Annotated in this window: 47 protein-coding genes (1 of these 47 running past the window's edge); 29 read left to right on the forward strand and 18 right to left on the reverse strand. The window is 66.2% G+C overall.

Annotation, left to right across the window (positions count from 1 at the left end; all coding sequences use genetic code 11):
- Window positions 1–59 precede the first annotated feature (59 nt).
- The gene (locus HMPREF3097_RS06905; RefSeq protein WP_210398559.1) at window positions 60–677 is read left to right on the forward strand and encodes a GNAT family N-acetyltransferase; all 618 of its coding nucleotides are present in this window, start codon (window positions 60–62) and stop codon (window positions 675–677) included.
- A 42-nt stretch (window positions 678–719) separates the two neighbouring features.
- On the opposite strand, the gene cydC is transcribed toward HMPREF3097_RS06905, so the two are convergent.
- From cydC to HMPREF3097_RS06925, 4 genes are read right to left on the reverse strand one after another with little or no spacing between them, the layout of a single operon-like run.
- Window positions 720–2,390, reverse strand: coding sequence for a thiol reductant ABC exporter subunit CydC (gene cydC, locus HMPREF3097_RS06910; protein WP_070761664.1), 1,671 nt, complete (start codon window positions 2,388–2,390; stop codon window positions 720–722).
- Entirely contained in the window at window positions 2,387–4,090 is a 1,704-nt protein-coding gene (locus HMPREF3097_RS06915) for an ABC transporter transmembrane domain-containing protein (RefSeq protein WP_083317975.1), read from the reverse strand. The genes cydC and HMPREF3097_RS06915 overlap by 4 nt, the downstream gene beginning before the upstream one ends.
- The gene (gene cydB, locus HMPREF3097_RS06920) at window positions 4,090–5,055 is read right to left on the reverse strand and encodes a cytochrome d ubiquinol oxidase subunit II (RefSeq protein ID WP_070758884.1); all 966 of its coding nucleotides are present in this window, start codon (window positions 5,053–5,055) and stop codon (window positions 4,090–4,092) included. Before cydB ends, HMPREF3097_RS06915 begins: the two co-directional genes overlap by 1 nt.
- Window positions 5,052–6,740 (reverse strand): cytochrome ubiquinol oxidase subunit I, encoded by a 1,689-nt coding sequence (locus HMPREF3097_RS06925; protein ID WP_210398562.1) that lies wholly within the window; start codon window positions 6,738–6,740, stop codon window positions 5,052–5,054. The genes cydB and HMPREF3097_RS06925 overlap by 4 nt, the downstream gene beginning before the upstream one ends.
- Window positions 6,741–7,002: 262 nt before the next feature.
- Here HMPREF3097_RS06925 and HMPREF3097_RS06930 point away from each other — a divergent pair, with 262 nt between their 5' ends.
- Complete coding sequence (locus tag HMPREF3097_RS06930; RefSeq protein ID WP_070761666.1) at window positions 7,003–7,566, forward strand: hypothetical protein; 564 nt, start codon at window positions 7,003–7,005, stop codon at window positions 7,564–7,566.
- Between the two features lie 121 nt (window positions 7,567–7,687).
- Here the strand turns inward: HMPREF3097_RS06930 and HMPREF3097_RS06935 are convergent, their stop codons facing one another.
- The gene (locus HMPREF3097_RS06935; RefSeq protein WP_070761667.1) at window positions 7,688–8,488 is read right to left on the reverse strand and encodes a PaaI family thioesterase; all 801 of its coding nucleotides are present in this window, start codon (window positions 8,486–8,488) and stop codon (window positions 7,688–7,690) included.
- Between the two features lie 76 nt (window positions 8,489–8,564).
- Here HMPREF3097_RS06935 and HMPREF3097_RS06940 point away from each other — a divergent pair, with 76 nt between their 5' ends.
- Both HMPREF3097_RS06940 and HMPREF3097_RS06945 read left to right on the forward strand, forming a co-directional pair.
- Window positions 8,565–9,827: a glycosyltransferase 87 family protein gene (locus tag HMPREF3097_RS06940; protein WP_070761668.1), complete on the forward strand. Its 1,263-nt coding sequence runs from the start codon at window positions 8,565–8,567 to the stop codon at window positions 9,825–9,827.
- Entirely contained in the window at window positions 9,772–10,908 is a 1,137-nt protein-coding gene (locus HMPREF3097_RS06945; protein WP_070761669.1) for a GmrSD restriction endonuclease domain-containing protein, read from the forward strand. The genes HMPREF3097_RS06940 and HMPREF3097_RS06945 overlap by 56 nt, the downstream gene beginning before the upstream one ends.
- A gap of 72 nt (window positions 10,909–10,980) precedes the next feature.
- On the opposite strand, the gene HMPREF3097_RS06950 is transcribed toward HMPREF3097_RS06945, so the two are convergent.
- Window positions 10,981–11,973 carry an asparaginase gene (locus tag HMPREF3097_RS06950; RefSeq protein ID WP_070761670.1) on the reverse strand — a complete coding sequence of 331 codons (993 nt, stop codon included), beginning with the start codon at window positions 11,971–11,973 and terminating at the stop codon, window positions 10,981–10,983.
- A 176-nt stretch (window positions 11,974–12,149) separates the two neighbouring features.
- Here HMPREF3097_RS06950 and HMPREF3097_RS06955 point away from each other — a divergent pair, with 176 nt between their 5' ends.
- The 10 genes from HMPREF3097_RS06955 to HMPREF3097_RS07000 all read left to right on the forward strand — a co-directional run bounded on the left by HMPREF3097_RS06955 (window position 12,150) and on the right by HMPREF3097_RS07000 (window position 23,336).
- Window positions 12,150–12,794 (forward strand): CPBP family intramembrane glutamic endopeptidase, encoded by a 645-nt coding sequence (locus HMPREF3097_RS06955; protein ID WP_246821321.1) that lies wholly within the window; start codon window positions 12,150–12,152, stop codon window positions 12,792–12,794.
- 93 nt (window positions 12,795–12,887) lie between these two features.
- Window positions 12,888–13,598, forward strand: coding sequence for an NUDIX hydrolase (locus HMPREF3097_RS06960; RefSeq protein WP_070761671.1), 711 nt, complete (start codon window positions 12,888–12,890; stop codon window positions 13,596–13,598).
- Window positions 13,599–13,679: 81 nt separating this feature from the next.
- Window positions 13,680–14,963 (forward strand): quinolinate synthase NadA, encoded by a 1,284-nt coding sequence (gene nadA / locus HMPREF3097_RS06965; protein ID WP_070761672.1) that lies wholly within the window; start codon window positions 13,680–13,682, stop codon window positions 14,961–14,963.
- A complete protein-coding gene (locus tag HMPREF3097_RS06970; protein WP_070761673.1) occupies window positions 14,963–16,594 on the forward strand; it encodes an L-aspartate oxidase in 1,632 nt (543 codons plus the stop codon). The genes nadA and HMPREF3097_RS06970 overlap by 1 nt, the downstream gene beginning before the upstream one ends.
- Window positions 16,595–16,695: 101 nt before the next feature.
- On the forward strand, window positions 16,696–17,556 hold the full coding sequence (gene nadC, locus HMPREF3097_RS06975; protein ID WP_070761674.1) for a carboxylating nicotinate-nucleotide diphosphorylase: 861 nt from the start codon (window positions 16,696–16,698) through the stop codon (window positions 17,554–17,556).
- A complete protein-coding gene (locus tag HMPREF3097_RS06980; protein WP_070761675.1) occupies window positions 17,556–18,713 on the forward strand; it encodes a cysteine desulfurase family protein in 1,158 nt (385 codons plus the stop codon). The genes nadC and HMPREF3097_RS06980 overlap by 1 nt, the downstream gene beginning before the upstream one ends.
- Window positions 18,714–18,789: 76 nt before the next feature.
- Entirely contained in the window at window positions 18,790–20,148 is a 1,359-nt protein-coding gene (locus HMPREF3097_RS06985) for an MFS transporter (protein WP_070761676.1), read from the forward strand.
- Between the two features lie 54 nt (window positions 20,149–20,202).
- Window positions 20,203–20,952, forward strand: coding sequence for an SDR family oxidoreductase (locus HMPREF3097_RS06990; protein ID WP_070761677.1), 750 nt, complete (start codon window positions 20,203–20,205; stop codon window positions 20,950–20,952).
- 172 nt (window positions 20,953–21,124) lie between these two features.
- On the forward strand, window positions 21,125–22,408 hold the full coding sequence (locus HMPREF3097_RS06995) for a Fic family protein (RefSeq protein WP_070761678.1): 1,284 nt from the start codon (window positions 21,125–21,127) through the stop codon (window positions 22,406–22,408).
- 157 nt (window positions 22,409–22,565) lie between these two features.
- On the forward strand, window positions 22,566–23,336 hold the full coding sequence (locus HMPREF3097_RS07000; protein WP_210398563.1) for an NAD-dependent deacylase: 771 nt from the start codon (window positions 22,566–22,568) through the stop codon (window positions 23,334–23,336).
- Here HMPREF3097_RS07000 and HMPREF3097_RS09760 read toward each other — a convergent pair.
- Complete coding sequence (locus HMPREF3097_RS09760) at window positions 23,333–24,436, reverse strand: hypothetical protein (RefSeq protein ID WP_168167018.1); 1,104 nt, start codon at window positions 24,434–24,436, stop codon at window positions 23,333–23,335. The two genes, HMPREF3097_RS07000 and HMPREF3097_RS09760, sit on opposite strands and share 4 nt — an antisense overlap.
- 210 nt (window positions 24,437–24,646) lie before the next feature.
- Here HMPREF3097_RS09760 and HMPREF3097_RS07010 point away from each other — a divergent pair, with 210 nt between their 5' ends.
- On the forward strand, window positions 24,647–25,873 hold the full coding sequence (locus HMPREF3097_RS07010; protein ID WP_070761680.1) for a hypothetical protein: 1,227 nt from the start codon (window positions 24,647–24,649) through the stop codon (window positions 25,871–25,873).
- 21 nt (window positions 25,874–25,894) lie between these two features.
- Here the strand turns inward: HMPREF3097_RS07010 and HMPREF3097_RS07015 are convergent, their stop codons facing one another.
- Complete coding sequence (locus HMPREF3097_RS07015; protein ID WP_246821322.1) at window positions 25,895–26,476, reverse strand: hypothetical protein; 582 nt, start codon at window positions 26,474–26,476, stop codon at window positions 25,895–25,897.
- A gap of 251 nt (window positions 26,477–26,727) precedes the next feature.
- Between HMPREF3097_RS07015 and HMPREF3097_RS07020 the strand changes: the two genes are divergently transcribed.
- Window positions 26,728–27,783, forward strand: coding sequence for a DNA cytosine methyltransferase (locus tag HMPREF3097_RS07020; protein ID WP_070761682.1), 1,056 nt, complete (start codon window positions 26,728–26,730; stop codon window positions 27,781–27,783).
- A 17-nt stretch (window positions 27,784–27,800) separates the two neighbouring features.
- Window positions 27,801–28,673: an NgoMIV family type II restriction endonuclease gene (locus HMPREF3097_RS07025; protein ID WP_070758735.1), complete on the forward strand. Its 873-nt coding sequence runs from the start codon at window positions 27,801–27,803 to the stop codon at window positions 28,671–28,673.
- A gap of 109 nt (window positions 28,674–28,782) precedes the next feature.
- Here the strand turns inward: HMPREF3097_RS07025 and HMPREF3097_RS07030 are convergent, their stop codons facing one another.
- Together HMPREF3097_RS07030 and HMPREF3097_RS07035 are read right to left on the reverse strand one after the other, a co-directional pair.
- Window positions 28,783–31,275 carry an acyltransferase family protein gene (locus HMPREF3097_RS07030; RefSeq protein WP_070761683.1) on the reverse strand — a complete coding sequence of 831 codons (2,493 nt, stop codon included), beginning with the start codon at window positions 31,273–31,275 and terminating at the stop codon, window positions 28,783–28,785.
- Between the two features lie 160 nt (window positions 31,276–31,435).
- A complete protein-coding gene (locus HMPREF3097_RS07035) occupies window positions 31,436–31,993 on the reverse strand; it encodes a gamma carbonic anhydrase family protein (protein WP_012359352.1) in 558 nt (185 codons plus the stop codon).
- 49 nt (window positions 31,994–32,042) lie between these two features.
- Between HMPREF3097_RS07035 and HMPREF3097_RS07040 the strand changes: the two genes are divergently transcribed.
- A complete protein-coding gene (locus HMPREF3097_RS07040; RefSeq protein ID WP_070761684.1) occupies window positions 32,043–32,534 on the forward strand; it encodes a flavodoxin family protein in 492 nt (163 codons plus the stop codon).
- A gap of 13 nt (window positions 32,535–32,547) precedes the next feature.
- Here the strand turns inward: HMPREF3097_RS07040 and HMPREF3097_RS07045 are convergent, their stop codons facing one another.
- On the reverse strand, window positions 32,548–32,868 hold the full coding sequence (locus HMPREF3097_RS07045; RefSeq protein ID WP_070758580.1) for a hypothetical protein: 321 nt from the start codon (window positions 32,866–32,868) through the stop codon (window positions 32,548–32,550).
- Window positions 32,869–32,938: 70 nt separating this feature from the next.
- On the opposite strand from HMPREF3097_RS07045, the gene HMPREF3097_RS07050 reads away from it, so the two are divergent.
- On the forward strand, window positions 32,939–33,412 hold the full coding sequence (locus HMPREF3097_RS07050; RefSeq protein WP_070761685.1) for a DUF488 domain-containing protein: 474 nt from the start codon (window positions 32,939–32,941) through the stop codon (window positions 33,410–33,412).
- Window positions 33,413–33,474: 62 nt separating this feature from the next.
- A complete protein-coding gene (locus tag HMPREF3097_RS07055; protein WP_070758582.1) occupies window positions 33,475–33,762 on the forward strand; it encodes a GlsB/YeaQ/YmgE family stress response membrane protein in 288 nt (95 codons plus the stop codon).
- A 57-nt stretch (window positions 33,763–33,819) separates the two neighbouring features.
- Here HMPREF3097_RS07055 and HMPREF3097_RS07060 read toward each other — a convergent pair whose 3' ends face one another.
- Both HMPREF3097_RS07060 and HMPREF3097_RS07065 read right to left on the reverse strand, forming a co-directional pair.
- On the reverse strand, window positions 33,820–36,435 hold the full coding sequence (locus tag HMPREF3097_RS07060) for an ATP-dependent helicase C-terminal domain-containing protein (protein WP_070761686.1): 2,616 nt from the start codon (window positions 36,433–36,435) through the stop codon (window positions 33,820–33,822).
- Window positions 36,436–36,529: 94 nt separating this feature from the next.
- Window positions 36,530–36,886, reverse strand: coding sequence for a hypothetical protein (locus HMPREF3097_RS07065; RefSeq protein WP_070758210.1), 357 nt, complete (start codon window positions 36,884–36,886; stop codon window positions 36,530–36,532).
- A 379-nt stretch (window positions 36,887–37,265) separates the two neighbouring features.
- Here HMPREF3097_RS07065 and HMPREF3097_RS07070 point away from each other — a divergent pair, with 379 nt between their 5' ends.
- Entirely contained in the window at window positions 37,266–37,958 is a 693-nt protein-coding gene (locus tag HMPREF3097_RS07070) for a DNA-3-methyladenine glycosylase I (RefSeq protein WP_070761687.1), read from the forward strand.
- An 8-nt stretch (window positions 37,959–37,966) separates the two neighbouring features.
- On the opposite strand, the gene HMPREF3097_RS07075 is transcribed toward HMPREF3097_RS07070, so the two are convergent.
- Entirely contained in the window at window positions 37,967–40,219 is a 2,253-nt protein-coding gene (locus HMPREF3097_RS07075; RefSeq protein ID WP_070761688.1) for an NADPH-dependent 2,4-dienoyl-CoA reductase, read from the reverse strand.
- A gap of 90 nt (window positions 40,220–40,309) precedes the next feature.
- Here HMPREF3097_RS07075 and HMPREF3097_RS07080 point away from each other — a divergent pair, with 90 nt between their 5' ends.
- Both HMPREF3097_RS07080 and HMPREF3097_RS07085 read left to right on the forward strand, forming a co-directional pair.
- Complete coding sequence (locus HMPREF3097_RS07080) at window positions 40,310–40,672, forward strand: RNA-binding S4 domain-containing protein (RefSeq protein WP_371260091.1); 363 nt, start codon at window positions 40,310–40,312, stop codon at window positions 40,670–40,672.
- The gene (locus HMPREF3097_RS07085) at window positions 40,672–41,505 is read left to right on the forward strand and encodes a VOC family protein (protein WP_070761689.1); all 834 of its coding nucleotides are present in this window, start codon (window positions 40,672–40,674) and stop codon (window positions 41,503–41,505) included. The genes HMPREF3097_RS07080 and HMPREF3097_RS07085 overlap by 1 nt, the downstream gene beginning before the upstream one ends.
- A 9-nt stretch (window positions 41,506–41,514) precedes the next feature.
- Here the strand turns inward: HMPREF3097_RS07085 and HMPREF3097_RS07090 are convergent, their stop codons facing one another.
- On the reverse strand, window positions 41,515–43,551 hold the full coding sequence (locus tag HMPREF3097_RS07090) for a M13 family metallopeptidase (RefSeq protein ID WP_070761690.1): 2,037 nt from the start codon (window positions 43,549–43,551) through the stop codon (window positions 41,515–41,517).
- A gap of 139 nt (window positions 43,552–43,690) precedes the next feature.
- On the opposite strand from HMPREF3097_RS07090, the gene HMPREF3097_RS07095 reads away from it, so the two are divergent.
- From HMPREF3097_RS07095 to HMPREF3097_RS07105, 3 genes are all read left to right on the forward strand, one after another.
- A complete protein-coding gene (locus tag HMPREF3097_RS07095; protein ID WP_246821323.1) occupies window positions 43,691–44,419 on the forward strand; it encodes a hypothetical protein in 729 nt (242 codons plus the stop codon).
- Entirely contained in the window at window positions 44,416–45,390 is a 975-nt protein-coding gene (locus HMPREF3097_RS07100) for a PrsW family intramembrane metalloprotease (RefSeq protein ID WP_070761692.1), read from the forward strand. The genes HMPREF3097_RS07095 and HMPREF3097_RS07100 overlap by 4 nt, the downstream gene beginning before the upstream one ends.
- Before the next feature lie 149 nt (window positions 45,391–45,539).
- Window positions 45,540–46,862 (forward strand): glycoside hydrolase family 25 protein, encoded by a 1,323-nt coding sequence (locus HMPREF3097_RS07105; protein WP_070761693.1) that lies wholly within the window; start codon window positions 45,540–45,542, stop codon window positions 46,860–46,862.
- A 165-nt stretch (window positions 46,863–47,027) separates the two neighbouring features.
- On the opposite strand, the gene HMPREF3097_RS07110 is transcribed toward HMPREF3097_RS07105, so the two are convergent.
- From HMPREF3097_RS07110 to HMPREF3097_RS07120, 3 genes are read right to left on the reverse strand one after another with little or no spacing between them, the layout of a single operon-like run.
- On the reverse strand, window positions 47,028–50,666 hold the full coding sequence (locus HMPREF3097_RS07110) for an arabinosyltransferase domain-containing protein (protein WP_210398560.1): 3,639 nt from the start codon (window positions 50,664–50,666) through the stop codon (window positions 47,028–47,030).
- A 54-nt stretch (window positions 50,667–50,720) separates the two neighbouring features.
- The gene (locus HMPREF3097_RS07115) at window positions 50,721–52,721 is read right to left on the reverse strand and encodes a galactan 5-O-arabinofuranosyltransferase (RefSeq protein ID WP_246821324.1); all 2,001 of its coding nucleotides are present in this window, start codon (window positions 52,719–52,721) and stop codon (window positions 50,721–50,723) included.
- 36 nt (window positions 52,722–52,757) lie between these two features.
- A complete protein-coding gene (locus HMPREF3097_RS07120; protein ID WP_070761696.1) occupies window positions 52,758–54,284 on the reverse strand; it encodes an NYN domain-containing protein in 1,527 nt (508 codons plus the stop codon).
- A 247-nt stretch (window positions 54,285–54,531) separates the two neighbouring features.
- On the opposite strand from HMPREF3097_RS07120, the gene HMPREF3097_RS07125 reads away from it, so the two are divergent.
- The 3 genes from HMPREF3097_RS07125 to HMPREF3097_RS07135 form a co-directional block, all read left to right on the forward strand.
- Window positions 54,532–54,906, forward strand: a complete 375-nt coding sequence (locus HMPREF3097_RS07125) for a GntR family transcriptional regulator (protein WP_012359373.1) — start codon at window positions 54,532–54,534, stop codon at window positions 54,904–54,906.
- A gap of 167 nt (window positions 54,907–55,073) precedes the next feature.
- Entirely contained in the window at window positions 55,074–56,045 is a 972-nt protein-coding gene (locus HMPREF3097_RS07130) for an ATP-binding cassette domain-containing protein (RefSeq protein ID WP_070761697.1), read from the forward strand.
- Window positions 56,038–56,270: the beginning of an ABC transporter permease gene (locus tag HMPREF3097_RS07135; protein ID WP_070761698.1), read on the forward strand. Its footprint extends 1,153 nt past the window's final position; only the first 233 of its 1,386 coding nucleotides appear in the window; the start codon lies at window positions 56,038–56,040; its stop codon lies beyond the right edge, outside the window. The genes HMPREF3097_RS07130 and HMPREF3097_RS07135 overlap by 8 nt, the downstream gene beginning before the upstream one ends.

Here is a 56,270-nt window from a genome sequence, read left to right on the forward strand (position 1 = left end):
CCGTCCGCATCCCCTTTTGACCCTTAACCCCCGCCGGTGGGGGCTCCTAAGATATGGGCATGAGTTCTGAAGCACGCAGCACGAGCACAGACCCGCTCCTTCAAGCCCCGGCAGGCTTCCGCCTGCGCCGGGTGAGCCCGGCCGACATCCCCCAGATCCTGCAGCTCATCCAGGACCTCGCGGAGTATGAGGAGGAGCCGGACGCCGTCCACGCCACCGAGGAATCCCTCCACGAGCACCTCTTCGGGGAGAACCCTGCCGTGTTCGGGCACGTCGTTGAGGTGATCGGTGGGGGAGCCAAGGCCGCGGACGCTGCGGCCGGGGACGTCGCGAATAGCAGCGGCGCCGAGAATGGGGACGTCGCGCCGGGCGAGCACCCACGTCTGGCCGGCATGGCGCTGTGGTTCCTCAACTTCTCCACCTGGGAATGCACCCACGGCATCTACCTGGAGGACCTCTACGTCCGCCCCGAATACCGGAAGAACGGGCTCGGGAAACTACTGCTCCAGCAGCTCGCGCACCTGTGCGTGGCCCGCGGCTACCAGCGCATGGAGTGGTCCGTGCTGAAGTGGAACGAGCCCAGCATCCAGTTCTATAAGTCCTTCGGCGCCTACCCCATGTCCGGGTGGGACACCTACCGGCTGGACGGCGACGCGCTGCGGGGCTTCGGCTCTTAATTTTGCGCAGCGCAGCTCGGATCGCCGTGGTGCGCTGCCATATCAGCGGGGGTGCGTGACCATGATGATGGTCCGCTCGACGCGCGCCCCCGGCAGTTCGCCACGGGGAGCAGCCCAGGATTCGGCGCTGATTTCCGCCGCGTTCTCCGGCTTTATCTCTTCCGACCAGGCTCCTTCGGGCACAATCTCCTCCGAGCCAGCGGCGTGAGCATCCGCGTCCTCCTGGAAACCAAGCAGGCGCAACACTTCCGTGGAGCCCGCGTCATCGAGGTGTTCCGTCGGCTCGTCCAGCAGCAGGATAGGCGCGTCGGTGAGCAGCGCGCGGGCCAGAATCACCCGACGGCGCTGACCCCCAGAGAGGTCCTCCGCGCCCCGCGCCAGCACCGTATCTAGCCCCCGCGGGAGGCCCCGAACCCACACGCTCAAGCCCAGCTGATCCAGCACCTCCCACATCGCTTCCTCGCTGGCGTTCGGCGCCCCCACCGCGAGGTTGTCCCGCACGGTCGTGGCAAAAATATGCTCCTCCTCGGCGATGAAGCGCGCACCGGGCGCCGAATACGTCCCACCGCGGGCGGGCAGCAGCCCTGCCAGCGTCATCAGCAGGGTCGTTTTCCCAGTTCCCGACGCCGCGACGACGACGCCACGCCCACCAGCGGGGACGTCCAGGTTGTAGGTGCCGAGGTCGCTGCCCCAGCCCACCGTCAGGCGGTCGGCGCGTACCGCCGAGGGGGTGGGGAAGGATCCATCCGCAGCCTCGGCATCAGCTGCCGCGGGCTCGTCCTGGGCCTTGGTCTCCGCCTCCTCGGCCCCCGGGATGGCGTGCAGGCGTGACAGGGAATGCTCGGCCCGGACCCGAGTGCGGGCAGCCTCCGGGAGGGTGGATACCGCCTCGAAGGCGGCGAGTGGGAAGAGTGCGACGACGACCAGCCACTGCGGCGAATGCGCCGCCGCGCCGGAACCAGCCCAACCCGTGTACTCCAGAGCGGCGAGTGCTGAGATGGCCGCCGTGGTCAGCGCGCTGGTGAGATTCAGCAGGCCGGAAGCCCCGGCTGCCCAACCCAGGCCGCGGCGCCGCTGGGACCGAAGCTCGGCTTCGGCGCTCTCAGCCATGGCCAGGGCACCCGCGAGCTGGCCACGCACCCGCAGCGTCGGAGCAGAAGACAACGCATGGTCCACTGCCGCGACATAGTCCTCATTAGCCTCCGCGACGAGGGAGGACCGTTCCGCGCGCGCTGCCAAGCGGGGCACGAGCACCCCCGCCACCAGCAGGCCGATGACCAGGATGAATGCCGCGAGCGGGGTGAGGATGGCCAGGAACACAACGGCGACGAGGCTCGTGATGGCCGCGACCCACCGCGGAATCGTGGTGCGGACGATGCGCTCGGTCAGGGCATCGACGTCCTCCCCGATACGGGCGAGCAAAGCTCCGCGACCAAGGCCCATGACCTGCGCAGATGGTGCTGCAGCGAGGCGGGCGTAGACGTCCACGCGCACCGCGGCGGCTCGGTCCAACGCAACATCATGGCTGGCCAGACGGTCGAGATAACGGAAGAGGGCGCGGGAAATTCCGAGCGCGCGCACCGCCGTGATCGCCACGGTCAGATCCATCACGCTCGGCTGCTGCCAGGCGCGCGCGATCAACCACGCGGAGACCACCGAGAGGGCGATGGCGGACAACAGTGTGCTGACTCCAGCGATAATGGCGCGGGTCATCGGCCGTTCCCCCCTTCGTTTACCTCGGTGGATGGTGCGGACGCGGCGCTCGTCCCGCGCACCTCGATGACCCGGTCCGCCGCCGCGATCAGCAGCGGGTCGTGGGAGGCCACCAGGACTGTGGCGCCACCCTCCGCCCCGGCGCGAAGCTTGCCAATCATGAGGTCCGCGTTCGCCGAATCCAGGTGGGCTGTTGGCTCGTCGAGAATCAGCAGCTGCTTGCCGGGCACCTGCTCGGCGAAGGCGCGGCGCTGGCGCTGGCCCAGCGAGAGCTGCGAAGTATCGCCGACCGCGGCCTCATCCAGCACCGGGCGCTGCGGCAGGTAGGCGGAGCGTTGCCACAATGTCTGACCTGCCCATACAGCTGGTTCGACGTTGCGGTCGCCACTGCGGTCCTCGCCACTGCTGCTCGACTCGTGGGCATCCTGTGGGGCACCCGTGGCAGCCGGGGTGGCAGCAACTTCTTCGACGCGGGCACTGCCCGTTCCGGCGGTGAGTCCCAACGCCGCGAGCAGGGCGGTGGACTTCCCGGCGCCGTTATCGCCCCGCAGCACCGTGATCTGACCGGGCTCTGCCTGGCCGCTCAGCCCCGCCGGTCGGGCACCATCCCTCCCGGGTGCCGAGTAGTTCTCGAAGACCACCCGCAGCCCCTGGGGTGCCGCGGCTGGGGGAGCCTGCGCTGCGCTTGCGTCCTTATCTGCTGGGACACTCGCACCGTCGAGGGCGCCCAGCACCGCGTTCGCGGCGGCCGCCCCGTCTTGCGCATCGTGGAAGCGAGAGCCAACCTCCCGGATCGGGGCGTAGACCTCCGGCACGATTATGAGCACCGCCAGCCCCGCGGCCAGGCTCATCTCCCCGCCCAGCAGCCGGAAACCGATATTCACCGCCACCAGCGCCACCGAGAGGGTGGCCAGGAACTCCAGCACCATGCCGGAAAGAAAGGCGATGCGCAGCACCCCCATCGTCGAGCGCTGGTGGGAACGCGCGAGGCGCTCCACCTCAGAGGTCGGGGCCAGCTGCTGACCATGGGCGGTGAGCGTGGGCAGCCCCGCCGCCAGGTCCAAGAGCTGATCGCTCAGCAGCGCCATGTCCGCCAGCTTGCGCTCGGTGCGGCCCGCCGTGAGCAGGCCCACCAGCCACATGAAAAATGGGATCAGCGGAATCGTGACTGCCGCGATGAGCGCAGAGGAACGGTCCTGGAACCAGATGGCGGCCAGCGCGATCGGCGTCGATAAGAAGGTGGCGACCGCCGCGGGCAGGAAACCTGTCAGGTACGGGCGGAAGGCATCCAGGCCACTGGTCAGCAGGCTGCGGAACTGGGCGACGTCCACGGTCCGCGGGTCCCGGTGGGTCAGCGCGGCCAGACCGCGACGCCGCAGCTCCGCGAGCACCGTATCCGCCGCAGAATCGCCCAGCCGGGACTGTGCCCACGCCACGAGAGCCCGCAACACGGCCGTCACCAGGAGCCAAGCCAAGAGCGCCAGGTCCAGGCGCTGGGCGTACTGGCCAATACCGCCGGGCTGCACCTCTCCCGCTACCGGCGCCACCTGACCCAGCGGCGCCTCGCCACCCAGTACCCCAGCGACGAGGTGGCCGAGCAGCAAGCCAGCGGCGATGCTCAAGCCCACCCCGGTCACCGAAAGCGCCGCGCTCAGCAGCACCCAGCGCCGCGCCGGGGCCGAAACCCGCAAAAGCTGCATTAGAGATGCACCGGCTCCGCCACGATCCGACGCCGGAAAATCCAGTAGGTGTACCCCTGATAGGCCAGCACGAACGGGGTCACGATCACCGCGGCCCAGGTCATGACCTTCAGGGTGTAGGGATTGGATGCGGCCTGCCAAATATCCAGGTCAGTCCACAGCATCGGGAACATCGCCCCGAAGCCCAGCACCACCACGGACACGATCGCCAGGGCGGTGGCGGTGAACGCCCAACCATCCCGCTGCGCGACCGTCGCAGCCACCGCGCCGAGCAGCCCCACGACCGCGAGTACCAGCGGCACCCAGGTCCACGCCTTGCCGTAGCCGAGCTGGGTCCACAGCGCGAATACGCCGCCGAACACGATCGAGCCGATCGCCAGCGGGGCGATGAAGCGTTGCGCCTCCTCGCGCAGCACACCTGCGGTCTTGAGCCGGATGAAGGTCAGCCCGTGCAGCGCGAAGACGCACACCAGCGCCGCCGCGCCCACCAGCGCATAAGGGTGGAATAGCGGGTAAACGTGGGCGGCGTTCTCCGGGATGCCGCTCACCAGGTTGGCCACTGCCACGCCCCACACGATCGGCGAGATCCAGGAGCCGGCGATGATCCCGGCATCACACCAGGCACGCCACTTCGCGGAGTTGACCTTCGTACGCCACTCCAGGCCCACGATGCGCACAATCAGCCCCAGCAGGATGAGGAACAGCGGCAGGTAGAAGCCGCTAAACATGTCCGCATACCAGGCGGGGAACGCGGCGAAGAGCGCACCACCGGCGGTGATGAGCCAGACCTCGTTGCCGTCCCAGACGGGCCCGATGGTGCGGATCATGGCGCTACGGCGGGCCTCGTCGCGCCCCAGGAAGGGCAGGAGCAGCCCCACGCCGAAGCCGAATCCCTCCAGCATGAAGTAGCCCGCGAAGAGGAAAACGATGAGGCCAAACCACAGGGTAGGCAGATCGATGCTCATGATTCCTTCCCTTCCGCGCCGCGCGCGAAGCTTACCGTTCCCGCAGGCTGCAGCTGCTTCTCTTCGTCATCTTCCGTAGTTTCGGATGCCACCGCCTCCGGGCCGGATTCGGCCGGCGGACCGTTGAGAACCACGCGGCGGATCAGCCAGAACCACACCACCGCGAGGATGCCGTAGATCAGGGTGAAGCCCACCAGGGTCACGATGACCACCCACGGCTCATGCCCGGAGACCCCGTGATCGACCAGCATGCGGATCGATTCGGTGCGCGGATCGCCCACCGATTCCGGGTTCGGGTGGATCACCCACGGCTGGCGGCCCATCTCGGTGAAGATCCAGCCTGCGGAATTTGCGAGGAAGGGGAAGGGGATGGCGGCCAGGCAGCCCCAGGAGAAGATGGTCGCCCACTTGCCCTTCGGCAGGCGGCCCTTGCGGGTGAACAGCCAGGCGAAGAAGGCCAAGGCGAGGGAGCCCACCATCAGCCCGATCATGGCGCGGAAGGACCAGTAGGTCACGAAGAGGTTCGGGGAGTAGTTCCCCGGCCCGTACAGCGCCTCCGCCTTCTCCTGCAGATCCATCACACCCTGCAGGGTTACGCCTGAAAGCTTGCCCTCCGCGAGAAAAGGCAGCACGAACGGCGCCTTGAGCACGTGAATGACCGATTCGCAGTTATTGTGCGTTCCGATCGTGAGGATCGAGAATGACGGGTCGGTTTCCGTGTGGCACAGGGACTCGGCCGAGGCCATCTTCATTGGCTGCTGATCGAACATCAGCTTGGCTTGAATATCGCCGGTGATGAACAGTCCGATCGAGGACAGGATGGTGGTCCACAGGCCCACCTTCATCGCCGGACGGTGTATGCTGTGCCGGTCGTCGTCGCTGGTTGCGGCAGTTTTTTCGGACGACGACGCTGCTGCCTTGGACGGTGCGGTGTCTGTCGCTGCCGTGTCGATTCCCGACGCCGACGCTTCGGCTGCCGGGGCGTTGTCCAGGGCCGCGCCATCGTGGGTTGCGGTGGCAGCCTTCGCCTTGGCCCGAGCGTCCTTAATCAACCACCAACCAGACACACCGAGGACGAACGTGCCCGCGGTGAGGAAGGAACCAGCCACAGCGTGGGGGAAGGCCGCCAGCGCGGTGGGGTTGGTCAACAGCGCGACGATGTCCGTGAGCTCCGCGCGCCCGGTCTCGGGGTTGAACTCCGCGCCCACCGGGTGCTGCATGAAGGAGTTCGCGACGATGATGAAGTACGCCGAGAGATTGACCGCCAATGCCACCGCCCAGATGGCGAGCGTGTGCAGCCAGGTGGGGATCCGCCCCCAACCGAAGATCCAGATGCCTAAGAAGACGGACTCCATGAAGAAGGCGACCAGCCCCTCGAGGGCGAGTGGGCCGCCGAAGACGTCCCCGACCATCCGCGAGTATTCAGACCAGTTCATTCCGAACTGGAACTCCTGGACGATGCCCGTGGCCACGCCCATCGCGAAGTTCACGAGCAGAACCACGCCGAAGAAGCGGGTGGCGCGATACCAATGGGGCTTCTTCGTGACAGCCCAGAAAGTTTGCATGAGCGCCACGAGTGGTGCCAGCCCAATGGTCAGCGGGACGAAAATAAAGTGATAAACCGTGGTGATGCCGAATTGCCAGCGGGACAAGGCGACGGTGTCTAAGCCGCCGGCCGTATCCATGCCGGCGGCAAGGAGAGAAAACTCCATTGACGCCTCCGACGTATTTCCGGCACCCTTCGGCGCCGGCCTAGGTGAGTGGTGTAGCCGGTGGTGAGGCCGCATTGGGCCTACAGGCGGCTGTATGTGAGTGGTCGGAGGGGCGGGCGGATTAGTTCCCGTGAGGATAATAAGGACTTCCTGCTAAACCTGTGCCCGGCTGATCGAGATCAGCCCAGCCGGTAAAGTTGGGCACCGCACAATATAAGGACAAAGGATTGATGGCATGACCTACCCCAATAACAACGAAGGCCAGTACAACCAGGGCTACGGCCAGCATGGCTACGGCCAGGGTTATGGCCAGCAGGGTTATGGCGAGGGCTACGGCCAGGAGCAGTACAACCAGGGCTACTACGAGGCCCAGCCTTCGCAAGAGGGCCTGATCGCGGGCCGTTTCCAGACGAAGAAGGTGGTCAGCAACCTGGTGCTGCTCGCGCTGCTCGGCGCGGTCGTGACCTTCGCCGTCGTCTTCCTCGTCGACCTGCTGGTCGCCCAAATCGCGGGCTACAGCGCCGGTGGCGTGTCCTCCGCCGTGCTCGCGGCCGTCGTCGCCGGCCTGATCGGCATCGGCGCGGGTCTGTTGTACATCCCGGTCTCCGGGACGGGCAATGAGCACCTCTTCGGCATCGCCGTGATCGCGCTCGCGGTGGTGGCCGCGGTGCTGTGGGTGCTGCTCGGCGGGCTGCTGGACGGGGACTGGGCGACCCTGGTGACGCTCGCGGGCATCGTCTGTACCGCCACGATCGCCTACGCCACCCCGAGCCGCATCGAGTCCGCCGCCATCTACTAACCGGCGAGGAGCGGTTAAGGCGCGCAGCGGGCATAGCTAGCGCGAAAGCCGCCGACCACTGGTTTTCACCGTGGTCGGCGGCTTTTTATGTGCCTCAGGGAGGGGCCGGGGTGGCCGGACCCTAGTCCAGGAACTTCTCCGCCACGCCCAGCTCCAGCAGCTCCTCGCGGGTCGCAGCCTCGCGGTCCAGCACCTCGCGGACCACCATGCGCATCTGCTCATCCGGCTGCGGGATGCGGCGCTGGCGGCTCATCAGGGAGGTCAGCACGCTCGGCTGCTCCTTGAAGCAGTGCCACAGCACCGCGTTGGCCAGGGACTCCAGCACCAGGCCGCGGGCCTCGGTGGCGTGCTTCGGCTCCGGGGCGCGCCTGAGGTGGGCAAGCTTGCCCGAACGGCGCGGACGGACGTGCAAATCCTGCTGGCCAATGCCGGCCACGGAGCCGTCCTTGTTGTAGATCACCGAGGTATAAGGGACGTTGCAGTAACCGTCCTCGGCGACGACCTCCTTCATCCAGGCGAGCAGCTCGTCGGTGACCTCGACGTCGAGGTAGGCGCCGCGACGTCCCGGGGAGAGGTACTGGAAGGTGCCGGTGCGGGTCCAGGCCTCGTAGTCCGAACCCAGGCGGCCCATGACCAGCGTGCCGAAGAGTACGTCCGTCATGGAAAACAGCGTGCCGCCGAAGCCCGCGCCGTGCATATTGCGGTTCCACCAGCGCAGGTTCAGCTCCAGGCGGCCGGCGGACCAGTCATCCGCGATGTGCGTGATGCGCACGCCCGCGCCCAGCAGCGGGGGCCACAGGTTGAACAGTCGCCGTGCCAGGCTGGGGTTCTCGAAGCCTTCGCGCAGCACCTTTTGCGGCAGCTTGAGCTTTTGGAAGGGCTTGCCCGCGGCGCCCGTGATCGTCTTGACTGCTGAATTCATAAAATTCATGTTCCCATAAGTGGGCGGGGCTTGCTGACACACCGCGGGTTTTCCTCGGGCTGCTAAGGTTTTTCGCATGTCAAAACCAGATTTCGCCCGGGCGCAGCATCTGCTCGGACCTATCGTGCTGGTCGTGGGGCTGATCGTCGGTGCGGTCGGCATCACCGCTGGCGTCCAGCACGCGCTCTCCGCGTACCTGCTGGATGTGGGCGTGTTTCGCGATGCCGGGCAAGCCTTCATCGACGGCGAGAACCTCTACGTGGGCTTCGACACCCGTTCCGGATTCCGCTTCATCTACCCGCCCTTCGCCGCCCTGCTTTTCGCCCCGCTGACCTGGGTGGGGGAGCAGACCATGGAGGTCCTCTGGACGCTGGCCAGCGTGGCAGCACTCTTCGGCATCATCGCGATGGCGGTGCGGTGGTTGCAGCGTAGCGGGCTTGGCCTGCCGGGGCCGATGGATAACCGCTACTTCTGGGCCTGGTCCATTGGGCTTACCGGCCTTGCCACCTGCTTCGAGCCGGTGCGGGCCCACCTGAACTACGGCCAGATCAACGTCTTTCTGATCCTGCTGGTCGCCGCGGACGTGTTTGGTTTCACGCCGCGACGCGTCCGGGGCCTGGGGATCGGTATCGCCGCGGGCATCAAGATCACCCCGGCGGCCTATGCGCTGATCTTCCTGGTGCGCAAGGACTTCGCTTCCGTCGCCCGCTCCGCCGGGTTCTTCCTGCTCACCGCGGTCATCGGGTGGATCCTGCGCCCCGAGGCCTCCCGCTACTTCTGGACGACCGAGTTCGTGAACGAGGAGCGGGGCGGTGCGCCGCCGTATCCGCCGAATCAGTCGCTAACCGGGCTGATCGCCCGCCTGGGGGTCGACGGGGACACCGCGCTGGCGATCATGAAGCCGGGCTTCGTCATCATCGCCGCGCTTAGCCTGTGGGGCGCCTGGCGCTTCGAGCGCACCGGCCGCCGCGTGCACGCCCTGATCCTGGTGATCCTGGGGGTGTGCCTGGCCGGGCCGCTGGCTGTCACGCACCACTGGATCGGCATCGTGCTGGTCTTCCCGCTGGTGTTCTGCACCCGCTCACAGGCGGTCCGCATCGCCGCGTTGCTGGTGATCGTGGCCAACTACCTGGGACTGCACGACCTGTACCCGGATCAGGAGACCTACGCCTTCGAACCGGGCCTGTGGCTGTTGGGTAATTCCCAGGGCTGGACCGGCCTGATTCTATTCTGTGTTCTATTAATTCACGCCTGGAAGACCGAACCTGTCGGCGGCGTGGGCTATGCTGCCAGTCATGAAGAAAACCAGCCCTCACCAGCGGTGGAAGACGCCCGCTAGGGCGCTCCGCCCAGTACTGGCAGTCTTGGGTGCCACCGGACTGCTTTTCGCCACTGCGTGCGAGCTCGAAACCGAAGAGCCCGCCGGCGAGAGTTCGGCTGCCACCAGTGCGGCGAGCGATACGGCCGAATCCTCCCCAGCACCACAGGAGAAGGCAGCAGCCGCCGCCGACGCGTCCCCGGCCCCGGAGGAGAAGAAACCGGAGGATACGGACGCGGTGCGGATCGTCCGCGGCAAACTCGACGAGCTGGCCGTCAAGGGGCGCGCGCCGAAGACCGGCTACGAGCGCTCCCAGTTCGGCCAGCGGTGGAAGGACATCGACCGCAACGGCTGCGACCAGCGCAATGACGTCCTGGCCCGCGACATGACGATGGTCTCGGCACCGAAGGGCTGCAAGGTGCTCGCTGGCCAACTCAAGGAGCCGTATACCGGGCAGGTCATGAACTTCCAGCGCGGGCCGCAAACCTCCAACGAGGTTCACATCGACCACGTGGTGGCGCTCTCGGATGCCTGGCAGAAGGGCGCCCAGCAGCTCAGTCCGGAGCGCCGCGAGGCCTTCGCCAATGACCACCGCAACCTCTTGGCCGTTCAGGGGAAGGCGAATATTCAGAAGGGGGACGGCGACGCCGCGACCTGGCTGCCGAAGAATAAGGGTTTCCGCTGCCAGTACGTCGCCATCCAGGTGAACGTGAAGCACGCCTACCAGCTGTGGGTCACCGCTGCGGAGAAGGATGCCATCAACCGGGTGCTCGACGGCTGCGGCCCGGGCTCCATCAACCTCGCCGGGGACGGCACCGGCACCGGCCCGCACGCCATCGACGGCCTGCTGCGACCTGGGGCAGCCCAGCTCCCGCCGCCGCAGCCAGCCCAGCCGGCTCCGCCGAAGCCGCGACCGGCTCCGGCCCAGCCAGCCCCCGCACCGCTGGCCCCAGCGCCGGTGGCCCCTGCACAGTCGGGTGGCGCGGTGTACTACAAGAATTGTGCTGCGGCCCGGGCGGCCGGGGCCGCCCCGATCTACGCTGGTCAGCCCGGTTATCGCCCGGGCTTGGATGGTGACAAGGACGGCGTGGCCTGCGAATAGGCCAGCGAGGCCGAATGGGGGTAGACCCCGCTCGGTGTTGGGCTCCGGTGCAGCCCCGCTGCCGCGGGCTGCCTAGGCGCCGAAGCGGGCGAAGCCCTCGCGCAGCTGCTCGGTATCAGCGCCCGCTGCCAGCAGCACGTGCGCCAGCAGCCGGGCCTTCCGGGCCGTGAGCGCACCGGCCAGGATGAAGCCGCGCTCCAATAGGTCGGCCTCGGAGCCCGCGTAGCCATAGGTGCGGGTCAGGGTCCGCCCCGCTCCCGTGCGCGAAGCCACGATCACCGGGGTTCCCTCCTTGAGCACCTTTTCCAGAGCGTCGGCGGCAGGCACCGCCAGGTGCCCCACGCCCGAGCCGCTGGCCACGATTGCCCGCGGGCTCATCTGCACCAATGCCGCGACCCACTCGCCGTCCTCGGCCACCGCGCTCTCCACGATCGGGATACGCACCGGCTCGTCCGCCGGGGCGGGCAGGGCGGCCTCGCGCCGGGCGGGCCGGAACTGCAGGTGCAGCTCGCGCTCGAAGATCCGTCCCAGCGGGCCCCAGCCGGGGGACTGGAAGGTGGACAGCGCGGTGGCGTCCGTCTTCGCGACGGTGCGGGCGGCGTGGACGGTGTCGTCCAGAACAACTAGGACGCCGAGGCCGCGGGCGTCCGGGCTGGCGGCGGCGAGGACGGCGGACATGAGATTCGCCGGGCCGTCGGAACTCAACAGGTTCGGCGACCGCATCGCGCCGGTGAGCACGATCGGTTCCTCCCGGCCCCACATCAGGTCGAGCAGGAAGGCGGTCTCCTCGAGGGTGTCGGTGCCGTGGGTGAGGACGACGCCCGCGGCGCCAGCGTCCACGGCCTCTTCCGCGTAGCGCAGCGCGGCGAGGATATCCGACATCGTGATCGCCGGGGAGGCGACGTTGTTGATGGTCTTCGCGCTGATCCGGGCGACGTCCTGCAGGTCGGGGACGGCGGCGATCAGGTCCTCGGCCCCGAGCTGGGGGTTGACGGGCGAGGTGGAGCTTTGGGAGCTCATGGCGATGGTGCCGCCGAGGGCGCCGACGGAAATCTGGGGAAGCATGCTCTCACTTTAAGCATTCCGGGCGGCCGGTGAACAGCGCGCCCGCGGTGGATAGCTAGTGCGCGTGCGGGGAGGGTGGCGTGTGGCGAGGGCGGGGCTAGTAAGCGGCGAATGCGCGGAGTAAGCGCCTGAACGGCGTGCGGGGCGTGGCCACCCGCCCCGGTAGCATCTGGCGCATGGAGAATAAGCCTGTGGCGCTGCGCCTCGCCATCATCCTGATCCCGGCCGTGCTGGGTGCCGCCAGCCTGTTCTGGGTCTCTTCCTCGCCCGCTGGTTCGGCCAGCTTCTACCTGGCCACCGCCGTGGCCTTCCTGGTGTGGCTTAGCGCGTGGCTGGGTTTCGGCGACCGCCGCTGTTTTAGCCCGCGCGCCGGCTCCACGGCCGCCCGCGAGCTCGGGGTCGGCGTGGGTCTGGGCGTGGTGCTGCTCGGGATCTTCCTGCTGGGTGCCTTGGTGACCCGCAGTATTCCGGTGCTGGCGGAGCCGGTCGCGGGGCTGATGGACAACATGCGGGTGGACGCGCTGTGGGCCACGGTGCTGACCTTGGTGCTCAACGGGGTGGGGGAGGAGCTCTTCTTCCGCGACGTCGCCCGCCGAACCCTGGATTCCCTCGCGAGCCCCGCCGCCTCCCTCGGCCTGCAGGTGGCGCTCTATGTGCTGGTCACGGTGGCGATGGGGGTTCCGCTGCTGCTGGTCGGCTCACTATGTATCGGCTTGTTTACCGCGCTGCTCGCCCGCCGGTACGGCAATATCCTCGCCGCGACGGCGCTGCACCTTTCCTGGAGCACCGGCATGGCCTTTCTGCTCCCGCTGTTCTTCTAGCACCCCGACCCGGCCATTCGCCTTGACCGGGGGTGAGCTGCACCATATTCTTACTTAGTGTCAATATGACATTAAGTAGTGAGGAGGCCCGGCATGAGGCGCTGGACCGGCCTAAACGTCGCCGAAAGGCGGCAACTCGGCCCCACGGTGGCGGTGTCCACGGTGGCTTTCGCCATCGACCCACCACACGTGGAGGGCATCAGCCCCGCGCTGTGGGTGCCACTCGTGCGCCGCATCCGACCACCCTTCGAGGGCGCCTGGGCGCTGCCCGGTGGACCCACCGAATGGAATAAAACCCTCACCGAAACCGCACTGGAGAACCTCGTCGCCGCCGCCCAGGCGGAGCCGAACTACCTGGAACAGCTCTACGCCTTCGGATCGGTGGAACGCTCCGCCGAGGCGCAGCGCACCGTGACCATCGCCTACTGGGCACAGTTCCGAGACAGCGACTTCCAGCAGCAGTGTCGTCCAGAACAACAGAACATCGCCTGGTTCCGCACCGATGACCTCCCACCCCTGGCCTTCGACCACGCGGAAATCATCGCCGCGGGCATCGACCGGCTGCGAAGAAGGACCGAAAAAGCCCTCGTCGCGCACCGTTTCCTGGAGGACTCCTTCACCATCGCCGAACTACGGCAGGTCCAGGAGGTCATCCTCGGCAAGAAGCTCGACCCGGCCAACTTCCGTCGCCAGGTCCTCGCCAGCGGGGACGTCGAGGAAACCGGGAAACACCAGGAAGGCACCAAACACCGACCAGCGAAGTACTACCGCTTCGTCCCCGAATCCGACCGGCCGGAACTGTAGAAACCGACAACCGGCGACACGACTAGCCCACCACTCAACCCGCCTGCCTACACCGGCAGCCACCACAGAAAGCACAAGACTATGAGCTCCGTAACAAACCTCATCCTCAAGGCCGCCGACGCCGAGTCCAGCACCTGCGACTCCCAGCTGCCCGCCGAGCCCTGGGAGGTCGACCAGAACTCCTCCTACGGGCCGGGCGCTTCCCACGGCGATGACTTCCCGACCGCCGCACCCCGCCAGGGCGTGCTGCCGGAGCGCTACACCACCGCCACCCCGGACGAGCTGGACGCCATGATCACCACCGCCCGCGAGACCCTCGGCGACCGGGTGAAGATCCTAGGCCACTTCTACCAGCGCGACGAGATCGTGAAGTTCGCGGACTTCGTGGGTGACTCCTTCAACCTCGCCCAGGCGGCGAAGGCCCACCCGGAGGCCGAGGCCTTCGTCTTCTGTGGCGTGCACTTCATGGCGGAGACCGCGGACATCCTCTCCCAGGACAACCAGGCCGTGATCCTGCCGAACCTCTCCGCGGGCTGCTCCATGGCCGATATGGCCAACATCAGCCAGGTCGAGGCCTGCTGGGAGGAACTCAGCGAGGTGCTGGGTACAAACGGGGACGTTGCTGCTGACGGTGCCGTCGCCGACAAGGCACCGCTGATCCCGGTGACCTACATGAACTCCGCCGCGGACATTAAGGCCTTCTGCGGCCGCAACGGCGGGATCGTCTGCACCTCCTCGAACGCCCGCACCGTCCTGGACTGGGTTTTCGAGCGCGGCGAGCGGGTCGTCTTCCTGCCGGACCAGCACCTGGGCCGCAACACCGCCCGTGCGATGGGCATCCCGGACGAGCAGATCATCATGTGGCACCCGCACCTGCCGCTGGGCGGCAACACCGCCGAGGAGATCCGGGCGGCGAAGGTGATCCTGTGGAACGGCTTCTGCTCCGTGCACAAGCGCTTCACCGTCGCGCAGATCGAGAAGGCGCGCGCTGAGTTCCCGGGCGTGCGCGTCGTCGTCCACCCCGAGTGCCCGGCGCCGGTCGTCGACGCCGCGGACGTCTCCGGTTCCACCGAGGTCATCCGCCGCGAGGTGGAGGCTTCCAAGCCGGGCGATGTGATCGCCATCGGCACCGAGATCAACATGGTCAACCGCCTGGCCCAGCAGTACCCGGACCGCACCATCTTCTGCCTGGACCCGGTGGTCTGCCCGTGCTCCACGATGTACCGCATCCACCCGGCCTACCTGGCCTATGCGCTGGAGTCCCTGGTGGACGGCAAGGTGGTCAACCAGATCACCGTGGACGAGTCCGTCGCCGAGCACGCCGAGGTCGCCCTCGAGCGCATGCTGGCCGCGAAGCCTCACTGATGCCGCAGGTCAACGTCCTAGGCTCCGGGGTGGCCGGCATGGTCGCCGCGCTCACCGCGGTCGCTGCCGGCGCAGAGGTAGCCCTGATCTATCCGGGTGGCAGCATCGCCGCCAGCCGGGGAGCCACGCAGCTCGCGCAGGGCGGGATCGCCGCCGCGATCGACCCTGCCGATAGCGTGGCCGCGCACGTGGCGGACACCCTGGCCGCGGGGGCGGGGCTGGTCGCGCCGGGCACCGAGGAGGCCCGGGCGGTCGAGTTCCTGGCCGCGGAAGGCGCGGTGGCGGTGCGCCGCCTGCTCGCGGCCGGTTTCCCCGCCGACCTGCTCCCGGATGGCACGCCTGCGCTCGCGCTGGAGGCGGCGCACAGCGCGGAGCGGATCATCCACGCGTGGGGTGACCGCACCGGGGCGGCCCTGCACACCTTCCTCGCGGAAAAGGTCGCAGAGAAGGTTGAGCAGAAGGCGGGCGAGCACAGTGGTGGCTCGCAGGGTGGTGGGATCACCCAGCACCCCGGCTGCGAACTGGCCGAACTGCTTCTCACGGATGGCGTGGTTACCGGCGCCCGGTTGCGCCGCGCGGGCGACACGGTAGACCTCCGTGCGGATGCGACCATCGTCGCGACCGGCGGATACAGCGGCATCTTCCCGCGCGCCACCAGCGGTGGGGTGTGCACGGGTGCCGGGATCCTCGCGGCGGCCCGCGCCGGGGCGGTGTTGGCGGATATGGAGTTCGTCCAGTTCCACCCCACCGTCCTGGCGGGCACCAACTTTCTCATCTCCGAGGCGGTGCGCGGGGCCGGGGGAGTGCTGCTCGACGATGCGGGCCAGCGCTTCCTGAAGAACGTCGACCCGCGCGCGGAGCTCGCGCCCCGCGACGTCGTCGCCACCGGGGTGTGCCGCGCCCTGCACGAACACACCGAGAACGTGTGGCTGGATGCCCGCCACATCCCGCAGCTGACCGAGGAGTTCCCGGGCATCACCGCGATGCTCGCCTCGCAGGGCATCGACTGGCGCCACGAGCTCGTTCCGGTCGCCCCGGCCGCGCACTACTGCATGGGCGGAATCGCCACCGACCTGCACGGACGCACCAGCGTTCCCGGTCTCTACGCAGCTGGTGAGGCCGCCCGGACCGGCGTGCACGGGGCGAACCGTCTGGCGTCGAACTCCCTTTTGGAGGCGCTGGTCTTCGCCGCCGCAGCTGGCAAGGACGCCGCCGCGCAGACCCCCGGCGACCGGGGACAGCAACCCACGGGCCTGGCCACCGCGACCGCCGAGGGCCGCGTGCTGGACGTCGAACTGACGCTGCCGGAAGGCACCGGGCTGGGCGGGACGCCTGCCGCAGACGTCACGGAATCGAACGCCGCTCTGCAAAACGCCGCGATGCTGGACGACGCTGCGCGGGACGCCGTGGGCGAGGGGCTGGACGTCGAAAGAACCGGCGAGGGCATCCGGCAGGCCCGGCAGCGGCTCGCGGAGACCCCCGGTGCCATCGCAACCGTCGCGCAACTTGTGGCCACCGCGGCGGAGGCCCGGACCGAATCCCGGGGAGCCCACCGCCGCCGCGATTATCCCCACACAGATCCGGGCCAGGCCAGCTCCCGTTTCCTGCGGGCCGTCCCCGCCGGAACGTGACGCCCAGGAAAGCACCCTGACCAGCTAACACAACGCAGCGACAAGCCCCACGACAACAAGCCCCACGACAACAAGACCCGTAGAAGAACCCGAAAGGCCCCATGCTCACCCAAGACACCATCACCACCGCCGTCCGCGCCGCCCTCGCCGAGGACGCCCCGTGGGGAGACATCACCTCCGAGGCGACCATCCCCGCCGACGCCCGCCTCCGCACCGCGCTGACCGCCCGCGAGGACGGGGTCTTCGCCGGCGGTCCGGTCGTCCGCGCCGCCTTCGAGCTCACCGACCCGGCGATCACCGTGACCGAGCTGGCCGCCGAGGGCACCCGCTTCACCGCGGGGCAAAAGCTCGCGGTCATCGAGGGCCCGGCCCGCGGCGTGCTCACCGCCGAGCGCATCGCCCTGAACTTCGCGCAGCGCATGTGCGCGATCGCCACCCTGACCGCCCGCTACGTCGACGCCGTCGCAGGCACGAATGCCCGCATCGTCGACACCCGGAAAACCACCCCTGGCCTGCGGGCCTTCGAGAAGCACTCCGTGCGCGTCGGCGGTGGCCACAACCACCGCTACGGGCTCTCGGACGCCGTGATGGTCAAGGACAATCACCTCGCCGCACTCACCGCGAGCCTCGGGGAGGGCTCGATCACCGAGGCCCTGCGCGTCGTGCGCAGCCGGGTCGGCCACACCACCCACATCGAGGTGGAGGTCGACCGCATGGACCAGATCGAGCCAGTCCTGGCCGCCGGGGTGGACAGCATCATGCTGGATAACTTCGGCCCCGCCGAGCTCGCAGAGGCCGTGGCCCTGATCGACGGCCGCGCTGCCACCGAGGCCAGCGGCAACGTCAGCCTGGAGACGGTCGCGGAGCTCGCGGCCACCGGCGTGGACGTCATCTCCGTCGGCAAGCTCACCCACTCCGCGGGCTCCCTCGACCTGGGTCTCGACGCTCTGGATCCGGCCTAATGGCCCGCTACCTCGACGCCGCCGCCACCGCACCGCTCCACCCGGCCGCCCGGGAGGCGATGAACCGGGTGTGGGACGCCGGTCCGGGTAATGCCGCCAGCGTGCACAGCGCCGGGCACCGCGCGGACCGGGAGCTCGACCACGCCCGCACTACGGTGGCGCGGGCGTTCGGCGTCCCCACAGACGGCGTGATCTTCACCGCCGGCGGGACGGAGGCGAATAACCTCGGCATCATCGGACGCGCGCTCGCCAATCCGCGCGGGCGCCGGGTCGTGACCACGAAGGCCGAGCACTCCTCTGTGCTGGCCAGCGTGGACTACCTGCGACGCATCCACGGCTTCACCGTGGACTACCTGCCCGTCGACGCATCGGGACGCGTGCTCGATACCGCCGCCCGGGAGTTCCTCACCGCGGATACCACGCTGGTCGCCGTGGGCCTGGCCAATGCGGAGGTCGGCAGCGTGAGCAGCATCGAAAACCTCAGCTCCACCGCCCGCGAGCTGGGGATTTCCCTTCACATCGACGCCGTCCAGGCCGCCGCCGGCCTGCCGGTGCGCTTCGCGGACGGGGGCTGGCCCGGTGCCGGGATAACCAGCGCGGCGGTGGCCTCCCATAAATTCGGCGGACCGCAGGGCATGGGCGCCCTACTCCTGCCCAGGGATATCGCCTTAGAGCCCGTCATCCACGGCGGGGAGCAGGAAAATGGGCGGCGCGCGGGCACCAGCAATATTGCCGGGGCCGCGGGTTTCGCCGCCGCCGTCGCCGCCACCCGTGCGGTGATCGGCACCCGCGCCGTGGAACTCATGGCCTCCCGTGACGCGCTGATCGAGGCCGTGCTCGCGGACGTGCCGGGTGCTGCGCTGACCGGGCACCCCACCGAGCGGCTGCCGAACCACGCCTCCTTCGTTGTTGATGGCGTCAGCGGTGAGTCCCTGCTGGTGGCATTGGATACTGCAGGCTTCGCGGTGAGCTCTGGGTCGGCCTGCCGTGCGGGCCAGTCCGAGCCCTCCCCGGTTCTGCTGGCGATGGGCTATAGCCCGGAGTTGGCGCAATCCGCGCTGCGTTTCACTCTGCCTTCACCCCTGAAGGAGGCAGAGATCGAACAGATTATTCGAATCTTAAGGGCTGAAATTCTTTCTGTCCGCCCCAATGGCTAGGTTTATTCCCAGTTCAATGGATACGTAGTTTCACGCCCCCTGACCGGCGGGGCTACGCAGAATTTAAGGATTATTGATGGATCTGCGCCAACTCATCGATAACACCCGGATGTCCGGTTATCAGTGGCTCATCATCGCGGTCGCCGCCTTCGTCAACGCCCTGGACGGCTATGACCTGGTCGCGATGGCTTTTTCCGCCAATGCGGTCACTAAAGAGTTCGATCTCAGCGGCGCCACCCTCGGCTGGCTGCTGGCCTCCGCGCTGATCGGCGTGGGGGTGGGTGCGGTGGCGCTGGCCCCGCTGGCCGACCGCTTCGGCCGGAAGCGCCTGATCGTGATCTCCCTGCTGATTACCCTGGCCGGGCTCATTGCCACCGGTTTCAGCAGTAGTGTGACGGAGCTGTTCGTGTACCGCGTGATCACCGGCATCGGGGTGGGCGGCGTGCTCGCCTGCGTGACCGTGCTGACCTCCGAGTTCTCCAACCTGCGCTTCCGCGGCCTGGCGATGGCGATCTACGCCGCGGGCTACGGCCTGGGTGCCTCCCTGTGTGGCACGATTGCCTCCACCCTCATCCCGGATCATGGTTGGCGTGTCGTGTTTTTCGCTGGCGCGGTGCTGACGACGGTCGCGCTGCTCGCCGTGCTCTTCTTCGTTCCGGAGACCCCGGAGACCCTCGCCGCCCGCGGGGACGACGCCGCCCTCCAGCGTCTGGCCCGGCGCATGGGCAAGGTGCCGGCTGGCGCGGAGGATCAGCAGCGGGTGGCTGTCGCAGTCCCCTCGGCTGCAGAGCGGGGCCGTGCCCGCGACCTGCTGGGCCCGGAGCTGCTGCGCAACACCCTGCTGCTGTGGCTGGGCTTCGCGCTGGTGAACTTCGGCTTTAACTTCGCGAATCAGTGGACCCCAAAACTGCTCACCGAGGTGGGGCTGAGCGAGCAGCTCAGCACGCTGGGCGGGATCATGCTCGCCCTGGGCGGAACGGTGGGCTCCGTGCTCTTCGGCGTGCTGACCACCCGACTGAGCACCCGCACCACACTGGTGATCTTCTCCCTCATGGCCGGCTGGATCCTGATTGCCTTCATCCTCAGCACAGGCTTCCCGGTGCTCATGCTGGCGTTGGGCGTGGCCGTGGGCATGCTGCTCAACGGCTGCGTGACCGGCATGTACACGATCACCCCGCAGTCCTACCCCTTCCACCTGCGCAGCACCGGCGTGGGCATGGCGCTGGGCGTGGGGCGCATCGGTGCGATCATGGGCCCGCTCGTCGTCGGCTACCTGGTGGACTCGGGGTGGTCGCCGCTGGCGCTCTACGTTGGCGCTGCCGTGGTCATGCTGCTCGTAGCCGTGGCCATCGGCGCTGTGCAGGGACCGGCCACGGTGGTCGCGGGACGGCCGGGCTCTGTGAGCACCGACCGGGCGAGCAGCGACCGGGACTAGGATCCCGCCGGCGAACCGGCGCGCGTGTCTGCGGCGCCGACTAGCCTGAGGGGCATGACTAACACCACGGATAACACCCGCACCGCCGTCGTCACCGGGGCCTCCGCAGGCATCGGGGCCGCCGCCGCAGAAGCACTCGCCGCCGACGGCTGGCACGTCGTCCTCACCGCCCGCCGCGAGGAACGCCTCCGGGAGGTACAGGCCCGAATTCAGGACGCCGGCGGCCAGGCCACCGTCATCGTCCTCGACGTCACCGACCAGGACTCCATCGACGCGGTGGCCGAACAGCTCGCCGCGGAATTCGGGAGCGTCGATTTGCTGGTCAACAACGCGGGCGGGGCGCGCGGCCTGGAGCCCATCGTGGAGACCGACCCGGCGGACTGGCGCTGGATGTTCGAGGCCAATGTGATGGGAACCCTGCAGGTCACCCGCGCCCTATACGAACAGCTCAAGGCCGGGCAGGCACCACAGGTGATCAACGTGGTCTCCATGGCCGGGCGTGGCGCATACCGGAACGGGGCGGGCTATAACGCCGCGAAGTTCGGGGAGACCGCACTGACGGACGTGATGCGCATGGAGTTCGCCGAGGACGGCATCCGCGTCTGCCAGCTGGACCCGGGCCGCGTTGCTACCGACTTCTCGCTGAACCGCTTCAAGGGGGACCAAGCCCGCGCGGACGAGGTCTACGAGGGCGTGCAGAACCTGGTGGCGGAGGACATCGGCGAAACCGTGCGCTGGATCGCGGGCCGGCCCGCGCACATGGACGTGGAGACGATCATGATCAAGCCGATCGATCAGGTCTAAACCAGGGTGCTGGGATAAAAGTTAAAAGGGTACTCTTGAGCCGAAGAGTTACCCTTTAACGCTTAAGGTATAAACCTTGAGCCGAAGGTGTAGCCCTTAATCACTAAAGGATAAGTCTTGGCTTGCCGCCCAGGGCGTGAGCCGTAGCCCGGCTACCCAGAAAGAGGCGTGTATGGGGCACTACGTTGATCAGCATTGGCACCCAATCGATGCACCAGGGGTGCCGAAACGCGATAAGGCTGGTGGACACTTCCGCGCGTTTGTCCCAGATTTTTTGATGCAGGGCCGGCGTGGTGCACCGCTACTTGTCGACGACGACGTGTCGCACAAAGCGGCTGTTGTGGAGCGGAAGATTTTGCAGCTTGGGCGGCTACAAGGCGCTACGCAGTTGGAGAGCATCGCCCGATGGCTGATGCGTTCAGAGGCAGTTGCTTCTTCCAAGATCGAGGGGATTGCGCCGAGGGTAGACAAGATTGCTCTTGCAGAACTCGCGCAGAGTGAGGATGTCCGGGGATTCAAACCGAATGCTGCAGCGGTGGCCCGCAACCTCACCGTGCTCCGGAGCGTGGAGGAACAATTCGAAGCACTGGGTCCTATCACGGTCGACATGCTGGAGCGTCTGCAGGAGCAGCTCATCGGCGGTGAGCGGAGGATCCCTGTAGGCGTACGTGAGCAACAAAACTGGATCGGTGGCGGGGACTTCACCCCAATTGGGGCAGAGTTCGTTCCGCCCCCGCCAGAATACGTTCCGGAACTTATGGAAGACCTCGTTGAATACCTGAATAGTGCAACCCACGGTGCGCTTCTCCAGGCGGGGATTGTCCACGCACAATTCGAGACGATTCACCCGTTCGCAGATGGGAACGGCCGGGTCGGTCGAGCACTCATTCATGGGGTCCTTCAACGCCGTGGCCTCGCGCCGAAAACCCTCCTGCCCATCAGCCTCGTTCTGGGAACATGGTCGCAGCGCTACGTCGAGGGATTGACCAAGTTCCGGGAGGGGGACCTTTCCGGGTGGCTCGACCTATTCGTTGAAGCGGCTGATGTGGCAGTGGGCCAGGCAGAAGAGCTTTCGAATGAATTGAGCGCTATGGAACAGCAGTGGGCGGAGCAAGTCGATGCTGCGAGGAAGGCTAGCGGGAAGGTGCGAGAACTGCGCCGGGACTCCCTGGTGATACGCCTCTTGGAGGCTTTGCCGGAACACCCAGTGGTCACGGTGGCTACGGTCAACCGCATCTATGGGAAGGCTCCTGCGAGTGCCCGTCAAGCACTGGATTTTTTGGAGGAGGCCGGAATCTTGCGGTCAAAGTCTGTGGGTCCACAAGGACAACGTGGCTACTATGCGGACGACGTGCTCGATCTCATCACCTACGCTGACCGGAAACTCGCTAGTAGCCAATTCGATACACGGCTCGCAGAACCCCAGGGTCGAGGTGCACCAGCCCGGCCGGAGTAGTGGAACTCGCAGAGTGCAGCTTGCTTTCCTGCTGCTGAGCTGGGCGCCGGGCTGGTTCCGGGCAGGAGGGGCGAGCAGCTTCTTGGGTAACCCGAACCCGGCACGACCAGCCACGGGCTAGCCTTGGGCCATGAGCACGAACTCTGGTGTTTTCACGCTGAACGACGGCCTACCGCAAGAACTGATCGACGTCCTGACGGGCGCGCGTAACGTCGTCGTCTTCACCGGCGCGGGAATGAGTAAGGACTCCGGGCTGGACACCTTCCGCGACGCGCAGACAGGTATCTGGGAGCGCATCAACCCGCAGGATATGGCCTCCCTGGATTCTTGGGCCAAGGACCCTGACCCCATGTACGCCTGGTACCTCTGGCGCGGGCATGTCTGCCAGCAGGCAGCTCCCAACGCCGGCCACGTGGCCATCGCCGAGTGGGAGAACTCCTCCTGGGCCTCCGAGCGGGGCATCAACCTGCATGTGGTGACCCAAAACATCGACGACCTGCATGAACGGGCGGGCAGCAAGCGGATCTCGCATCTGCACGGCAGCCTCTTCAGCTACCGCTGCGCCATCTGCCACAAGCCCGCCCGTACCCCGGAGTTCCCCGATGAGCAGCTGGAGCGCGTCACCCCACCGAACTGTTCCCTGTGCGGCAACCCCGTCCGCCCGGGCGTGGTGTGGTTCGGCGAGCCGCTGCCGCACCGCGAGTGGGATGCCTCCGAGGCCGCGATGCGGGAGGCCGACCTGGTGGTCATCATCGGCACCTCGGGCGTGGTCTACCCGGCAGCGGGCCTGCCGCAGGTCGCGAAGGCCGCCGGTGCGCGCATCCTGGAGATCTCCCCGGAGCGCACCGACCTCACCCGGCTGGCGGACTGGTCGCTGCGGGCCACCGCGGCAGAGGGCGCCCCGGCGATCGTCGCGGCGGCGAATTAATCGCCGAACGCTTGCCTCGTCAGCTCGCTCCAGAAGTCACCAAAGGAGCCCTTGGAAGAGGAAGAGGACTTGCTACCGGAGCTGATGTCGTCGACGTCGAAGTCCTCGACGAAATCGGCCCAGCTCTGCGAGCCCACGTCGTAGAACTTCACGACGAGCTTGCCGTCCTCCAGCTCAACGACGTCCAGGCGCTGGCCGGTGTCACGGCCACTCTTATCACCGATCTGGACGGTGTAGCTCTTCTTGAGCTGGCTATTCTTGTACGCGTCCTTGACCTTGTCTTCGTCGAAGTTCATGGACAGGCGCATGAAGTCCTGGTCATCGACGGTGTACAGGGCCTTCGGGTCCTCAGCACCCAGGTAGCGGTCGATACCGCGGTAATCATCGTTGAGATCCAGCTCGTCGATCAGGGCATCCTGGGCCTTGATGTGGATATTCTCCCGGATCCACTTATCCGTCTTGTCCCGGTCGCGCAGCTTCAACAGTTGTTCGACCTTCTTATTCGGCGCACCCTTTCCGGTGACGTTATCGCCACCCATGCCGCCGAAGAGGCTCACGGCGGCGAAGATCAGCAGCATCACGACGGCCGTGGCGATCGCGGTGATGAGGATTGCCATCTTGGAGGAGCGGCCGAACTCCTTCTTGGTCTTCTCCACGGCGGGCGCGACCTGCTGTTGGGTCTTCGTGCCGGCCTCCTTGAAGCGCTCGCCTAGCGACGGGCCCTGCTTCTCCTGCGAGTGCTGGGCACCTGCTGCGCCAGCCATGCCCGCTGCGCCTGCGGCACCGGCAGCACCAGCTGCAACACCGGCGCCCGCTGCGTGATCGCCCGTCGGCGCAGCACCTGCGGAGAAATCCGCGGCGGCGAGCTGGCGGAGGGCGTTGACGTCCACCTCAGGCGCGTTCGGATCATCCAGGCGGGAATCGTAGGCGGTGCGCTTCTGTGGATCACCCAGGATGGAGCGGGCGATCTCCACTTCCTCGCGGCCACCGATATTGTCCAGCTCGTTGTTCTCCAGGCGTTCGGAGAGCTCGGCGCTGATCTCGTCCGGTGCCTTGGAGCGGTCGAGATTGAGAGCTTGATAAAGGTCGTAGTGGGCCATGTGCTTCCTTCCGGCCAGCATCGACGGGTTTTTCTAACAGGAATTTATCAGATCACTGGGAGCGAATGCTCCGCTCTACCGAACTTCCCCGATTGGCCTTCTACCCGCACATTTGCACTATCCGCACGAGACCATTTCGCGTGCGATACCGTGTTTCTTGTTGTGCTCCGATGAAAGGGAGCTGGACGCCACCTGAGAAGGAATCCTGACGTGAATTCGCCTAACCAGAACCAGCCATACGACTGGGGCGTGCCGTCCCAGCCAGCCAACGGGCCTGCGCAGCAGCCCGCCGGCAACGGTGCCCCGCCGCCACAGGGTCCACAGGGGCCTCACGGGGGCCCGGGTCCACAAGGGCCCGTTGGGGGTCAACCGCCGCAGGGGCAGCAAGACAAGCCCCGCAAGAACCTAAAGCCGTGGGCGTTCACCGCACTAGCCGTCCTCGTCATCGCGGCACTGGTCTACGCGGGACTGTGGATCTACCAGTCCACTCGCGGTACCGAAAAAGGGCCGTTGGGCTGGGATAACGAGCAGATCGCGAAGCACGTCTCCAAGAACAAGCTCGCCGACTGCGACCTGGGGGAAGAGTTCTGGAACTCCGTTGGCCTCAAGGACGTCCAAGTCTCCGGCGACGAGGAGACCTGCCAGGGCTGGTACGAGACCGCCGATGGTGGCGAGGTCCTTGTCACCATGGAGATCGACAGCTCGTCCTCAGGCGTCTCGGTGCCGGACGACAGCGTCTCCCTGAGCAGTGACGGTCTGCGCGGCTGGACCGCGCAGGAAAAGAGCGAGGACGGCTACCTGTCCACCGAGCCGACCGAAAAGTGCACCTACTACAGTAAGAGCGGCCTGTTCGTGGGCACCCTGTCCACTCCGGCGACGTGCGGCGCGCTGAAGCCGCTGGCCAGCCAGCTGACAAACCTGGACATTCAGGACCGCGAGGCCACCGCAAGCAAGGACCTGACGGACTTCGACTCCCCGGAGTACCTGCCGGTCAACGTCGAACCGGTCGAGGTTTCCTCCCCGCTGTGGGAGAAGCTGGGCAAGAACGTTGCCAAGACTGGGGAGGCGCAGAAGGTCAAGGACGACGGCTACTCGGGCTCAAAGATCACCGTCGACAAGATCGACGTTGACAAGGCGCAGGTCTGCGCGGACGCGACGTTCCGCCTCGGACGGGAGACTGATCGTTTCGCCTTCCAATTCCACGTCCCGGATATGCGCGTCGTGTTCCCGACGGGTAGCGCGCTCAAGCTGGACCGCGACCCGGAGCGTTTGCGCCTCAAGGAGGGGGCGACCAAGAAACTCAGCTACTGCGGCGACCTCGAGGATGCGGAGTACGTGGGTTACCGCGGGGGACAGGCCTACCTGGTCAGTGACTTGGATAGCAGCGGTGATCTTGAGGGCAGCGCCTGGAAGTTTGATCTCGCCACACAGGACTAAGGCAGCACGAACGCGGCTAACTTAGCTTCCCAGTGCCCCCGGCAATAGTTTCGCGAGCCGGGGGCATCGCGCTTTCTTGAGCTGCAGAACCAGCGCAGCGGCGTCTGCTGTGCCTTCCTCAGCCGTGCCCTTCTTGCCCGTGCGCGCGGCCACAACCTGCGTCAACGCACCGGGATGGGTGGTGCCGAGTTCGTGGAGGAAATCGTCGGGGTTGATGACTCGGTAGCTCTCCCGGGCGGGCTTCTTCGTGAAGTCCGAGGGGCGGTTGAAGCTCAGCAGCGTGGTCGCCCCGCAGGCGGTTGCGGCGGCGTGCACGTGGTAGTCGCCGGGGTCCTTCCCGCTGAAGGCCAGGTCCTTGGGGTAATGGGGGAGGACGCCGTCCATCTCGCGGCGCAGCTCCGCCATCCGCTGATCCCGCTGCGCGCCGGTGGATTGCGGTACGCGCCAGTTCATCGTGGAGCCGGTCTCCGACAGGGTTTTTAAGGACGTCACGAGCCGCAGTTCGTACCCCTCACCGACCAGTGCTGCGCGCAGGTCGAAAAGCCACCGCAGCACGGTGGTGCTGGTCAGCACGTTGGCGTCGAGAAAAACGATGTGTGGCATGGCGGGGAGGAACTGAGCGGTTCGGAGCGAATTAATCGAACATATTAGCGAATAAGGGGTGTCCTTGTCTGGCTCGTTGCTAGACTAACAGGCGAAAACTTCCGAGAGTGCGCAGGTTAGTTTGTGCGACGCACCACTACGTTCGTTGTACTTTGCACGCAGCTGGGGGTGGACGGGCGCGAGGTTCGGCGGTAATCGAACAGATTGACTTGGCTCACTGGAGCCAGAAGACTTGGACAGCGGAGTAAACCATGACTGGAAATGATGATGCAGTGCCCGCCTTCAAGGCGGAGGCTTTAACTTCGGTGGAGATCTGTGCTGGTGCAGGGGGGCAGGCGCTAGGTCTGGAGCAAGCTGGGTTTGATCATCTCGCCGCCGTTGAGATCGACCCAGATGCGGTAGAGACGTTAAGGGCAAATAGGCCTAGTTGGAACGTTCTCGCCGAAGATGTGCTGAGTTTCGATATCGAACCTTATGCCGAGAACTTGGACTTGTTCGCTGGTGGCGTGCCCTGCCCTCCATTTTCCATCGCGGGTAAGCAGCTCGGAAAGGATGATGAGCGGGACCTTTTCCCGCGGGCGCTGCAGCTGGTCAGGATCGCAAGGCCCCGAGCGGTGATGCTTGAGAATGTCCGAGGCATGGCACAGCCGCGTTTCGAGGCCTACCGCGCCGAGCTCATCGAAGAGCTGAATGACATGGGCTATACCGTGTTCTGGGAGCTGGTCATTTCCGCCGATTATGGGGTGCCGCAGCTCCGGCCACGATTTATTATGGTGGCGCTGCAGCATGAATATGCAGAATATTTTGCCTGGCCTGAGCCGGTCTCGCATCGCACTACGGTGGGAGAGGCTTTGCACCATCTGATGTCCTCTCGCGGTTGGCCAGGTGCGACCGCTTGGGCAGCAGGTGCGCAAGACATCGCCCCAACACTGGTTGGCGGAAGTAAGAAGCATGGGGGCCCGGACGTGGGGCCTTCGCGTGCGCGTGCGGCATGGAAGAGGCTGGGGGTAAAGGGCTCGTCTATCGCGGAGGAGGCTCCTGGCGCGGATTTCACCGAGGACCCGAACGAGGAGATGCCTAGGCTGACTGTCCAGATGGGTGGGGTGATCCAGGGATTTCCAGAGGACTGGAAGTGGATGGGCCGCAAAACCGCGGCGTGGAGGCAGGTCGGGAACGCTTTTCCACCGCCGGTTGCACGTGCCATCGGCGAGAGAATCGCCTCTGCGCTCAATAAGGAACCGATCCCCGATGGTTCGCTGCCTGCATTTCCGTATGGGGCGGTCCAATTGCTCGAAATGACTAGCTAGATATGAATTGCCCACGTATGAACCCAGCTGTCCTTTCGCAGGCTCGTAAAGATTTCATTCAAGAGCTCATCGATACGGGAACCTTGGCGATCTCCGATAAAGGAATCGCCTCGAATGCCGATAGGGGCAGCCGGGCTAGCCGGGTTGTTGCGTTGCACCTGGCGGAGAATCTGGGCGTGCCTGTGCGACAGAAGCTAGCGGGGCAGACGGCGGGATCGAATTTTGAGAACGCGGTCGGCACCTTTCTGCGTACAACGATTCGGTCGATGGCGGCTGTGCAGCCAGGAAACTGGTTTGTCGACGTCGTGGGCTCCTCCCATCGTGCGAGTCACGTCGCTCGCTATGAGCCTTATCTTCACCTTGGGGATCTGGCGGTCGAAATCGAAAACAAGCCAACCCTCGCCGCGGTGCTGGGGAACTCTTATTCCATCGCGCCGGACATCCTCGTCACGCGAGATGCCTATAGCGATGAAGCGTTGAACGCCGAGTTGGAGTTCGTGGATGAACAGGCTGGTTTGCTTTCTCCCATGCGCGCATCCAATACGCAGCCTTCCTCTTCTCGGTTTCTGCATGCGGTTGTCAGCTGCAAATTCACTATGCGTTCGGACCGAGCACAGAACACGCGGAGTGAGGCGCTCAACCTGATTCGCAACCGTAAGGGGCGCGCCCCGCACATCATTGCGATTACCGCGGAGCCGATGATTTCGAGGATCGCCTCCTTGGCCTTGGGCACCGGTGACATTGACATGGTGTACCACGCTGCGCTTCCTGAACTGCGCAAAGCGGTGCATGAAGCAGGTTCGGAAGACGCTAAGGAAATTCTCGAAATGCTGGTGCACGGGCGACGGTTGCGCGATATTTCCGACATGCCCCTGGATCTGATCTCCTAAAAATTCCAAGAACGCCACTAGCTGCAAGAGAGAAGCAGCACGCATGAAAGAACCCCAGCGGTAAGCCGCTGGGGTTGATTCAGCAAGGGCGCCGAGCGCCGGGACCTAGCTAGTAAAAGTCGCCGGCCGGTGCAGCGGGTTGGGGAACCGCCGGGGCCTGCACCGGCGGGTGCTGCCCAATCTCATCCGGGCTTGGGGCGTCCAATCCAGCGCCAGGCTGACCGGCATCCGGTTGACCAGCGCCCGGCTGCCCAGCGTCCGGTGCACCCGGTTGCTCTGCCCCTGGGGCTTCGGGAGCGACCTCACCGGACTCCTCAGCTCGCGCATCCGGCGCCTTGCGGGCCTTATCCTCCGAGCCCTGCGCACCGCGCGGCTTCTTGTACATCTGGTATTCGATCGCGTCCGCGAAGCGGGAGGCGAAGATGTTCGTGAAGTGGTGCTGATCGCGGTAGGCCACCAGGTTGCCGATGATCGCCGGGCACCAGCCGTCCTTACAGAAGCCATCGGTGACATCCAGCAGCGTCACGTCCAGACCCGCATAGGCCTTGAACTGCGGGTCCTCCGGCAGCAGGGAGGCGTCCTGCGGGGTGCCGCACTCCGCGTTGATCTCCTCGATCTCCTCCGGCGTCGGGCGCCAACGGTCCCGCACGCCCGGGAAGTTCCGGCCACGCTCGGTGGCGGTGCGGGTGCCGTCCACCATCTCGCCCACGCACTCGCGCAGGTTGAATGGCACCGGGTCACCCATCTCCGGCGGCTGGATGTGCCAGGCGTTATCGCGCATCAGGTAGCTGTGGATGCCGTTCTCGGTGAACAGCTTCACCAGGTCCACGTACTCCGGCGGCACCTGCTCCGGCCCATTACCCGCGATATCCGACGGGCGGGTACCGGTCATCCACACGCCCTCGGTCGGCGGGTGGGCCAGGATGTGGTCCACAACCTTCTTCGACCAGGAACGGCAGGACGGGAAGTCCGAACCATCCCACTTCGTGATATTCGCGTTGACCGGGCAGCCCATCTTCAGGATCGGCATGAACTTCACGCCCTGGCGGCGGCCCACCTCGTCGAGGGCAGGGATGAAGTGCTCGGAATGGGAACCGCCAATCACGTACACCGTCCGCTCGGAGTTCAGATCACCGTAGGCGCATTCCTCCTCGGAGCGGTTGAAGTTCCGCTTCAGGATCAGGTGATCCTCCTCGAAGCCGATCTGGCAACCATCCGGCTGCGTCGGCGGCAGCAGCGGGCCCATCTCCTCGAACGGTGGGGCCAGGGGCTGACGGGGTGGGACGAAGGCGTCGTTACTGAAGGCCAGCGCGCCAGGGTAGTTCTCGACGTTCGACGCCAGGCGCCAGAGTTCCTCGCCCTCCTCGACCTGGTTCTTCGCCACCAGCGGGGCCGCGGCGACCACACCACCGGCGATCAGGATGATCACCATCGCATAGGCGGTCTTCGGCCACACGCGGATGGCTTCCCACCAGTAGCTCGGGGTCCACAGCACGTGCGCGCGACGTGGGCGGCCGGTCTGGCGCAGTGGGCGCTCGATCAGGCGATTAGACAGCCATGCCATGACCACCGAGGCTGCGATGATGGCCACGCCGAACAATGGCTGCTCCTGGGCGTCGTAGCCCGTGTAGGAGACCAGGATGATCAGTAGCGGCCAGTGCCACAGGTACAGGGCGTAGGAGATCCGGCCCAGGAACTGCATGAAGCGGCTCTCCAGGATGCGGGTGACACCCACCGGCTTGCCGTTCTGCCCAGCCAGGATCACCATCACCGCACCCACCAGCGGGAACAGCGTGCCCGGGCCCGGGAAGGTCTGTGCGCCATCCATGATCAGGCCGGTGGAGGCGATCATGATGAGGCCCAGCCAGCCGAAGATCTGACGCACCCACGTGTTCAGCGGCGGCACGATCGGTGCCGGCGGCTTCTCGCCGTGGTCGGAACGCGGCATGATCAGCATGCCCAGCAGGCCACCCAGCCCGATCTCCCAGAAGCGGGAGAAGGAGTGGTAGTAGTTCACGGCCTGGTCCTGGCCGTGCTGGTACGTCGCGAAGGCGAAAGAAAGCACCGTGACTGCCGTGAGAATGACAGCCAAGGCCTTGCGGGAAAAACGTCGGAAAATGAGCGCGATCAGGGTGACCGCGATCAGGGATGCGACGTAGATCTGCAGCTGCGCGGACATGCTCCACAGGTGCTGGAACGGCGAGACCGTGGAGCTGGCGGTGTTGTAATCACGGCCCGAAAACGCCAGCTGCCAGTTGGTGATGTAGGCCAGCGCGCCGACCGCGTCCTTAGATAGCTGCAGGTGCTGGATCCGCGGCATGAGCAGCAGCCCGGCCGCCAACGTCGCGCCGACGACTACCGCGAGCAGCGGGAAGAGCCGCCGGATGATGCGCACGAGCGACTGAACGAATGTCAGCCCCTTCGGGTTGCGCGCATTCGCGAGCTGGGAGCCAAAGAAAAACACACCTCCCAGCAGAAGGAAGACATCCACGCCCGAGGACACCTTGCCCACGAAGACGTGGAAAATCACCACGAGGGCGATCGCGAAACCGCGCAAGCCCTCGATATCGTTACGGAATCTTTTCCCACCTGTGCTGGCCATAGCCCCTTCATGCTATCGGGTGCCGGGCCGAACTCAGAAGAAGGCTCGCTGGTGGGGTGCGAGGAAGTGTCCTGCCCAAGCCCTGCAACGTCGGTGGCAGCGGCCGGAAAATGAGTGGGAGCAAGCTGATGCGAGGGGAGTGGACGGACGCGAAGTGGTGCTAGCGGAAACGCACCTCGGCGAGCTCGATCGCCTCCGACGGATCCGGCTGCCCCTTCGCGATCTCGACGTAGCGGCCCGCGTGCTCGACCAGTCCCTGCTGTGCCTGCTCGCTCATCTCACGACGCACCTTCGCCGGTACCCCCGCCGCCAGCGACGCCGCCGGGATCTCCTGGTTTTCTAGGACGACGCCACCAGCCGCGATGAGGCTTCCGGAACCAACACGGGCACCGGAGAGGATCGTCGCTGACATGCCGACCAGGACGCCGTCGCCGATCTCGCAGCCGTGGACGAGGGCCTTATGCCCGACGGTGACGTCCGAACCGAGGACACAGGGGGAGTCGTGGTTCGCGTGCAGGACGGAGTTGTCCTGGATATTTGTGCGTTCCCCGATGCGGATCGGGCCGACGTCCCCGCGCAGGACGCAGCCGTAGAAGACGGAGGAATCGGCGCCGATCTCGACGTCGCCGATGATGGTCGCGCCGGGGGCGATATAGGCGGATTCGTGGATGCGTGGGCGAACGCCCTGGAAGGGAAGGATCAGTGGTGCGGTGCTCATGGTTTCCATCTTGCCCACTTCTTGGCCCGTGGGTGGCCATAATGGGGGCATGGCTAGCAACACTCGAACTCTGCTGATCGTGCACCACAGCCCGACGGATACGGTGCGGCCGATTGCCCGGCGGGTGGTTGAGAAGTGCCAGGAGGCTGCCGCGCAGGCCGCCGAGGCGCTGGGGGAGAGCGCGCCCCGCATCGAGGTGGTTGAGCGCCAGGCCTTGGAGCCGGATAAGGCGGAGCTCCTGGCAGCGGACGCGGTGATCTTCGGAACAACCGCGAACTTCGGCTATATCTCCGGGGCGCTGAAGCACTACTTCGACACCCTGTTTTACGAGGTCAACGAGGAAAAGAAGGGCACCCCGGTCTCCTGGTGGATCCGGGGTGGATTCGATACCACTGGGGCGGAGAAAGCGATGGATTCCATCATCGCCGGCCTGCAGTGGGAGGTGGCGGCTGAGCCTGTGGCCTTCACCGGGGACCCGGCGGAGCAGCAGGATCGGCTCGACACCATGGCGGAGGCCATGGTGGGCGCGCTGCTCAGCTAAGGGCCGGGCGGGCTTACTTCGCGTCGGAGAGGAAGTGTGCGGCTCCAGCGGATGCTGCGGTGACCGCGAGGACAGCCGGCCAGGCGCCGATCTTCTTCGCCAGCGGGTGGGAGAGGCCAAAGGCCCCGAGGTAACCGGCGGTGAGCCCAGCGGCGGTGGGCGCGCCGACCTTGGCGTTCCAGGAGCGGGCGGCGTAACCGCCGGCCGCAGCGAGAATCACGCCACCGAGCGGGCGAATCTCGGTCTCGCGGGCGGTGAGCCAGCCACCGATGAGCCCGGTGGCGATGACAGCGGCAGTGTTGACGTCCTTGGCCTTCTTCAGATTCATAGACATATCCCCAGGTTACCCGCGGACGTACCGTGGAGGGCGGAAGAAGAGATAAGCGGAACGAAGGAGCGAACAGATGGAACTGGCACGGGTCTACGACGTCGTCAAAGACAGCGGCGCACAGGGGAGCGCGCAGAGCAGCGACCAGAACAGCGGTAGCGGCGGCGAGGCAGAGGCCTGGTTCCTGGTCGACCGGCTGTGGCCACGGGGAGTATCCAAGGAGAATCTGCCCCTGACGGGCTGGCCCAAGGAACTGACTCCCTCATCGGAGCTGCGCAAGGATTTCCACTCGGGTGAGCTGAGCTTCACGGACTTCAGCAACCGCTACCGCACGGAGCTGGATGATGCGCTCGATAACGGGGAGATTGAGGACGCACTGCGGGAACTCGAGGAGGCCGGCGCCAAGCCACCCCGTTCGGATGCGAAAACCGAGCAGACCGCGAAGGACGGGGTGCTGCTGCTCTATGGCGCGAAAGACACCGAACAGAACCACGCGATCGTGCTCCTGGAGTGGCTCAACACCACGCTCCGAGAGCGGCGCGATCGCTAGAATAATTCGCCCTAGAAAAATAAACCTGGCATAAAACCGCAGGTGCTGGCAGACTGGAGGGCATGGATACATTGATTCTCGCAGCACAAGCAACCCCGGCCCTCGGATTCATCGGCTGGATCATCATCGGCGGTCTGGCGGGTTGGATCGGCTCGAAGATCATGGGCACCGACGCGCAGATGGGCGTTCTCGCCAACATCGTCGTCGGTATCGTCGGTGGCTTCATCGGCGGTTGGGTCCTCACCCTGTTCAACGTCAACTCCGGCGGCATGTTCTGGAGCTTCCTGACCTGCCTGCTCGGCGCGGTGATCCTCCTGTGGATCCTCAAGATGGTTCTGCCGAAGCGCTAAACCGCCTCCGGCACAGCCCACACCAAGGAGCCCTTCGGGGCTCCTTTTTCTTTTGCCCTAACCCGCCGCCGGGTCCTCCGGCCAGGCGTGCTTCGGGTAGCGGCCCCGCATATCTTTGCGCACCCCCTGATAAGGCCCGGCCCAGAAACTCCCCAGGTCATCGGTCACCGCCACCGGCCGCTGCGCCGGGGAAAGCAGGTGGAATTGCACCCGCCGGCCCGCGATGCGCGGGGACTCCGTGAGGCCGAACGCGTCCTGTAGCTTCGTCGCCAACACCACGGGTTCGGCGAGGATCTCGGGGGCTGGCTCGGCCTGCCCCTCGCCGGAGCTCTCCGGGACGACCTCGTCTGTAGCCTCGCTGGCCGCGTCATTCACAGCGCCATCCGCGGCGCTTCCGATCAGCACCTCCGGGTAGGTCAGCCGCCGCGTCCGCCCGCTCGGCAGCTCCAGGGACTCCGGCGCGAGCTCGTCGATTGGCTGGTCCCACGGGATCAGCCCGCGCAGCAGGCTCGCGATATCGGGCCGCCGTCCCGCCGCAATATCCGCCGCGATAAAGCTCAACAGCTCCTCCGGCAGCCCCGCCCGCAGATCCGGGTAGCCCGACGCACGTTCGAAGCCAGCGGCAGCGGCGTCGTGCAGGTACTGCATGCGTTTCACCAGCTCGCGGGCGTTCCCGCTGAGCTGGAGCATCTCCTCCAGCTGTTCCGGGCTGGCCTGCGCAATCGCGGCGGATACCGCCTCTTCCGCCTCCGCCGCGCTGGGCTTGGCTGGGGCGCTGCTCAACTCGACCGCCCCCACGACCGTCCGTTCCCGTGCCTGCACCCGCTTCTTCTCCACGCTGTAGCTCGCGGTCCTTTCCTTTACGACGCCACCGGCTGCGGCCAGGGCCAGCTCCTCGGAGATCGGCATGGCCGAGCGCAGGATCGAACCCGTCCCGGACTTCCGCGCGGACGCCGATTCGCTGCGTCCGATATCCGCCACCGCGAACCACTGCTCATTGTGCGGCGCATCCACCCCGGGCATGCCCTTCGGGATGACTGCCCCGGTGCCGCCCACGGTCAGCACCCGCTCCGACCCCGGCTCAACGCGCCGGGCGAGCAGGTCCGGCCGAGCGCAGGCGATCGTGTAGGCGATGGCGTCCTCCCCGGTCAGCGGGTCGCTGAGCTCACGTGGGGCGTGCGGCTGCAACAAGCGGACGAGCCTGCGTACCGCCGGGTCCTTCGGCGAAATATCCTTGACCGCCTCGGTCGGGGCACGTTGGGAGCTGGCGACGTCCAAAAACTGCAGCACACGGGCCACGAGCTCCACCGGGACGCGCCGGCTGGCGAGCAGGCCGCCGCGGGCGTGGCGCGGATCGAGGGGGAGCGTGACCAGTAGTTCCCCGAGCTCGGTGATGGTCCCGTCGGCGTCGATCGCCCCCAACTGGCGGAGCGTGGCAGCGGCGGCAGCGGCGTTGTTCTGGGGGAAGGGGTCCGGCAGCGCCAGACCCTCACCCATGGGTGCGCCCCAGGCGGCGACGTCCAGCAGCGCGCCGGTGAGGTCGCTGGTCTGGATCGCAGGGGCGGCAAACTCCGGCAGTCGGGCCCACTCATCCGCGCTGATTAGGCGGAACACCGTGCCCGGGCCCTCGCGGCCCGCACGACCCGCCCGCTGCACGCAGCTGGCCTGGGCGGCGGACTCCGTGACCAGAACGGACATGCCGCGGGAGGAATCGCGCCGGGACACGCGGGACAGGCAGGTATCCACGACGACGCGCACGCCCGGCACCGTGATCGAGGATTCGGCGACGTCCGTGGCGAAAATGACCCGGCGGGAGGAGTTGGCGCTGGTGGCCCCGCGCGGGTTGACGATCTCGGCCTGCTGCTTCGGCCTGAGCTGGCCGTGCAGCGCGAAGGCGGCGAGCTCGGGGGAGTCGAATTGCTGCGCGAGCAGCTCGGTGCCACGGATGGTCGGGACGAAGGCCAGGATGTCGCCTTCGGCGGTCTCCGCGAGAGCTCGGCGAACCCCGGCGGCGATGAAGGCCTCGATGGAACCGGGCTGGCCGGGGCGACTATCGCTGCGGCGGTGGGTGATGGAATCCGCGGCGGCGGCGTAGTGGATATCCAACGGGTAGATCGGGGCTGGAACGTGCACCACCGCCTCCGGTACCCCGAGCAGATTCGCGAAACGCTGGGCGTCCACCGTCGCGGACATCGCTACGACCAGCAGGTCATCGCGCAACTCCCGCAGCTGGGCGGCGATGGCGAAGACCAGGTCGGACTCGATGTGGCGTTCATGGACCTCATCCACGACGATCGCGCCCACCCCAGGCAGGTCGGGGTCTCGCAGCATGCGCCGGAGCAGCACGCCGGGGGTCACCATCTCGATCCGGGTCTGCTTGGATACGCGGGAATCTCCGCGGACCGTATATCCCACTTTTTCGCCCAGCTCGGTGCCTCGCAGCTCGGCGAGGCGGGCGGCGGCGGAGCGGGCAGCCACGCGCCGGGGCTGGGTCACGATCACGCGCTGATCAGGGGCAACCAGGTCAGCATCGGCGAGGAACTGCGGGGCCAGGGTGGTCTTGCCCGTGCCCGGCGGGGCGTGCACCACAGCCGCGCCGAACTCCGCGAGCGCGCTGAGCAGGGCCGTGCGGCCAGCGGAAAAGGGCAGATTAGGGGTGGGGGTGGTAGACATGCTGCCTATCAAATTAGCCCACGGTGGTGCGCGGTGCTGGCGGGCGCGGGAGAGGAAGAGCGCGGCCCCTTCGCCGTGAATCTGATGGGCCGACCTAGCGGACGGAGGTTCGCAGAACGCTGAACAGGCCGTCGGCGGGGCCGATGACGTCGTCGCCGAGGACGTAGAGCAACAGCGAGACCAGAATCAGGGTGACGATCGAGATCACCAGGAGGGTCGACGTCACGGTGAGCCACAGTCGTGGGGTCGGGTCCTCGCCATCGCAGTAGAAGGGGAGCGTCGCGCGGGGCGCAGGTTGATCCTGCGGTGCGGGATCGATGGGTTGGCCATCGGAGGTGAGGAAGCCGCCGAGCGCGGGGAGGGTGGCCTTGAAGGTGCCGGTATCGCGGGGCTCGTCGTCCTCGGGGTGATCCTTCGCCGGGCGGGGGCGGTTCATCGACGGTGTGTTCATCGTGGCCCTCCTTTGCTTGTCTGGCGAACTGCTCGATCACGTTTTAATGGATGCCTGCTGCTCTCTGCGCTGGCCACCGTGGGGCAGCGCGACCCAAGAAGAGGCACCCGGGGTAGGGAGCTGATTTTAGCTAGATGAATACCATTTTCGCAAGCAGCGAAGCGGGGGTAGTTTTTCGAAAGCTGCGAAAGGGAAAACCCGCTGACCAGGAGGTTTGAAAATGATTTAATTCGGCGGCGGGGCTGAATTCTGCCTTAAGCAGAGGGCGATGTCTGCTGCGCCCGCTAATGTGCACAGCGAAGTGCACGGCGAGCCGCGCGGGGCACAAGCCGCGAGCGGTGAATCAACACTTCGCACAGCCTAAACTCAAGGGGGAATTATGGATAAGCGCACATCTGACAATCATCGCCAGCCGGTCACTACCGCGCGCGGCAACATCATCGGCGCCGACGGCGTGGTTCGCCCGCCCTGGGCTATGCGCTCCGAGCTGGAGCGGGAGTATTTCGACGAGGAATGGGGCCGGCCCATCATCACGGAATCCGGCCTGCTGGAGCGGATCTGCCTCGAGGGCTTCCAGTCGGGGCTGTCGTGGGCGACGATCCTGCGCAAGCGTCGCGCTTTTAGGGATCACTTCTTTCTTTTCGACGCCACCCGCATCACGCAAATGAACGCCGAGCAGCGCGAGGCGGCCCTCGCCGACCCCGCGCTGATCCGCAACCCGCGAAAGCACGCCGCGATCTACCGCAATGCCGAGGCCACGGTGGCCCTCCGGGAGGACCCGGAGCTGCAGGAGCTACCGGAGGATCATCCAGCCCGGGAGATCCTGGGCGGGGCGGTACGCCGCCTGCCCGCGGGCCTGCCGGTGCTGATCTGGTCCTACGCCCCGGCCGAGCACCAGCCCCCAGCGCACGTAGCGGAGATGCCCTCGGAGTCAGAGGAGTCGGTGGCGATGGCCGCAGAGCTCAAGCGCCGCGGTTTCACCTTCGTGGGCCCGACGACCTGCTACGCGCTGATGCAGGCCATCGGGATGGTCGACGACCGGGTGCCGGAGCCGGACGCGGAGCAGCTCTAGAGGCGGCTCTAGAGGCGAGCGGCGAGCTCCACTGCCTGCCGGATCGCACGCTTGGCGTCCAGCTCCGCGGCGACATCCGCGCCACCAACGATGTGGACCTTCTGCTCCGCATCGTCGCTGGTGCCGTCGGCCTTGTCCGGGCGGACGGATTCCTGGCCGGTGCACAGCACAACGGTGTCGACCGGGATGACCAGCTCCTTGCGCTCCTCGCGGATGGCAGTCTCCAGGCGGGCGAGCTCCTCGGCGTCCTTGGCCTTCTTCGCCTTGGAAAGCGCCTTCTGCAGCTCCTTGATGTCCTGGGCGGGCACCGTGATGTGCAGGCCCTCGGAGTCCAGCTTCTCGTAGGTCACGCCCACGATCTGCTCCACCCCGGCCATCGCCACTGCCGCGCGGTGCACCCAGCCGGTGGTCTTGCCCAGCCCACGGCCCATGCGGGTGATCTTGCGCTGCAGCATGGTGACCTTGCGCAGCGGCTGCGGCGGGTTCGGTCGGGTCAGGTTCGCACGTACCTCCGGGTCGGTGGTTACGCCCCAGTGCTCGTTCCACTCGCGGATGGACTGTGGCTGGCCGCCCCGGTCCTCCACCAGGAACTCGGTGACGTCGTAGCCGATGCCGCCCGCGCCGATGACGGCGACATTCTTGCCGGCCTCCTTCTCACGGCTGAGCAGCTCCGCGTAGGTCATGGCGCTCACGCCATCGACCTCGCCGCGTAGTGCCTCCGCCAGGCCCGGGAACTCCGGGATGCGCGGGGTCACGCCGCTGGCCACCACGACCTCGTCGAAGCCAGCCTCCAGCAGCTCCTCTGGGGTGCGCGGGGAACCCAGGTGGATCGGCACCTCGCGCTTGGCCAGGCGGGCCTGCACGTTCTTCAGCGCCTCGACGAACTCCTCCTTGCCAGGGATGCGCATGGCCAGCTGGAACTGGCCGCCGACCTTATCGCTGGCCTCGAAGATTTCCACGTGGTGGCCGCGCTCCGCCAGGGCCTCCGCCCCGAACAGACCCGCTACACCAGCGCCGATCACGCCCACCTGCTTCGCGGTCCGGGTCGGCAGCAGCTTCAGCTCCGTCTCGTAACCCGCGCGTGGGTTGACCAGGCAAGTGGCCCGCTCATTGGTGAAGGTGTGGTCCAGGCACGCCTGGTTGCAGGCGATGCAGTGGTTGATCAGCTCTGCCTCGCCCGCGGCGGCGCGGTTGACGAACTCAGCATCCGCCAGCATCGGGCGGGCCAGGGAGACGAACTCGCCGAAGGGTTCGCCACCGGTGCGGGCCTCGCCACCCTCCGGGTTGAAGGAGCCGTCCAACAGCTGCTCGGCGACCTGCGGGGTGTTGATGCGGTTAGCGATGACCACCGGCACATCCACGACCTTGCGCAGCTCGGCGGTCGCCCAGGCGAAGGCGCCACGCGGCACGGAAGTGACGATCGTCGGAACCTGCGCCTCGTGCCAGCCGATACCCGAGCTGAACATGTCCACCCCGGCGTCCTGCAGCTGGCGGGCCAACTCGTGGATCTCCTCCTGAGTCTGGCCACCTTCGACCAGGTCCAGCACCGAGATGCGGTAGTCGATGACGAAGTCCTCAGGGACCGCGGCACGAACCGCCTTGACGATCTCGATCGGGAAGCGCATCCGCTTCTCCGCAGAACCACCCCAGTCATCGGTGCGCTGGTTCGTGCGCTCCGCGAGGAACTGATTGATCAGGTAGCCCTCGGAGCCCATGATCTGAACGCCGTCGTAGCCGGCATCCTTGGCATACTTCGCCGCCTCGCCGTAGGCCTTGATCGTCGCGCGGACCTCCTCGTCGGAGAGCTCGCGGGCCGGGAACGGGGTGATCGGGGACTGGGATGCGGAGGCGGAGACCGCCATCGGGTGGTAGCCGTAACGGCCAGCGTGCAGCAGCTGCAGGATGGCCAGCGCACCACCGGCGTGAGTGGCCTCAGTGACCTGGCGGTGGGCGTCGGCGATTTCCTGGGAGTTGAAGGGCTGACCAAAAGGCGTCAGGTTGCCCTCCAGCACGGGCGGGTAGCCACCAGTCACGATGGCTGCAACACCGCCCTCCGCGCGCTCGCGGAAGAACTCGGCCAACTTCGGGGCGTCCTCGAGCTTGTCCTCGAGGCCGGTGTGCATGGAACCCATGATCACGCGGTTGCGGAAAGTCTTGCCGCCAACCTCGAAGGGAGAGAGCATCGTTGGGTACTGGGATTCTCCCGCCGCACCAGAATCGGCGGAAGAGCTGGAAGCGTTAGTGAATGCGGGGCTTGTCATGTTGCTGATTTTGCCCTAGCAAAGTGCCGAAGATGCGCAAATGCAATAAAAAGAAAAGCAAAAACGACTCGCCCAATCCGGCACCGTAGGATGGGCAACATGCAGCAAGATTTTCCTGTCGTGCCTATCCGTGACACCGAGATCCGGCTGGGGCAGTTCCTGAAACTCGCCAACCTCGTGGAAACCGGGGGAATGGCCAAGGACGTCCTCGCCGAAGGGGCGGTGTCGGTCAACGGCGCAGCCGAAACCCGCCGCGGCAAGGCCCTGCGAGACGGCGACCAGGTGACAATCACCGACCCCGAGACCGGCACCACCCTCGGCGCAGAGGTCGGAGCGAATGGCCGTAGTGTTGCCGATAGCGAAAACCTGGCTGAAGAGGACGACCTTGGGGAGTTCTTCGATGAAGCCACTGCCGATGACGACTTCGACCCCGAAAAGTGGAGGAATCTCTAATGCCCGCTATGCAGGCGCAACCAGGCATGCCGCTGTGGCTGGACCTGGCAACCACCGATATTGATGCCGCGAAGCGCTTCTACGCCGAACTCGTGGGCTGGGAATACCGCGAGCACGGCCAGGGCTATGCCGTCGCGACGAAGAACGGCATGCCCGTCGCCGGCATCGGAGCCATCCCGGAGGAGAAGATCTCCATGTGGGGCCTGGCGCTCTACACGCCGAACGTCACGGTCGCGCACAACGCCGCCGTCAACGCCGGTGCCCGTTCCGTCCTGGAGCCGCGGGTGCTCGGGGCCCCGGAAGGGGAGGGCGCCGATGGTGAGACCGACCGCGGCGAGATGGCCGTGGTCATCGACCCCAGCGGGGCGGCCATCGGACTGAAGAATCCTGCGGATGAGCACGCGCTCTTCGCCGCGGGTGAGCCGGGCACGCCGGTATGGCACGAGCTCATGGTCGGCCAGGGCTGGGACGAGACTCTGGAGTTCTACCACGAGCTCGCTGGCTGGGATATCCGCGTCGATAAGAACTCCGACGGCAGCCGCTACGCACTCGGCGAGTTCGAGGGCGCGGCACTCGTCGGCCTCTGGGATACCCAGGAGATGCAGCTGCCCTCCATGTGGACGCTCTACCTCGGGGTCGCGGACATCGACGCTGCGGTCGATACCGCCCGCGGGCTGGGCGCCCAGATCATCCGGGAGCCCTTCGACTCCGAGTTCGGCCGGGTCGCCACCATCACCGATCCCACCGGCGCGCTGCTGAATCTCACCGAGGTCGAGGAGTACGTCCCGGACGAGACCGAGGACTTCGAGCCCGACCTCTTCGCCGACCTCTAGGCCACGTAGCTACCAGATGGTCACGCGCTGGTCCTCGGCCAGCCACATGCCATCGGCCTCGGTGACCTCCCAGGCCTGGTAGAACTCCGGGATATTCGACGCGACCACGTTGCAGCGGAACTCCGCCGGCGAGTGCGGGTCGATGGAGATGTACTGCGCGGACATCTGCGGGCGGATGGCCGTCTGCCAGACCCGCGCCCACTGCAGGAAGACGTGCTGCAGCGCCTCCCGGTACTCCGCGCTGGGGCCCTCGGGCGTCTCAACCGCCACGCCCTGGTCGCTCAGGTAGCGGCGCAGCGCGACGATGGCGATGCCCAGGCCGCCGAGGTCACCGATATTCTCGCCCAGGGTGAAGGAGCCGTTGACCTTGTGCGCGGTCTCCCCGCGCTGCTTCAGTCCGGTCGGTACGAGACCTTCGAACTGCGCGACGAGCTTGTCCGTGAGCTGCGTGAACGCCGCACGGTCCTCCTCGCTCCACCAGGAATGCAGGTTGCCGTCGCCGTCGAACTTCGAGCCCTGGTCGTCGAAACCGTGCCCGATCTCGTGGCCGATGACCGCGCCGATCGCGCCGAAATTGCTGGCGGCGTCGGCGTCCATGCTGAAGAACGGTGGGCGCAGGATCGCGGCGGGGAAGGTGATGTCGTTCATCACTGGGTTGTAGAAAGCGTTGACGGTCTGCGGGGTGGCGAACCAGGTCGCAGGATCCGTGGGCTTGCCCAGCTTGTTGATCTCGTAGTCGTGATTGAAATGGCTGGCCGCCCGCACGTTAGCCAGCAGCTCGGCCCCGCCTGGGGCGAACTCCAGCCCATCGAACTCGCGCCACTTCTCCGGGTAGCCGATCTTCGCGCTGAACTTACCCAGCTTCACCAGCGCCTTTTCGCGGGTGGCGGGGGTCATCCACTCCAGGGTGGAGATGCGCTCGCGGTAGGCCTCGATGAGGTAGTCCACCAGCTCGAGCATCTTCTCCTTATATTCCGGCGGGAAATGCTCGGCGACGAACTTCTTGCCGACCTCCTCGCCGATCGCACCCTCGACCAGACCCAGGCCGCGCTTCCAACGGGCACGCTGCTCCGTCGAACCGCTCAGGGTGCGGCCGTAGAACTCGAAACGCCGGTCGGTGAACTTCGCCGGCAGGTAAGGCGCACGGGAGTTCAGCACGCGCCAGGTCGCCCAGAGCTTCCAATCGTCCAGTGGCACGCTGCCGGCCAGCTTCGCGACGTGCTCGATGAAGCTCGGCTGGCTCACGATCACACGCTCGGCAGCCGTGCTACCAGCGGCAATGCCGGTGGCCTCGAACCACTCCGCGAAGGGGAAGCCCGTCGGCAGGTCCGCCACCGCCATCGGGTTGTGGGTCTTATCCGCATCGCGGCTGGTCACGTTATCCCAGTGACCCTCGGCAAGCGTGGTTTCGAAGCGCAGGATTGCCTCGGCGGCCTCCGCGGCGCCCGCACCCGCGTGGCTCCCAGGCAGAGCCCGCCCCTCCGCGAGGTACAGCTCCAGCATGTCCGTCGCATACTCGCGGTAAGCAGCCAGCGTGTCCTGGTGCTGCTCCTGTCGGTAGTAGGCCTCGTCCGGCAGGCCTAGCCCGGATTGCACCAGGTAGGCGCGCTCGGCATCGCCCTCGGCGTCCTTGGCGACAAAGTAGCCCGCCACGCCGCCGACGCCAGCGCGGTCCAGCTCACCCAGCTCGATGGCCAGCTCGCGAATGTCCGCGGCGGCGTTGATCCCGGCCAGGTCGGCGTCCAGCGGTGCGAGCCCGGCCGCCTCGATGCCCTCCTCATCCATAAAGGAGGAGTACAGCGCACCGATCTGGGAATCGGCGGGCTGTGTCTCGACGATGGCGCGGACGTCCTTCTCAGACTGGTCACGCAGCTGGTGGAAGGTGCCGTCGACGGCCCGGTCTGCGGGAATCTCGTGGCTGGCCAGCCACTGCCCGTTGACGTGGCGGTACAGGTCCTGAGCAGGCGAAATAGTCTCGCCCGCGGCGGCCTCGGTGATGTTATCCGGCAGTTCCGGCTGGCTGGATGTTGTCTTCTTTTCGCTCATGTTCCCCCACTGTAGTGCGCGCTGCAGACACGGCGTCGTCTTCTCTTTTTAGGACGTCACCCCGGTCGGCGACCGTGCGCCCGCCGGACCAGTGTTGGTGGACATGGGGTGTGTCTGGGGCGGGGGCTACGATGAAAAAATGGATCGGAGACAGTTGACGGCCCCGAGCGTGCCGTTCGGGAAGGCGCGGCGAAACCGCTACGTCGCCGCGGTGGGAGCAGCGGCCGTGGTGGGTCTCGCGGGGCCGGTGGCGGTGAACGCCGCGCTGAGCGCCGAGGCGCCGGCTCACTACGCGAACCCGGCGGAGGCTTTCGATGAAAACCTGATGAGTTTCGCGGACTGGCCCCTGGACTTCGGTGTGCTGCGCGACTGCGCCGCACCGATCACCGAGGATGCGATGGTCACGCCGGAGTTCTCCTGCCCTTCCTCCCAGGTGGAGGTCGTGAGCATGCTCTCAGTGAAGGACCAGGCGCTGGCGGTGGACCGGGCGATCCGGGCGATTAATTTCGCGGATCTGCAGAGCATGCGACCCGTCCGGTACACGGAGACCGCACTCGAGATCGCCCCGGAGCTGAAGGAGCGCACCGGGGTGACTGACGTCTGGGTGACCGACTACTACGAGGTAGCCGCCGCCAACGACGAGGGCGAGGACGTCGACCCGTTTTCCGATGCCGACCTCAGTCGGACGGTCGGGTTCTTCCGCGAGGATGAGGGCGGGGACGGCGAGGGCACGCTCGTTAGCCTGCAGGTCACGGCCCGGGGAGTGGATAGCACGAAGGCGATGGTCAACGAGCTGCTGAAGACCGCCGAGCTGCGACCAGAGGCCGTCACCGAGGTCTCTCCACAGCAGCAGGAGGGAGGCCGATGATGCTGCCGGAACAGCAATCCCAGGGCCGCAGCAACCCTGCCGACTCGACACCGCAGAGGAGCGCCCTGCCACTGCCGATCTCCGAGGCTGGCTCCGCGCTGGGCATGTCGCCGGAGGTTGCCTCGGGTCCCCGCATTCGGCGTGGTGGGGTCTATATCTGCTTCACCCTGCTGGCGGTGCTCTGCACAGTATTGGCCATTTTCGCGCTGCTGCTTGCGACGCCGTCGGCCCCCGGGCTGCCACTGCTGGTTGCCCTTGGCATCTCCATTGCTCTGGTTGCCGTGGCCTGGTGGGGGCTCAGCCATCTGCGCTGCTACCGGGGTACGCCGCGACGATTGGTGACCATGGCGCTGTGGTGGGGTGCTAGTGCCAGCAGCGTGCTTGCGGTATTCACCGCGGCGGATGCGGCCAGCGAGATTCCGGAGAAACTTGGCCTGCCCATCCTCTCGACGGCTTTTGGTGGGGCCTGGCCGGAGGAGATCACGAAGGCCCTGGGTATCTGGATGCTGCTGTGGATCGGCCGCGATTGGTGGAACCGGCCGCACCATGGCCTGCTCGCCGGTGTGTTCGTTGGCCTCGGAATGGAGGTTTACGAGAGCTCGCTCTACGCGCTGTTCCTCGGCGTGCTGCATCCTGCCTCGGATGTGGCGGGGGCAGCTTCTGCGTACGGCATGCGGCTGCTGTTCGGTATCGGCCTGCACGCGGTATTCAGCGGCCTCGTTGGATACGGCATCGGGCGGGCGCTGTGGGGGCCGCGCGAACGGAGCCGAGCATGGCGTTGTGGGCAGGTTTTCGGCTGGGGTTTCGCCGGTTTTGCGCTGCATTTCTTGTGGAATATCAGCTGGCCGGAGCCAGCGGCACTGTTCGCGATGGCGGCCGTATGGGTCGCCGGGGTCGCCGTGCTCGCCACGTGCTTCTACCGGGAGGAGAAGGCATTGCGGCAGGTCGAGGGTGGTTTCAGCGAGCCCTAGCGGGCGCCTCGCCCTGGGTCGCGGTGCCGCCGCGACGGGCAAAAACATAGCCCCGCAATGGGGCTTTTGTTAATTACAGTGGTGTAAGATGCTGGTGATTACGTGCGATACAGGTGTGAAAAGAGTGAAAGTTGGGTACTCTATTCCACATGCGTTCACTGCCTTGGCGCCGCACGCGCCGTACCTCGACCCCTGCACGCCTCACGGCAACTGCCCTTTTGGGCACCTCTGCCACTGTCGCCGCGCTGATGGCGAGCCACGTGATCCCGGTGCCCTCCTGGGCAATCCCGGGCATCGACGTCGCCTCCCACCAGCACCCGGGCGGCGCAGCCATCGATTGGAACACCGTCGCTGCCAGCGGCCAGAAGTTCGCCTTCGTGAAGGCCACCGAGGGCACCAACTACACCAACCCCTACTACGCCTCGGATTCGGTAAAGGCCCAGCAGGCCGGCATCATCCCGGGCAGCTACCACTACGCCCGCCCGGGTTGGAACGATCCGCGCGCCGAGGCCCGGTTCTATGCCTCCGTGATCGCGACCGGCCCGCAGCCTTCCCTGCCGCCGGTCCTCGACCTCGAGGAAGATCAGGGCCTTAGCCCGGAGCAGCTGCAGCACTGGGTGCGTGAATGGATCGACGAGATCAAGCTCCAGACCGGCCGCCAGCCGATCATCTACACCTACTACTCCTTCTGGAAGCAGAAGATGGCGAACACCACGGAGTTCTCCGAGTACCCGCTGTGGCTGGCCTACTACTCGAACAGCCTGCCGGGAGACATCCCGGGCGGCTGGGACAAGGTCACCTTCTGGCAGTACAGCGGCAACGGTTCCGTCGACGGCGTGATCACCGACGTCGACCTGAACGAGTACTACGGTGACGACGCCCAGCTCCAGGCCCTCGCCGGCGACATGGCGGACAATTCCCCGGCCGGCGAGACCTCCAACCAGCTGGCAGCGACCCAGCCGATCGTCGAGAAGGAAGCTCAGATCGTCAACGAGATCGAGCACCAGACCGGCGTCAACATGCCGATCACCTCGGACTTCGTGGTCCAGCTGCTCGGCGTCGTCGGTGGTCGCGTGTCCCCGGAGACCTTCATCAACAGCGCGCTGCCACAGCTCACCGCCCCGGTGGCCGCAGCGATTTCCCAGCAGCTCGGCGTGCCGCAGGACCAGGTTGCGGAGAAGATCCAGCAGGGCCAGGAACTCCTGCCTGCACTCACCGCGCTGGCTGGTGCCCTGGGCGAGGCTCGCCAGAACGGTGGTGTGCCCACCGAGGCGATCCAGCAGCTGCTCAACATGGCGGGCCAGTCCGGTGCCCTGGGCAGCGCCGGCAGCAGCTCCAGCGTTGACCTGGGCCAGCTGCTCCGCGTGATCCAGACCGTCGGCGGCACCCAGGACTGGGCAGGCCAGCTGCAGAACGGTCAGCTCAACGTCGACCCGAACGCGCTCCAGGGTCTCCTGCGCGCCCTGAGCTAAACACCGGAGCACACCCGCTCGCCAAAGTTAAAGCCCGCGGCTCCTCTCGAGGTACGAGGAGCCGCGGGCTTCGTCGTTGCCGGGGCAGTTAACGCTTGAGGCAGCTAGTACAGCCCACCCACGTGCGCTGCCAGCCTGCCGTTCTACCGGCAGGCCAGCCGCTAACTATTCATCGTTGTACTTCATCGGGCCGTTGTACCAGAAGCCCGAGCGGGTCTTCTCTTCGACGTCCACCTCAACCGGACGCGGCTTCTCGCCCGTGGCATCCGGGAAGGTCCGCAGGCGGTCCAGCACACCCCAGTCCCGCAGCCAGTCATCCTTTAGGTAAGTCGGCAGCTCCGTGGCCTGCGTGCTCATCTGCACCAGCCCCACGGAACCACCACCGGCGTAGTCCATCACCGGGGTAAGGATGCGGCGGGCGGAGTGATCCGGCGAGATGCGGAACTCCGGCACCTCAGCCACGCCCACGTTGTGGTCGAATGGCCGCTGGCACGGGAACTGGAAAGCCGTGGCCCAGTCCAGCAGCGCCGGAGCCTCGGAACCCACGTAGTCATTCAGCGGCTCCAGCTTCGGGGCGCGGGGCGGGGTCAGCGCCAGCCATTCGGATGGGGTGAGGTTGGTATCCACCGCGACGATGCGGATCTGATCCGCCTCCTCCGGGATCCACTCCATCGGAATGCGCAGGTTGCGCCACTGCGGGGCGGTGCCGATGTCCAGCGGTAGATCCTCGCCCAGCGGCTCGAAGTCGTCCTGACCCTTGCCGGTCGACTTGCCGTACTCCACCTTGACCAGCTGCCCGTACTGGAAAACATTGTCGGAATCGTAGTGGCCGATGGTGCCCGCCGCGCTCAACGTGATCAGCGGGTGATCCTCCCGGTTCTCCGGCAGGGAGTACCACTTGGTCGTCGTCGAGGCGGAGAACTGCGGCCCCTCCTGGAAGGAACCGACCACCGGTACGCGCTGAGGATCCAGCTCGAATGGCAGACGCGCGTGCGAACCGTTCACGCCCGGCTTCGGCAGCAGGCCACCGGCGGTGCCGGAATCCTGACCACCGTCCGCAGCCTCTGCGCCACCGCTGCGGTCACCGGAGGCTGCGGCGTCGTCGTTCCGGTCATTGGACGAGGCACCAGCGGTACCGTCCGTACCCTCGCTGCTGGCCTGGCTGTCTTCCTCGCTCAGATTCGTGCCGCTGCTCGGCTGATCGCCATCCAGCTTCATCGCGGTTTCCACCGAGTTCTGGCTCACGGCATCCTCGCCACGACCATCCGGGTCGATGTGCGCCGGGATGCGGTTCGGTAGGAAGCCAGTGGAGTCCTCGGTGGTCAGGGAGTCACCGATCGGCGAACCATCGGCCACCTTGAGCAGCGAATCATTCGTATTCGTCTCCACGAGGACATCCTCGGCCAGCTGGCAGCTGTGCCCAGCCAGGGAGACGGCGTTGCCCTTGCCGATCGAGTACGCCGGCCACTGCGAGATGAAGCCCTTGCCCATCGACGCGATCGAGAACACCAGTGCCAGCATGGTCAGCGCACCGATCGGTGCCGCGGTCACCATCGTGACGCGGTACTTGCGCTTCCGGTTCGTCGTATCCGTCACCGCACCGTCATCGGTGCCATTGTCGACGTCAGCAACCTCGCCCGCGGACTGGGCGCGGGCCTTTTGCGCATCCGTGCGGTACCCCAGCAGCACGCCCCAGATCAGGGTGAGCAGGGCGATGGCCAACATCACCGTCGAGGCCTCAATGCCAGCGATCTGGATCGTCTTATCCCACCACGGAACACCGAAGCTGGAGACGTACCACCAGCCATTCGTGCCCGAGAGCGACAGCGCGAAGAGCATGAGCGTGGTGCCCAGGAAGAGCACGCGGTTGCGCGCGGAGCTCGCCGAGAAGTGCGAGGCGGCGATCGCCGCGAGTCCGATCAGGGCTGCACCAATGCCCGCGTAGACGCCAAAGTGGTGAGTCCACTTCGTCGGTGTGAAGACCATGAAGAAGGCCGTGCCGAGGATGACCAGAATCAGGCGAGCGGTGGGGGCCTTCGCTGCGCCCGGGACACGCCCGTTGCGCAGGATGGACGCCACGACCACGCCGAGGCTGAAGATCATCATCAGCACGATGAAGCGGCGCGCGAAGGAGCCGTCGGTGGACTGCTCCAGCAGTGAGGTGTAGCGCACGTATTCCTGGTACCAGGACAGCGACGGACCTCGGTCGGAGCGAACGGCGATGGCCTCGCGCACGGTGCTAAACGTCTGGTCGCCGAATACGCCGACGAGGATCGCGGTGCCCGCAGCAAGGAACGGTGCGATCTGTGCGAGCATGCCGCGAATCACCTTCCCGCGGCCCGCACCCTTCTCGGCGCCCAGCCACGGCAGGCGGCGCACCGCGATGCGGATCAGTGCGCTCAGGGAGACCAGCACCGCCGCCACGGCCATCAGGCCGGTCGGACCCGCACCCAGCGCCAGGGTGGCCAGCAGCGTACCGATCGCCGCCGGCAGCAGCCGGTGGGTGGCGATGGCTCGCTCGAAGGAGACCCAGGTCAGCAGCGAGAAGACCGCGATGATCGGCTCCGGGCGGGTGCCGTTATTGAAAGCGATGAAGAACATCAGGAAGGCCACCGCGGTGGTCCAGTGCGCCACGGCGCGCTGGTTAACCTTCACGCCCAGGCGCGGCAGCACCTCGCGGGAGAGCACCAGCCAGGTCACCGCGGAAGCCAGCAGGGCGGGAAGTCGCATCCACAGGGAGGTGGAGGAGACGTTGACCATCAGCGACAGCAGGTCGTAGAACGGCCAGCCGAAGGGGGACTCCGGCACGCCGAACCAGCGATAGTAATTGGCCATGTAGCCGGACTCGTGGCTGGCCCGGGCCATCGTCAGCAGGTAGCCATCGTCGGCGGTATTCGCGCCGATGAAGAACCAAATCAGCAGCACGGCACCTACGAAGCCGTCCACCCAGCGGGGCTTCCACCAGTCCTTCTGCATCAGGCGACCGGAGCCGGTGCGCCCGTCCAACTTGTCGATCTGGTGCAGCGCCCACAGCGAGACGACCATGAAGGCCAGGCCGAGCCACATGACGATGTTCTTCAGCAGCGTCGGAGTACTCGAGAAGCGAGAATCCACCTTGACGTCGGCCTTGAGCCCCGCATCGGCTGCGGCCTTCGCGTTGTCCGGGGTGTTCTCGAACTCGGTGTAGATGCCGGTCAGCATCGGGCGGGTATCCCGGTCGATATCGCCGGAGTACACCGCAGGGTCCAGCTCTTCGCCGTCGGTGGTGGTGCCGTCCACCCAGACCCGGGTGACCTCGGCATCCGAGGTGATGCGCAGCAGGGCATCATCGGAGAGTTCCTTGAGGTCCTTCTCCTTGAGGGAGAGCGGCACCACGTTGCGGATGATGACGTCCAGGCCGGAGTCGGTGTTACGGACGAAGAGCCCGCGCAGCGTCTCCTCCTTCGAGCCCTCCGGCACGGTGGATAGGACGTTGCTCTGGCCATCGTTGAGCTTGTCGATCTCGGAGAGCGGGATCGAAACGTCCAGGCTTTCTGGGGAGTAGCTGATCAGCGGTGCGGTGACGCTACGCAGGTCCCCGTTCTGTGGCCAGGAAAAGGAGGACTGCTCCTGGTTGACCGGCAAGAATGGAGTGGCGATGAAAAGCAAGAAGCCCAGCAAGCCGGAGACGATCGCGAGGGTCGTGATCCGACTGCTGGTGCCACTCTTCGGGGCCTGGTTCGCCTGTGGCGGCGCGGTGGGGTTCACCGAGCTTCCGGGCCCTTGATCTGGCTGTTTATTATTCTGCTGCTGCACCGTAGACACGGCTAATAACTGTACGTTACCGCCGGTCAAATGTGGACTAGTACGCGCGTGGCCTTAGTTACGCACGGCGACGGCGAACGGCCCAATCTGCGTGACATCCCAGTGCTTCTGGAACGCGCTCGCCGGGAAGTGGACGGTGCGGAAACGGACGTTCGGCTGGTTCGGGTAGATGTCATCCGCGATGAGGTAGGAGAACTCCGCTTCCTCCATCGGGGTGGCGTCGCGACCCGCCGGCCCACCTTCCTCGGCTGGCACCTCGCCACGCAGGACGAGGGCGTCTGGCGCGGTCCACCCTTCTTCCTCGGCTGCCCGATCCATCGCGGAGATGAGCTCATCTGGGTCGGTGATCTGTGTCCAGGACTCGATTTCCTCGTTGCGCCGCTCGAACTCTCCCAGCGGGTTGGCGTAGTGGGCAGTCATCGCCTGATACACGTGATAGGGGTAAAAGCTCATGAAGTGCTGCTCATCGGTGAGGATGGTCGCCCCGGAGCGCTTCCCCAGCTTTTCGGCGAGGTGCTCGTCGATCTGCGCGTAGTAGACGGTGGCGTCCGCGGGCATGCGGTCACCGCGCATGGCGTTGCCGTCGGCGTCCGTGTAGGCGGTATCGATCTTCTTCTCGTGATTCATTGGGATATCGATCGCGTAGTAGAGCGTCCCGAATGCCAGAATCGCGGCGAACACGCGCGTCACACCGCGGGACTTCGCGGGGTCCACGGTCGCCGGGTAGAACTTCGGCATCCCCACACCCCGCAGGTCGATGATCGCCAGCGCGCCGGCCACGGCAAAGAGCAGCGCGATCGGCAGCGCCACGCGGAATCCCAGCAGGGTCGTGCCGAGCAGTGGCATGGCCATGGAGGCGACCGCCCAACCGTAGGCGGTGAGGATGCCGACCAGCAGGGCGCGGGCGTCGTCCTGACGGTGGCGGGCAACCAGCCAGACCAGGCCGATCAGGGTCAGAACACCGAGCGCGGAAAGGTCGAAGAAAGGCATCATCAACGCGGTGCCATCTTCGGGGAGGTAATGCTGTGCCTTGCCCGTCGGACCGTGGGGCTGGGTGAGTAGCGCGCGCAGGTAGGGGAACCAGCCAAGCAGCGCGATGAGGATCGAGCCGACCCCCATGGCCAGCAGCTTCAGCAGTGGACGGATCCCCTTCTCTCGGATCGCAGCGGCGATGGCCATGACCACCACCGAGAGCGCAGACAGAGCGGTGAATAGCGTGTAGAGATTCGCCGACAGCCCCAGGTAGACCATGACGCCAAACAGTGCCCAGCGGGAGCCCAGCAGCGCGTGGCGGGTCATCACCATCGCGGCCGGCATTCCCACCGCGACGATGGCGGCATAGGGCTCCTCCGGCGCCACGTGGAGGGTTGCCACCGCCGTGACCAGCGCGACCGTCGCGCCCGAGGCCAGTGAGCCGGTGAGGTGGCGCCACAGGGGAACGAGCATGGAAAAAGCCGCAGCCAGGGTCATCAAAGCCCACGGCTGGTACGCGGCCCAGCCCGCCAACCCGGTCATGCGGGCGAAGAGGCCGCCGGTGAAGAACCACAGGCCAGGGTAGAAGCTCGGCATGTCCGGGTAGGCCATGTCCACCCAGCCCGGGGTGTCCGTCAGGCGGGACAGGAACTGGGTTCGGAAAGCCTGGTCGACGCTCACGCCATCCAGGTACAGGCTGGTAGCGGCCAGTGGAATACCGATGCTGGTAATCACCAGGCCGGCCGGAGCCAGGTAGAGCAGCACGCCGAGAACGCGGCGTTGCCAGTTCGACCAGCCGGGTCGAGGGTGGAGCACGTAGTACACCGACACCGCAGCGAAGAGGATCACGAGCACAGAGCCGACGCTGCTCAGCGCCTTGAGCACGTAGCTGGTGTTATACGCCGGAAGGCTCGGCCTGGACATGATGAACCAGGCCACGACCGTCGCCACTGCCGCGACCGCGCCGGTGACCAGCATGTGCACGATTGTGCGCAGCGGGCTCAGGGCATCGGGCTGCGTTTCCGCAGTGCTGAATCCAGTGACGGATGCTTGGTTGTGCTCGACGGTCGTTCCGGTGTGCATGCGTATATCAAAACACATGCACACCGAAGGGCGGATTTAACCGCGCGGGCCGCGGAGCATGATGCCGCGGATACCGCTGTGGAAACCATCGCGCAGGCCGACGCGCTGCGCCTCCGTCAGGGTGTATTCGTGAAGGGTATCGCAGGCGAACTGCAGGAGTGGGCGGTCGATCTCCGGGGGAAGGCCGCCGCCAGAGAGCAGGTGGGCGTTATCCTTCTGGGCCTCGCTCGCGGCGTTGTCGAACCACCAGACGGCGTACTGCTGGCCGATGTCGTAGGGGTTCTGCTCTCCCGCGGACGCCCAGACTTCGTTGGGGAGCGGGACGTAGCGGGAGCGCAGCTTGCGGTGGCGGGCCATCATGGATGGGTTCGGCTTCGGCTTCGGCGCTGCTTCCGGGGTGCCCTCGGTGGCTGTGGCTGGTTCCTGTGCCTGGGACTGTGCTGCCCCGCTCTGCTCAGCCGCGTTGTCCGGCGCCGCGTCGTTCGGTGCCGCAGCACCCTGAGCTGCGACGGTGTTGGGGGTCGGTTGTGCCGTCGTTTCGGCGGCCGGCTCGGACATCGCTGGTTCGGCGGAGGCAGTAGGTGCCGGACCCGGCTTGGGTCCGGGCTTCGGCGCAGACTTGGGTGCGGCGGGGTGCGCCGCGGGGCTTGGGGCGGCCGACGGGGACTCTGCCTGCTCATCCGTCGTGGTGGTTGCCGCAGCAGCGTTGGTCTGTACAGCGCTTGCCGGTGCATCCTCGGATCCTGCGGCCGTGGCCGAAGCCTGCTCGGGTGCTGCCGCGGAGGTCGGCTCCGTGGCGGTTTCGGCCGGCGCGTTGTCCCCGGCCGCGGTGTTGTTGCCCGCTTCTGCCGTGGGCTCGGTGACCTGCTTGTTGTGCTCCATATCCGGAATGACGCTCGGTCCGGACTCTTCGGGCTCTTCCGCATCGCCGAGGGGCTTGAACTCCGGGCTGGGGCTGTCCTCGCCCTGCGTTTCCCCAGGGATTGGGGTGGTGCTGGCGTTGGCGGGCAGCGGCCCCTCCAGGATCTGCAGTCGCATCGTGTCCCGGAAATCCTCGCGAGGGTCGAGGATCGTGGTCGTATCGCAGGCAAAACGCAGCTGGGAGGACATGGAGTCCCAGCCGAAGCCATAGAGGTGCACGCGAATGCCCGCATTCACGGCCTCTTCCACGCCGGGCAGCATGTCCGCGTCGCCGGAGACGAGGACGATATCCGAGACGTTGCCACGGACGGCGGCGAGCACCATATCCGCGACCAGGCGGGTGTCCACTGCCTTCTGCGTGCGCCGGTCTCCCCACTCGATGAGCTGGCCGCTGCGTAGCTGCACGCCAGGTTCGCTGCGCAGGGAACGCTGGTAGCGGTGCGGCCCTGACTCCGGGATGCCGTCGTACCAAAATTGTCGATGAATGGGCTGTTTGAGCTGATCCTGGGCGATACGGCCCAAGGTACATACGACCTCCGGAAGGTCGATTTCTAATTGCGCGCGGGCGCCGGTTTCCCAGGAGTTATAGAAGCTAGCTAGGAGATAAGAGGTATCGACGAAGATCTGCGTTCGTTCGAGCATGATGGGTCGGTTGTCCGTTTCTTTAGTTTCACAATTTTCAGTGCATTATCCATTGCGCACTGTACTTCTTGAGCGCCTGTGCGCGTGGCGCTTTCCCCTCTAGTGTGCATCAAAGAGTTGTTGTATGGTTGGTTACACAAGTAACTAACCGACTAGGTAGGGCGCGGTGTTGAACCGCAACCTGGTCGCACGGTGAACGTCAACCAAGCCCCATCGAGGGGATCGAACACGAATACAGGGAGGTGCCATGGAGGAAGCCACCACGCCGCTGTTTCAACAAGTGGCTGAGCTCGTAGCGGATGCCATTGTGGACGGCTCCCTGCCAGAGGGGGAGCGGGCACCGTCGACGAACGAGCTCGCGGCCTTCCACGCAATCAACCCGGCCACCGCCCGCAAGGGCTTGAGCCTGCTGGTGGATGCCGGGGTGCTTCAGAAACAGCGAGGTATCGGCATGTTCGTTACTGAGGGCGCGCGGGAGAAGGTCATCGCGCAACGCAAGGAGGCCTTCGCCGGCCGTTACCTGGTGCCGCTGGTCGACGAGGCCGCGAAGCTGGACATGACCGCCAGCGAGCTCCGCGAGCTGCTGGGCAGCGTCGCTGAAAGCCGGGGGCTCTATGACTGACCCCAACAACGCACCGAAACCCGCACCCCGCGGGTTACTCCAGCCGCCCATGCAGAGCACCGGAGAGCAGGCAAAACACTGCCCTTCGAGCGGCAACCAGCCCAGAGCATCACGCTAGACCGCTAAGTCGACGCATCACGCGTCCCGCCACACAGGAAGGCACAACAATGAACCACCTGAAAGAAAGCGTTGGAACGAGCATCCCGCCCCGGACTGCACCCAGCATCGAACTATCGGAGCTGACGGTCAGCTTCGGCAAGAAAACCCACCCGGCCGTCGACGGCATCAGCCAGCAGATCCCGGGCGGTCAGGTCTACGGACTGATCGGACGGAATGGAGCGGGGAAGACCACCCTGCTCCGGGCTATCGCGCAGCAGCTGAACAGCTCCGGCACGGTGACCCTGGACGGTCAGCCCATCCGCGATAACGAGTGGGCGCTGGAGCGCATCATTCTCGCCGGCCCGGACGCCACGTGGCCACAGGACCTCCCGGTGCGTAGCGTGCTGCGGGTCGCGGAACTTCGCTGGCCAACCTGGGATCAGGCCTTCGCGGAGGAGATGATCCAGGCCTTCCGCATCGATACCAGCAAGCGGTTGCGCGCGATGTCCCGCGGACAGCGTTCGGCGGTGAGCATCATCCTTGGCCTGGCAGCGCAGTGCCCGATCACCCTGCTGGACGAGCCCTATCTCGGCCTCGACGTGCAGAGTCGCGAGGCCTTCTACCAATTCCTCATGGCCGACCTGGAGCGCAATCCCCGCACGGTCATTCTGTCCACGCACCACCTCGGGGACGTTTCGCGCCTACTCGACCAGGTAATCATCATCGACGAGGGCAAGCTCCTGGAATCCGGCCCCCTCGAGACCGTTTCTGGCCGCATCCACCTGGTCTCCGGCCCCAGCCAGGCAGTGGCCGCCTTCCTTGACCAGTGGGCTGCTTCCTTGTCGGTCCCTCCTTCTTCCTTCCTTATTAAGGACGTCACCAGCACCGGTTTGCGCAGGTTGACCCTCAGCTATGATCCCGAATCGCCGGAAGCCGTGGCGGCAGAGTCGGCAGCGCAACGCGCCGGTGTCCAGCTGAAGGCCGCGGACTTGGAGCAGGCGGTGCTCGCGCTCACCGGAGAGGTGGCCGGCGATGAGTAGTAAGACGAGTGATCGGCATGCCCAGCCATTGGACGGTGGGATGAAGGTGGCGGAAAGCAAGGGGGTAGCGGGCGAGGCTTCGGCCCAGGTCCAGCGAGTGAACACCCGAGTGATGGGCCAGGTCTTCCTCTTCGCGTCGTGGCGGAGCGTGCTGTGGAGGGTGCTCCTCGTAGTTCTCATGAGCTTCCTCGCGATCGTTGGCGAGGCGGAACACCGGCCAATGAA

The sequence above is a fragment of the Corynebacterium sp. HMSC27B11 genome (genome assembly GCF_001815985.1).
Lineage (GTDB): Bacteria > Actinomycetota > Actinomycetes > Mycobacteriales > Mycobacteriaceae > Corynebacterium.

What these genes read in the sequence shown, in the direction of transcription:
- HMPREF3097_RS06995 (WP_070761678.1), top strand. Translation starts at nt 21,125, where the DNA reads ATGGGGCACTACGTTGATCAGCATTGGCACCCAATCGATGCACCAGGG.
- HMPREF3097_RS07030 (WP_070761683.1), bottom strand. Translation starts at nt 31,275, where the DNA reads ATGGCCAGCACAGGTGGGAAAAGATTCCGTAACGATATCGAGGGCTTG.
- HMPREF3097_RS06990 (WP_070761677.1), top strand. Translation starts at nt 20,203, where the DNA reads ATGACTAACACCACGGATAACACCCGCACCGCCGTCGTCACCGGGGCC.
- HMPREF3097_RS06905 (WP_210398559.1), top strand. Translation starts at nt 60, where the DNA reads ATGAGTTCTGAAGCACGCAGCACGAGCACAGACCCGCTCCTTCAAGCC.
- nadC (WP_070761674.1), top strand. Translation starts at nt 16,696, where the DNA reads ATGCTCACCCAAGACACCATCACCACCGCCGTCCGCGCCGCCCTCGCC.
- cydB (WP_070758884.1), bottom strand. Translation starts at nt 5,055, where the DNA reads ATGAGCATCGATCTGCCTACCCTGTGGTTTGGCCTCATCGTTTTCCTC.
- HMPREF3097_RS07015 (WP_246821322.1), bottom strand. Translation starts at nt 26,476, where the DNA reads ATGCCACACATCGTTTTTCTCGACGCCAACGTGCTGACCAGCACCACC.
- cydC (WP_070761664.1), bottom strand. Translation starts at nt 2,390, where the DNA reads ATGACCCGCGCCATTATCGCTGGAGTCAGCACACTGTTGTCCGCCATC.
- HMPREF3097_RS07040 (WP_070761684.1), top strand. Translation starts at nt 32,043, where the DNA reads ATGGCTAGCAACACTCGAACTCTGCTGATCGTGCACCACAGCCCGACG.
- HMPREF3097_RS07075 (WP_070761688.1), bottom strand. Translation starts at nt 40,219, where the DNA reads ATGACAAGCCCCGCATTCACTAACGCTTCCAGCTCTTCCGCCGATTCT.
- HMPREF3097_RS07080 (WP_371260091.1), top strand. Translation starts at nt 40,310, where the DNA reads ATGGGCAACATGCAGCAAGATTTTCCTGTCGTGCCTATCCGTGACACC.
- HMPREF3097_RS06930 (WP_070761666.1), top strand. Translation starts at nt 7,003, where the DNA reads ATGACCTACCCCAATAACAACGAAGGCCAGTACAACCAGGGCTACGGC.
- HMPREF3097_RS06955 (WP_246821321.1), top strand. Translation starts at nt 12,150, where the DNA reads ATGGAGAATAAGCCTGTGGCGCTGCGCCTCGCCATCATCCTGATCCCG.
- HMPREF3097_RS07100 (WP_070761692.1), top strand. Translation starts at nt 44,416, where the DNA reads ATGATGCTGCCGGAACAGCAATCCCAGGGCCGCAGCAACCCTGCCGAC.
- HMPREF3097_RS06950 (WP_070761670.1), bottom strand. Translation starts at nt 11,973, where the DNA reads ATGCTTCCCCAGATTTCCGTCGGCGCCCTCGGCGGCACCATCGCCATG.
- HMPREF3097_RS07120 (WP_070761696.1), bottom strand. Translation starts at nt 54,284, where the DNA reads ATGCTCGAACGAACGCAGATCTTCGTCGATACCTCTTATCTCCTAGCT.
- nadA (WP_070761672.1), top strand. Translation starts at nt 13,680, where the DNA reads ATGAGCTCCGTAACAAACCTCATCCTCAAGGCCGCCGACGCCGAGTCC.
- HMPREF3097_RS07020 (WP_070761682.1), top strand. Translation starts at nt 26,728, where the DNA reads ATGACTGGAAATGATGATGCAGTGCCCGCCTTCAAGGCGGAGGCTTTA.
- HMPREF3097_RS06915 (WP_083317975.1), bottom strand. Translation starts at nt 4,090, where the DNA reads ATGCAGCTTTTGCGGGTTTCGGCCCCGGCGCGGCGCTGGGTGCTGCTG.
- HMPREF3097_RS07025 (WP_070758735.1), top strand. Translation starts at nt 27,801, where the DNA reads ATGAACCCAGCTGTCCTTTCGCAGGCTCGTAAAGATTTCATTCAAGAG.
- HMPREF3097_RS07045 (WP_070758580.1), bottom strand. Translation starts at nt 32,868, where the DNA reads ATGTCTATGAATCTGAAGAAGGCCAAGGACGTCAACACTGCCGCTGTC.
- HMPREF3097_RS07050 (WP_070761685.1), top strand. Translation starts at nt 32,939, where the DNA reads ATGGAACTGGCACGGGTCTACGACGTCGTCAAAGACAGCGGCGCACAG.
- HMPREF3097_RS06935 (WP_070761667.1), bottom strand. Translation starts at nt 8,488, where the DNA reads ATGAATTCAGCAGTCAAGACGATCACGGGCGCCGCGGGCAAGCCCTTC.
- HMPREF3097_RS06925 (WP_210398562.1), bottom strand. Translation starts at nt 6,740, where the DNA reads ATGGATACGGCCGGCGGCTTAGACACCGTCGCCTTGTCCCGCTGGCAA.
- HMPREF3097_RS07095 (WP_246821323.1), top strand. Translation starts at nt 43,691, where the DNA reads ATGGATCGGAGACAGTTGACGGCCCCGAGCGTGCCGTTCGGGAAGGCG.
- HMPREF3097_RS07130 (WP_070761697.1), top strand. Translation starts at nt 55,074, where the DNA reads ATGAACCACCTGAAAGAAAGCGTTGGAACGAGCATCCCGCCCCGGACT.
- HMPREF3097_RS07070 (WP_070761687.1), top strand. Translation starts at nt 37,266, where the DNA reads ATGGATAAGCGCACATCTGACAATCATCGCCAGCCGGTCACTACCGCG.
- HMPREF3097_RS07085 (WP_070761689.1), top strand. Translation starts at nt 40,672, where the DNA reads ATGCCCGCTATGCAGGCGCAACCAGGCATGCCGCTGTGGCTGGACCTG.
- HMPREF3097_RS07065 (WP_070758210.1), bottom strand. Translation starts at nt 36,886, where the DNA reads ATGAACACACCGTCGATGAACCGCCCCCGCCCGGCGAAGGATCACCCC.
- HMPREF3097_RS06980 (WP_070761675.1), top strand. Translation starts at nt 17,556, where the DNA reads ATGGCCCGCTACCTCGACGCCGCCGCCACCGCACCGCTCCACCCGGCC.
- HMPREF3097_RS07035 (WP_012359352.1), bottom strand. Translation starts at nt 31,993, where the DNA reads ATGAGCACCGCACCACTGATCCTTCCCTTCCAGGGCGTTCGCCCACGC.
- HMPREF3097_RS06970 (WP_070761673.1), top strand. Translation starts at nt 14,963, where the DNA reads ATGCCGCAGGTCAACGTCCTAGGCTCCGGGGTGGCCGGCATGGTCGCC.
- HMPREF3097_RS07090 (WP_070761690.1), bottom strand. Translation starts at nt 43,551, where the DNA reads ATGAGCGAAAAGAAGACAACATCCAGCCAGCCGGAACTGCCGGATAAC.
- HMPREF3097_RS07055 (WP_070758582.1), top strand. Translation starts at nt 33,475, where the DNA reads ATGGATACATTGATTCTCGCAGCACAAGCAACCCCGGCCCTCGGATTC.
- HMPREF3097_RS07115 (WP_246821324.1), bottom strand. Translation starts at nt 52,721, where the DNA reads ATGCACACCGGAACGACCGTCGAGCACAACCAAGCATCCGTCACTGGA.
- HMPREF3097_RS09760 (WP_168167018.1), bottom strand. Translation starts at nt 24,436, where the DNA reads ATGGCCCACTACGACCTTTATCAAGCTCTCAATCTCGACCGCTCCAAG.
- HMPREF3097_RS07125 (WP_012359373.1), top strand. Translation starts at nt 54,532, where the DNA reads ATGGAGGAAGCCACCACGCCGCTGTTTCAACAAGTGGCTGAGCTCGTA.
- HMPREF3097_RS06960 (WP_070761671.1), top strand. Translation starts at nt 12,888, where the DNA reads ATGAGGCGCTGGACCGGCCTAAACGTCGCCGAAAGGCGGCAACTCGGC.
- HMPREF3097_RS06940 (WP_070761668.1), top strand. Translation starts at nt 8,565, where the DNA reads ATGTCAAAACCAGATTTCGCCCGGGCGCAGCATCTGCTCGGACCTATC.
- HMPREF3097_RS07060 (WP_070761686.1), bottom strand. Translation starts at nt 36,435, where the DNA reads ATGTCTACCACCCCCACCCCTAATCTGCCCTTTTCCGCTGGCCGCACG.
- HMPREF3097_RS06985 (WP_070761676.1), top strand. Translation starts at nt 18,790, where the DNA reads ATGGATCTGCGCCAACTCATCGATAACACCCGGATGTCCGGTTATCAG.
- HMPREF3097_RS07105 (WP_070761693.1), top strand. Translation starts at nt 45,540, where the DNA reads ATGCGTTCACTGCCTTGGCGCCGCACGCGCCGTACCTCGACCCCTGCA.
- HMPREF3097_RS06945 (WP_070761669.1), top strand. Translation starts at nt 9,772, where the DNA reads ATGCTGCCAGTCATGAAGAAAACCAGCCCTCACCAGCGGTGGAAGACG.